The 57,671-nt window shown below is 38.9% G+C and carries 60 protein-coding genes and 2 tRNA genes (2 of these 62 running past the window's edge); 31 read left to right on the top strand and 31 right to left on the bottom strand.

Features of this window, described 5'->3' with window-relative positions:
• The 4 genes from F993_RS14325 to gcvH all read left to right on the top strand — a co-directional run.
• On the top strand, positions 1–1,288 hold the 3' portion of the coding sequence (locus F993_RS14325; RefSeq protein WP_004653139.1) for an ABC transporter ATP-binding protein. The gene continues 560 nt to the left of window position 1, outside the view; 1,288 of the gene's 1,848 nt are visible here — the last part of the coding sequence; its start codon lies beyond the left edge, outside the window; its stop codon occupies positions 1,286–1,288.
• Complete coding sequence (locus tag F993_RS14330; RefSeq protein WP_004653138.1) at positions 1,288–1,728, top strand: MaoC family dehydratase; 441 nt, start codon at positions 1,288–1,290, stop codon at positions 1,726–1,728. The genes F993_RS14325 and F993_RS14330 overlap by 1 nt, the downstream gene beginning before the upstream one ends.
• Before the next feature lie 128 nt (positions 1,729–1,856).
• Entirely contained in the window at positions 1,857–2,882 is a 1,026-nt protein-coding gene (locus tag F993_RS14335; protein WP_004653137.1) for an AraC family transcriptional regulator, read from the top strand.
• 80 nt (positions 2,883–2,962) lie between these two features.
• On the top strand, positions 2,963–3,337 hold the full coding sequence (gene gcvH, locus F993_RS14340; RefSeq protein WP_004653136.1) for a glycine cleavage system protein GcvH: 375 nt from the start codon (positions 2,963–2,965) through the stop codon (positions 3,335–3,337).
• Between the two features lie 81 nt (positions 3,338–3,418).
• Here gcvH and F993_RS14345 read toward each other — a convergent pair whose 3' ends face one another.
• Together F993_RS14345 and aspA are read right to left on the bottom strand one after the other, a co-directional pair.
• Entirely contained in the window at positions 3,419–4,576 is a 1,158-nt protein-coding gene (locus F993_RS14345) for a lytic polysaccharide monooxygenase (RefSeq protein WP_004653135.1), read from the bottom strand.
• 263 nt (positions 4,577–4,839) lie between these two features.
• Entirely contained in the window at positions 4,840–6,282 is a 1,443-nt protein-coding gene (aspA, locus tag F993_RS14350; RefSeq protein ID WP_004653134.1) for an aspartate ammonia-lyase, read from the bottom strand.
• A 479-nt stretch (positions 6,283–6,761) separates the two neighbouring features.
• Between aspA and putP the strand changes: the two genes are divergently transcribed.
• Positions 6,762–8,258 carry a sodium/proline symporter PutP gene (gene putP / locus F993_RS14355; protein ID WP_004653133.1) on the top strand — a complete coding sequence of 499 codons (1,497 nt, stop codon included), beginning with the start codon at positions 6,762–6,764 and terminating at the stop codon, positions 8,256–8,258.
• Between the two features lie 43 nt (positions 8,259–8,301).
• Here the strand turns inward: putP and F993_RS14360 are convergent, their stop codons facing one another.
• Positions 8,302–8,793 carry an Lrp/AsnC ligand binding domain-containing protein gene (locus tag F993_RS14360; protein ID WP_004653132.1) on the bottom strand — a complete coding sequence of 164 codons (492 nt, stop codon included), beginning with the start codon at positions 8,791–8,793 and terminating at the stop codon, positions 8,302–8,304.
• 120 nt (positions 8,794–8,913) lie between these two features.
• Between F993_RS14360 and putA the strand changes: the two genes are divergently transcribed.
• From putA to F993_RS14380, 4 genes are all read left to right on the top strand, one after another.
• Positions 8,914–12,675, top strand: coding sequence for a trifunctional transcriptional regulator/proline dehydrogenase/L-glutamate gamma-semialdehyde dehydrogenase (gene putA, locus F993_RS14365; protein ID WP_004653131.1), 3,762 nt, complete (start codon positions 8,914–8,916; stop codon positions 12,673–12,675).
• A 102-nt stretch (positions 12,676–12,777) separates the two neighbouring features.
• A complete protein-coding gene (locus tag F993_RS14370; protein ID WP_004653130.1) occupies positions 12,778–13,248 on the top strand; it encodes a GrpB family protein in 471 nt (156 codons plus the stop codon).
• 93 nt (positions 13,249–13,341) lie between these two features.
• Positions 13,342–14,427, top strand: coding sequence for a tRNA (uridine(54)-C5)-methyltransferase TrmA (gene trmA, locus F993_RS14375; RefSeq protein ID WP_004653129.1), 1,086 nt, complete (start codon positions 13,342–13,344; stop codon positions 14,425–14,427).
• A gap of 249 nt (positions 14,428–14,676) precedes the next feature.
• Complete coding sequence (locus F993_RS14380) at positions 14,677–14,904, top strand: hypothetical protein (RefSeq protein WP_004653128.1); 228 nt, start codon at positions 14,677–14,679, stop codon at positions 14,902–14,904.
• A gap of 45 nt (positions 14,905–14,949) precedes the next feature.
• Here the strand turns inward: F993_RS14380 and F993_RS14385 are convergent, their stop codons facing one another.
• Positions 14,950–15,690, bottom strand: a complete 741-nt coding sequence (locus F993_RS14385; protein ID WP_032812418.1) for a phosphodiester glycosidase family protein — start codon at positions 15,688–15,690, stop codon at positions 14,950–14,952.
• A gap of 167 nt (positions 15,691–15,857) precedes the next feature.
• Here F993_RS14385 and F993_RS14390 point away from each other — a divergent pair, with 167 nt between their 5' ends.
• The 3 genes from F993_RS14390 (at position 15,858) to F993_RS20010 (ending at position 18,058) form a co-directional block, all read left to right on the top strand.
• Complete coding sequence (locus tag F993_RS14390) at positions 15,858–16,391, top strand: lecithin retinol acyltransferase family protein (protein WP_004653126.1); 534 nt, start codon at positions 15,858–15,860, stop codon at positions 16,389–16,391.
• A 231-nt stretch (positions 16,392–16,622) separates the two neighbouring features.
• Entirely contained in the window at positions 16,623–16,880 is a 258-nt protein-coding gene (locus F993_RS14395) for a YjhX family toxin (protein ID WP_004653125.1), read from the top strand.
• A 110-nt stretch (positions 16,881–16,990) separates the two neighbouring features.
• Positions 16,991–18,058, top strand: coding sequence for a bifunctional HD family hydrolase/N-acetyltransferase (locus F993_RS20010; protein WP_004653123.1), 1,068 nt, complete (start codon positions 16,991–16,993; stop codon positions 18,056–18,058).
• Positions 18,059–18,121: 63 nt separating this feature from the next.
• Here the strand turns inward: F993_RS20010 and F993_RS14400 are convergent, their stop codons facing one another.
• The 5 genes from F993_RS14400 to F993_RS14420 form a co-directional block, all read right to left on the bottom strand.
• Positions 18,122–18,673: a hypothetical protein gene (locus F993_RS14400; protein WP_004653122.1), complete on the bottom strand. Its 552-nt coding sequence runs from the start codon at positions 18,671–18,673 to the stop codon at positions 18,122–18,124.
• Positions 18,674–18,731: 58 nt separating this feature from the next.
• The gene (locus F993_RS14405; protein ID WP_004653121.1) at positions 18,732–19,127 is read right to left on the bottom strand and encodes a hypothetical protein; all 396 of its coding nucleotides are present in this window, start codon (positions 19,125–19,127) and stop codon (positions 18,732–18,734) included.
• Between the two features lie 116 nt (positions 19,128–19,243).
• Positions 19,244–19,996: a hypothetical protein gene (locus tag F993_RS14410; protein WP_004653120.1), complete on the bottom strand. Its 753-nt coding sequence runs from the start codon at positions 19,994–19,996 to the stop codon at positions 19,244–19,246.
• Between the two features lie 225 nt (positions 19,997–20,221).
• Positions 20,222–20,773: a hypothetical protein gene (locus tag F993_RS14415; RefSeq protein ID WP_004653119.1), complete on the bottom strand. Its 552-nt coding sequence runs from the start codon at positions 20,771–20,773 to the stop codon at positions 20,222–20,224.
• A gap of 189 nt (positions 20,774–20,962) precedes the next feature.
• Positions 20,963–21,370 (bottom strand): hypothetical protein, encoded by a 408-nt coding sequence (locus F993_RS14420; RefSeq protein ID WP_004653118.1) that lies wholly within the window; start codon positions 21,368–21,370, stop codon positions 20,963–20,965.
• Positions 21,371–21,504: 134 nt separating this feature from the next.
• On the opposite strand from F993_RS14420, the gene F993_RS14425 reads away from it, so the two are divergent.
• Positions 21,505–22,182: a LexA family protein gene (locus F993_RS14425; RefSeq protein ID WP_004653117.1), complete on the top strand. Its 678-nt coding sequence runs from the start codon at positions 21,505–21,507 to the stop codon at positions 22,180–22,182.
• Positions 22,183–22,305: 123 nt separating this feature from the next.
• Here the strand turns inward: F993_RS14425 and F993_RS14430 are convergent, their stop codons facing one another.
• Positions 22,306–22,884: a YceI family protein gene (locus F993_RS14430; protein ID WP_004653116.1), complete on the bottom strand. Its 579-nt coding sequence runs from the start codon at positions 22,882–22,884 to the stop codon at positions 22,306–22,308.
• Between the two features lie 227 nt (positions 22,885–23,111).
• Between F993_RS14430 and F993_RS14435 the strand changes: the two genes are divergently transcribed.
• A complete protein-coding gene (locus F993_RS14435) occupies positions 23,112–23,522 on the top strand; it encodes an OsmC family protein (RefSeq protein WP_004653115.1) in 411 nt (136 codons plus the stop codon).
• A 12-nt stretch (positions 23,523–23,534) separates the two neighbouring features.
• Here the strand turns inward: F993_RS14435 and F993_RS14440 are convergent, their stop codons facing one another.
• The 3 genes from F993_RS14440 to tkt all read right to left on the bottom strand — a co-directional run bounded on the left by F993_RS14440 (position 23,535) and on the right by tkt (position 26,648).
• Entirely contained in the window at positions 23,535–24,038 is a 504-nt protein-coding gene (locus F993_RS14440) for a hypothetical protein (RefSeq protein ID WP_004653114.1), read from the bottom strand.
• A 16-nt stretch (positions 24,039–24,054) separates the two neighbouring features.
• Positions 24,055–24,588 (bottom strand): DUF3916 domain-containing protein, encoded by a 534-nt coding sequence (locus F993_RS14445; RefSeq protein WP_032812656.1) that lies wholly within the window; start codon positions 24,586–24,588, stop codon positions 24,055–24,057.
• A 71-nt stretch (positions 24,589–24,659) separates the two neighbouring features.
• On the bottom strand, positions 24,660–26,648 hold the full coding sequence (tkt, locus tag F993_RS14450; protein ID WP_004653112.1) for a transketolase: 1,989 nt from the start codon (positions 26,646–26,648) through the stop codon (positions 24,660–24,662).
• A gap of 382 nt (positions 26,649–27,030) precedes the next feature.
• Here tkt and metK point away from each other — a divergent pair, with 382 nt between their 5' ends.
• Positions 27,031–28,197 carry a methionine adenosyltransferase gene (gene metK, locus F993_RS14455; protein ID WP_004653111.1) on the top strand — a complete coding sequence of 389 codons (1,167 nt, stop codon included), beginning with the start codon at positions 27,031–27,033 and terminating at the stop codon, positions 28,195–28,197.
• 59 nt (positions 28,198–28,256) lie between these two features.
• Here metK and F993_RS14460 read toward each other — a convergent pair whose 3' ends face one another.
• Entirely contained in the window at positions 28,257–28,514 is a 258-nt protein-coding gene (locus F993_RS14460; protein WP_004653110.1) for a hypothetical protein, read from the bottom strand.
• Positions 28,515–28,756: 242 nt separating this feature from the next.
• On the opposite strand from F993_RS14460, the gene F993_RS14465 reads away from it, so the two are divergent.
• Positions 28,757–28,942, top strand: a complete 186-nt coding sequence (locus tag F993_RS14465; RefSeq protein ID WP_004653109.1) for a hypothetical protein — start codon at positions 28,757–28,759, stop codon at positions 28,940–28,942.
• Between the two features lie 44 nt (positions 28,943–28,986).
• Here F993_RS14465 and F993_RS14470 read toward each other — a convergent pair whose 3' ends face one another.
• The 10 genes from F993_RS14470 to F993_RS14510 all read right to left on the bottom strand — a co-directional run bounded on the left by F993_RS14470 (position 28,987) and on the right by F993_RS14510 (position 35,334).
• The gene (locus F993_RS14470) at positions 28,987–29,547 is read right to left on the bottom strand and encodes an FxsA family protein (protein ID WP_004653108.1); all 561 of its coding nucleotides are present in this window, start codon (positions 29,545–29,547) and stop codon (positions 28,987–28,989) included.
• A 186-nt stretch (positions 29,548–29,733) separates the two neighbouring features.
• Positions 29,734–30,168 carry a putative hemolysin gene (locus F993_RS14475; RefSeq protein WP_004653107.1) on the bottom strand — a complete coding sequence of 145 codons (435 nt, stop codon included), beginning with the start codon at positions 30,166–30,168 and terminating at the stop codon, positions 29,734–29,736.
• Positions 30,169–30,323: 155 nt separating this feature from the next.
• Complete coding sequence (locus F993_RS20455; protein ID WP_004653106.1) at positions 30,324–30,485, bottom strand: hypothetical protein; 162 nt, start codon at positions 30,483–30,485, stop codon at positions 30,324–30,326.
• A 182-nt stretch (positions 30,486–30,667) separates the two neighbouring features.
• Positions 30,668–32,086, bottom strand: coding sequence for an NAD(P)/FAD-dependent oxidoreductase (locus tag F993_RS14480; RefSeq protein ID WP_004653105.1), 1,419 nt, complete (start codon positions 32,084–32,086; stop codon positions 30,668–30,670).
• A gap of 584 nt (positions 32,087–32,670) precedes the next feature.
• On the bottom strand, positions 32,671–32,883 hold the full coding sequence (locus F993_RS14485) for a cold-shock protein (RefSeq protein ID WP_004653102.1): 213 nt from the start codon (positions 32,881–32,883) through the stop codon (positions 32,671–32,673).
• Between the two features lie 458 nt (positions 32,884–33,341).
• Complete coding sequence (locus F993_RS14490) at positions 33,342–33,551, bottom strand: cold-shock protein (protein ID WP_004653101.1); 210 nt, start codon at positions 33,549–33,551, stop codon at positions 33,342–33,344.
• 110 nt (positions 33,552–33,661) lie between these two features.
• On the bottom strand, positions 33,662–33,895 hold the full coding sequence (locus F993_RS14495; RefSeq protein ID WP_004653100.1) for a hypothetical protein: 234 nt from the start codon (positions 33,893–33,895) through the stop codon (positions 33,662–33,664).
• Positions 33,896–34,083: 188 nt separating this feature from the next.
• Positions 34,084–34,160: transfer RNA gene (locus F993_RS14500), tRNA-Met, on the bottom strand.
• A 228-nt stretch (positions 34,161–34,388) separates the two neighbouring features.
• Complete coding sequence (locus F993_RS14505; protein ID WP_004653098.1) at positions 34,389–34,784, bottom strand: cell envelope integrity protein TolA; 396 nt, start codon at positions 34,782–34,784, stop codon at positions 34,389–34,391.
• A gap of 55 nt (positions 34,785–34,839) precedes the next feature.
• Positions 34,840–35,334: a hypothetical protein gene (locus F993_RS14510; RefSeq protein WP_004653097.1), complete on the bottom strand. Its 495-nt coding sequence runs from the start codon at positions 35,332–35,334 to the stop codon at positions 34,840–34,842.
• 329 nt (positions 35,335–35,663) lie between these two features.
• Between F993_RS14510 and ruvC the strand changes: the two genes are divergently transcribed.
• Positions 35,664–36,209: a crossover junction endodeoxyribonuclease RuvC gene (gene ruvC / locus F993_RS14515; RefSeq protein WP_004653096.1), complete on the top strand. Its 546-nt coding sequence runs from the start codon at positions 35,664–35,666 to the stop codon at positions 36,207–36,209.
• Here ruvC and F993_RS14520 read toward each other — a convergent pair.
• Positions 36,206–37,699 carry a bifunctional ADP-dependent NAD(P)H-hydrate dehydratase/NAD(P)H-hydrate epimerase gene (locus tag F993_RS14520; RefSeq protein WP_004653095.1) on the bottom strand — a complete coding sequence of 498 codons (1,494 nt, stop codon included), beginning with the start codon at positions 37,697–37,699 and terminating at the stop codon, positions 36,206–36,208. The genes ruvC and F993_RS14520 overlap by 4 nt on opposite strands.
• 23 nt (positions 37,700–37,722) lie before the next feature.
• Between F993_RS14520 and queG the strand changes: the two genes are divergently transcribed.
• Together queG and bioB are read left to right on the top strand one after the other, a co-directional pair.
• The gene (queG, locus tag F993_RS14525) at positions 37,723–38,847 is read left to right on the top strand and encodes a tRNA epoxyqueuosine(34) reductase QueG (RefSeq protein ID WP_004653094.1); all 1,125 of its coding nucleotides are present in this window, start codon (positions 37,723–37,725) and stop codon (positions 38,845–38,847) included.
• A 91-nt stretch (positions 38,848–38,938) separates the two neighbouring features.
• Positions 38,939–39,928 (top strand): biotin synthase BioB, encoded by a 990-nt coding sequence (bioB, locus tag F993_RS14530; protein ID WP_004653092.1) that lies wholly within the window; start codon positions 38,939–38,941, stop codon positions 39,926–39,928.
• Between the two features lie 43 nt (positions 39,929–39,971).
• On the opposite strand, the gene F993_RS14535 is transcribed toward bioB, so the two are convergent.
• A complete protein-coding gene (locus F993_RS14535) occupies positions 39,972–40,184 on the bottom strand; it encodes a hypothetical protein (protein WP_004653091.1) in 213 nt (70 codons plus the stop codon).
• Positions 40,185–40,307: 123 nt separating this feature from the next.
• A complete protein-coding gene (locus tag F993_RS14540) occupies positions 40,308–40,655 on the bottom strand; it encodes a hypothetical protein (protein ID WP_004653090.1) in 348 nt (115 codons plus the stop codon).
• Between the two features lie 489 nt (positions 40,656–41,144).
• On the opposite strand from F993_RS14540, the gene F993_RS14545 reads away from it, so the two are divergent.
• From F993_RS14545 to F993_RS14575, 7 genes are all read left to right on the top strand, one after another.
• Entirely contained in the window at positions 41,145–41,678 is a 534-nt protein-coding gene (locus tag F993_RS14545; RefSeq protein WP_004653088.1) for a fimbrial protein, read from the top strand.
• 80 nt (positions 41,679–41,758) lie between these two features.
• Entirely contained in the window at positions 41,759–42,493 is a 735-nt protein-coding gene (locus F993_RS14550) for a fimbrial biogenesis chaperone (protein WP_004653087.1), read from the top strand.
• Between the two features lie 63 nt (positions 42,494–42,556).
• Positions 42,557–45,130 (top strand): fimbria/pilus outer membrane usher protein, encoded by a 2,574-nt coding sequence (locus tag F993_RS14555; RefSeq protein WP_004653086.1) that lies wholly within the window; start codon positions 42,557–42,559, stop codon positions 45,128–45,130.
• Positions 45,127–46,140: a fimbrial protein gene (locus tag F993_RS14560; RefSeq protein WP_004653085.1), complete on the top strand. Its 1,014-nt coding sequence runs from the start codon at positions 45,127–45,129 to the stop codon at positions 46,138–46,140. Before F993_RS14555 ends, F993_RS14560 begins: the two co-directional genes overlap by 4 nt.
• 157 nt (positions 46,141–46,297) lie before the next feature.
• Entirely contained in the window at positions 46,298–47,278 is a 981-nt protein-coding gene (locus F993_RS14565) for a DUF4882 family protein (RefSeq protein WP_004653084.1), read from the top strand.
• A gap of 354 nt (positions 47,279–47,632) precedes the next feature.
• Complete coding sequence (locus F993_RS14570; protein ID WP_004653083.1) at positions 47,633–47,926, top strand: hypothetical protein; 294 nt, start codon at positions 47,633–47,635, stop codon at positions 47,924–47,926.
• A gap of 623 nt (positions 47,927–48,549) precedes the next feature.
• A complete protein-coding gene (locus tag F993_RS14575) occupies positions 48,550–49,701 on the top strand; it encodes a catalase family protein (protein WP_004653082.1) in 1,152 nt (383 codons plus the stop codon).
• A gap of 26 nt (positions 49,702–49,727) precedes the next feature.
• Here the strand turns inward: F993_RS14575 and F993_RS14580 are convergent, their stop codons facing one another.
• Positions 49,728–50,129 carry a hypothetical protein gene (locus F993_RS14580; protein WP_004653081.1) on the bottom strand — a complete coding sequence of 134 codons (402 nt, stop codon included), beginning with the start codon at positions 50,127–50,129 and terminating at the stop codon, positions 49,728–49,730.
• A gap of 711 nt (positions 50,130–50,840) precedes the next feature.
• Positions 50,841–50,917: transfer RNA gene (locus tag F993_RS14585), tRNA-Ile, on the bottom strand.
• 278 nt (positions 50,918–51,195) lie between these two features.
• Between F993_RS14585 and F993_RS14590 the strand changes: the two genes are divergently transcribed.
• Together F993_RS14590 and F993_RS14595 are read left to right on the top strand one after the other, a co-directional pair.
• On the top strand, positions 51,196–51,741 hold the full coding sequence (locus tag F993_RS14590; protein ID WP_004653080.1) for a 1-acyl-sn-glycerol-3-phosphate acyltransferase: 546 nt from the start codon (positions 51,196–51,198) through the stop codon (positions 51,739–51,741).
• A gap of 142 nt (positions 51,742–51,883) precedes the next feature.
• Complete coding sequence (locus F993_RS14595) at positions 51,884–52,633, top strand: YebC/PmpR family DNA-binding transcriptional regulator (RefSeq protein WP_004653079.1); 750 nt, start codon at positions 51,884–51,886, stop codon at positions 52,631–52,633.
• Between the two features lie 43 nt (positions 52,634–52,676).
• On the opposite strand, the gene F993_RS14600 is transcribed toward F993_RS14595, so the two are convergent.
• Both F993_RS14600 and F993_RS14605 read right to left on the bottom strand, forming a co-directional pair.
• Positions 52,677–53,147: an Lrp/AsnC family transcriptional regulator gene (locus F993_RS14600; RefSeq protein ID WP_004653077.1), complete on the bottom strand. Its 471-nt coding sequence runs from the start codon at positions 53,145–53,147 to the stop codon at positions 52,677–52,679.
• Between the two features lie 458 nt (positions 53,148–53,605).
• Positions 53,606–54,376 carry a glutathione S-transferase family protein gene (locus F993_RS14605; RefSeq protein WP_004653076.1) on the bottom strand — a complete coding sequence of 257 codons (771 nt, stop codon included), beginning with the start codon at positions 54,374–54,376 and terminating at the stop codon, positions 53,606–53,608.
• A gap of 357 nt (positions 54,377–54,733) precedes the next feature.
• Here F993_RS14605 and F993_RS14610 point away from each other — a divergent pair, with 357 nt between their 5' ends.
• The 3 genes in view from F993_RS14610 to F993_RS14620 are tightly spaced (at most 10 nt apart) and all read left to right on the top strand, a layout consistent with a single transcriptional unit that may run on beyond the window.
• Positions 54,734–55,945, top strand: a complete 1,212-nt coding sequence (locus F993_RS14610; RefSeq protein WP_004653075.1) for an SfnB family sulfur acquisition oxidoreductase — start codon at positions 54,734–54,736, stop codon at positions 55,943–55,945.
• Between the two features lie 10 nt (positions 55,946–55,955).
• Positions 55,956–57,179, top strand: coding sequence for an SfnB family sulfur acquisition oxidoreductase (locus F993_RS14615; RefSeq protein ID WP_004653074.1), 1,224 nt, complete (start codon positions 55,956–55,958; stop codon positions 57,177–57,179).
• Positions 57,179–57,671, top strand: the beginning of a protein-coding gene (locus F993_RS14620) for an LLM class flavin-dependent oxidoreductase (RefSeq protein ID WP_004653073.1). Its footprint extends 920 nt past the window's final position; 493 of the gene's 1,413 nt are visible here — the first part of the coding sequence; the start codon lies at positions 57,179–57,181; its stop codon lies off the right edge, out of view. Before F993_RS14615 ends, F993_RS14620 begins: the two co-directional genes overlap by 1 nt.

The raw sequence follows: 57,671 nt of genomic DNA, 5'->3' as shown, positions 1-57,671 counted from the left end.
TTTAATGTTGTGGCTGGTTTTTTTCATTGTCATTGCCAGTTATTTTATTCCCCGTTTAGGAAAAATCTCAAAAAAACAAGCCGATTCACGTGCAGTTATGACAGGTCGAATAACAGATGCTTATACCAATATCCAAACTGTAAAGCTTTTTGCTCATGCAGGCCGTGAAAGCCAGTATGCAAAAGAATCCATGCAAGAGTTTATGGTTACGGTTTATAAGCAAATGCGTTTAGGGGTTAAATACGAAATTAGCATTCGTTTACTCAGTGCATTTCTATACATTGGTGTCATTGGTACTTCAGTTTGGTTATGGACGCAAGGACAAGCTGCTATTGGTGTCATTGCCGCCACCACGGCGATGGTACTGAAGCTAGACAGTATGGCTGAGTTTTTAATGTGGCATGTCACTATGCTATTTGAGAATGTCGGTACCATTCAGGATGGCATGTCAACTTTAGGGAAACAGATCCAAATTCAAGACAAGAAAGGTGCGACAGAACTAAAAGTTGAGCATGGTGAAATTCGATTTGAGGATGTGAGCTTTGCCTATAACCAAAAAAATGTGATTGAGCATTTTAATTTGACCATCAAACCTGGTGAAAAAATTGGCGTTGTTGGGCGTTCTGGCGCTGGTAAATCGACATTGATCCAATTACTACTTCATTTTTACGATATCAACCAAGGTCGTATTCTGATTGATGGTCAAAATATTCATGATGTTACTCAAGATAGCCTGCGCGCCAATATTGCATTAGTCACGCAAGATACCTCCTTGCTTCACCGTACCGTGGCTGAAAATATTAAATATGGTCGTCCAAATGCGACTGAAGCTGAAGTCCAACTGGCCGTGAAAAAAGCAAGAGCAGAAGAATTCATTCCACAACTGACAGATCAAAAAGGTCGGGTTGGATTTGATGCTTATGTGGGTGAGCGTGGTGTCAAACTCTCTGGTGGACAACGCCAGCGGATTGCTATTTCACGTGTTTTCCTCAAAGACGCGCCTATTCTCATCCTCGATGAGGCAACCAGTGCACTGGATTCTGAAGTAGAAGCTGCGATTCAAAGCAGTTTAAATGACCTTATGGTCGGCAAAACCGTGATTGCAATTGCCCACCGTTTGTCTACCATTGCTCAAATGGATCGCCTCATTGTACTTGATCAAGGCCGAATTGCTGAGCAAGGCACACATGAAGAACTGATTGCGAACGATGGCTTGTATGCACAATTATGGAAACGCCAAACGGGTGGCTTTTTAGTTGAACAGCGAGTGACTCAGGACACAGAATAATGTTGTATTTAGAAGATTTAAATATTGGCGACCATTTCACAAGCCGTGAATATGAAATGACCCTTGAAGAAGTAAAGCAATTTGCTGGGCAATACGATCCTCAGCCCTTTCATCTCGATGAGGTTGCTGCTGCGGAGCACCCTATCTTTCAAGGTTTAGCTGCAAGTGGCTGGCATACCTCCGCTGTGACCATGCGCTTATGGACAGAGTGTTTTCCAGTTGCTGGTGGGTTGTTAGGTACCGAATCAAGCTTGCGCTGGCCTCGTCCAACCCGTGTTGGCGATAAAATTCATGTCGAGATTGAAATTACCGCAATTGTGCCATCTAAAACAAAAAATGATCGTGGTATCGTCAGCTACGTAACACAAGCTTTGAACCAACATGGGGATGTGCTATTAATATCGACAACCAAAATTATGGTGTTTAGAAAACCAACTTGATTCTTGAACATTCAATGACTCTTTTGTCCAACAATTTTTATGATTGATTATTTTATTTCATGTAAAGATGTTTAAGACTTAAATGTTTAAAAGATATTGGCAAAATTGATGAGCGCCACGGAAAGCACATGAAAACAACCTCAACTCGTCAAGATCAAGGAATACCAGGCGTCTATGGCTTATTGCTCCTAGACGTGGTTTCTCGCTGGGGATATAGCGATGAAACATTGTTTGCACCGTTTCATTTAACTAGTGAGCAACTGGCTGATCCAAATTATCGAATTCCGACACCGATTGCGAATGAATTGGTCAAGCATTCTTTACGCCTTACGGGTGAAAGTACATTGGGCTTTCACTTGGGCACGCAAATGCGTATTTCCATTCATGGTTTTATTGGCTATGCCATTATGACAGCGCATGACATTACTGATGCCATTGCACTGGCAAGCCGGTTTATTCAGTTACGTCTTCCCTTTTTACAGCTTTATTTTTCTACCTTTGGACCAAAGGCTACGCTGCAACTACAATGTGATATTGAAGTTGAGCCGTTGCGCACTGAAATTATTCTGGGTCTGACCATTGGTATTATGACCATGGCCAAAGCCCTCACAGGCATTGAAGATTTAAGGGGTGAAGTCGATCTGGACTTTGCTGAACCAGCTGGTTTTGAAAAATATAAAGATAAATTAACCAGTACAGTACGCTTCAATCAGCCTCATCTGATTTCCAGCTTCGATAAAAAATATCTCGGCTTAAAAATGGTCAATGCCGATCCAATTGCCAGTCAAATTGCTATTAACCAATGTGAAACTGAACTCTCTGCGCTAGGCGAACGTCGTCGTTTAGCCATGCGGGTTCGTGATATTTTGACCAATTCAGAACAGCACTATCTGAGTATTGAAAGTGTGGCTGAACGCTTACACATGTCAGATCGCACCTTGAAACGCCAATTGGCTGCGGAAGGTACATCCTTCTCTACCCTTGTGGATGAAGTTCGTTATCGTCATGCAACCTCTTTACTTTCTCGAACCGATTATAGTTTGGAGCAAATTGCAGATGAACTCGGTTATTCTGATGTCGCGAATTTCAGCCGTGCCTTTAAGCGTTGGAGTGGTCGTAGCCCAAGTAACTGGCGTAAAGACCCTTATTTATAAGTTCACGAAAGCTTTTGTTTTTATTGAAAAGCATGTATAAACCAAATAAAAATGATACGACAGATTGTTAAGGAGTTGTCATGAATCATCCAGCAGAATTGAAATATGCACGTACGCATGAGTGGGTAAGAATTGAGGGCGACCTCGTTGTTACAGGGATTACTGACCATGCACAAGATGAGTTGGGTGATTTAGTCTATGTGGAAACCCCAGAAGTGGGTAGCCATGTCACCGCAACCGAACAAGCAGGTATTGTTGAATCTGTGAAAACAGCCTCTGATATTCACGCGCCTGTTTCTGGAACCGTGGTTGAAGTGAATACTGACCTTGAAGATGATCCTGATTTTGTTAATGATGAGCCTTATGGCAAAGGTTGGATTTACAAAATTAAGCCTGACAATATCGCTGATGTTGAAAAACTGCTTTCTAATAGCGAGTATGAATCAGGTTTATAAATCTGACCAATCGCTTTGGATTGAGATATTTAGAAAACCGAGTTATATATTAACTCGGTTTTTTATTTATTAGAACATTGATTATTTCACTAAAAGCCAAGCATCCTGCCAGTTCGAGCCTGTGCCAGGTACGTATTGATGTGCTTGAATGGTACACCAACCACTATAAGGAAAAGGCTTGCACTGATATATACGTCCATCACTGCCCAATACTTTGGTGCCTGCTTTATATGTAGCAATACTCTTCGGATAAACAAAATCATAAGAACCACCACCATTGATCGGGGCACGCTCAATTTTGATTTCAACACGTTGAATACCACTATTTAAACTACTATATACATCATTTTTCCCATTTACAGGCACAATATCAGCATTGGTATTTTTGATGCCTGCGCGTAAAGCGCTGTGTTCTCGATTAATCGCCTCAGCTAATAAGCGAGGCCAAACATTTCGACTACCATTGGCAGTACTGGTAATCCGTAATTCTGTTTTTAGATTTGGATTTTCACCATTGGTATCAAAGACTCGTGTGGATACACGATCATTTACCAATAGGTCATCAAGCGGATTAATATCACCAATATCATTCCAGCTTTGAACTGGTTTTGGCGGTTGCGGATCGACGGGTGTTGTTGGACTACCTGAACCAACATTTACATCAATAACATTATAAAAAGCATTACTGGTATCACCGATATCCCAGACCGCTAGAATGACATGATAGCCACTTCGGTCAGCAGGCACATAACAGCGATGTGTTTCCACACTAGTAGGTTTCTGATATTTACCATCCACCGTACAAAAGGGATTAAGATCAAAAGAACCACGTGCCAAGGGAGCTGAAGGATTCCACCCTTGTTTAGTGATGAAATAACGCCAGCCTTGAGTTACATGTTGTGCCGTAAACTGCCAAGTAAAATCATTTGCCCCCGTAGGCAAGTTTGTTTTAACCCATCGTGTCGGTGATTGTGCATTCAGTTCTGAAAATTGACTCAAATTTGCATTGGCGATTTGACCATCAGGCGGTCCAGACTGCGGAAAACCTTTCGGAGCTTCTAAACTTTGCGGCTCCCACACAATGCTGCCACATTGAGTATTCTTATTTAACTTACAGGCATAAGCTCGAGATTCTGGTTTAAGTACATAGCCATGTGCAAAAACCAATGAAGGTACAATAGGCAATACCAATATTCCCATCGAGATTAAACTGCGTCTAATAAAGCGATGCATCATCATTATTCTACCCTTGTCATTTAACTTATTTATTGTTGTTAAGCATTGGTGTTCTAAAGACACCTCTTAGACCATAGGTGAGCCGCTTAGACAAGACAAGCACCTACTCTGTAATGATCTGTAATATGTGAGTTGACTTGATCACAGGAATAAAAGCTTATGATGACCCGATCAAATTATTGCACCAATCCATTATTTCTCAGTGCAATCAAAAAAAGCCCAATTCAATTTGAACTGGGCTTTAATCACAGCTTAATTTTCAGGATTTAAGCGACATAATCCACTTGAATACCATCTACCTCTGAAACCAAGTTTTCAAAAGAGAAAATTTCATCCAGTTGCGCTTGAGTCAGTAGACCACGCTCTAAAACCACCTCTTGAATGGTTTTATGTTCAGCAATACATTGTTTACCGATTTCATCGCACAATGCATGGCCCAATAATGGATCAAGCAGCGTAATAATCCCGACACTACGCATCACTGCATCATGGCAAGCTTGTTCATTTGCTTTGATGCCACGTACACATTTTTCATCTAGGCTTTGAATTGCATGTGTAAGCAATTCAATTGATTCATTCAATGAAATTGCAATGACAGGTTCCATCACATTAAGTTGTAATTGCCCCGCTTCTGCCGCAAAAGTAATAGTTAAATCGTTACCGATCACTTTAAATGCAATCTGATTCACCACTTCAGGAATCACAGGATTCACCTTCGCAGGCATGATCGAAGAACCAGCCTGCAACTCGGGCAATTGAATTTCACCTAATCCTGTACGTGGACCTGAACTCAGCAACCGTAAGTCATTGCTAATTTTGGAGAGTTTACATGCAAGACGCTTTAAGGCACTCGATAAAATGATGAATACACCACAGTCACTGGTTGCTTCAACATAATCTTCCGCACCCACCAGATTCAAGCCTGTAATCTCTTTTAAACAGGAAACGGCTTTGATGGCATAACCTTTTGGTGTATTTACCCCAGTGCCAATTGCGGTCGCGCCCAAATTCACTTCAAGCAATAATTCACGAGTCCGTTTGATTAAACGTACATCTTCTTTTAATAAAGTTGCAAAGGCACGGAACTCTTGCCCCAATGTCATTGGCACCGCATCCTGTAATTGAGTTCGACCCATCTTTAATACATAGCGGAATTCAATTGCTTTATTTTCAAATGACGTAATTAGCTTGTCCATTTGCGTGAACAAAGCATCCAAAGAACAGTAGGTTGATAGACGAAGTGCTGTTGGGTATACGTCATTGGTCGATTGGGACTTATTGACATGATCATTAGGATGGATCACCTCATATTTTCCTTTTTGATACCCCAATGACTCCAGTGCAATATTGGCAATCACTTCATTAGTATTCATATTAATTGAAGTACCCGCCCCACCTTGATAAATATCAATTGGGAAGGAATCTTGCCATTTTTCTGTGTCAGTGATTAAAGCATCACAGGCATGCTGAATGGCTAAACTTTGAGTTTCAGTAAGTTTGCCAAAGCTTAAATTCGCTTGCGCAGAAGCTTTCTTTACCTGTGCCAAAGCACGAATAAAGTAGCCATTTTGTCCAACTTTTTGCGAAGAAATCTTAAAATTTTCAATGGCGCGTAAAGTATGAATTCCATAATAACAATCAGCTAGGACTTCTTTTGCACCGAGCAAATCATGCTCTATTCTTATCGTTGCCGTTTGAACCGTTTCCACTTTCCATTTCTCTCAGACAATGCACCCTAATGGTGCAATGAATTACTATGGAAGATTGCAACTGATTTTTCATTAGCAAAAGCGCTTAACATTATATTTTTTTATTATGGAAGTTCTCTGGATTGTTGCTTTTGTAACTTCATGTGTCAAAAAAATGCCTAGTTTTTAACTGATTTAATTTAATCTACAACTGTACATTTTATGAATTGTAACTTTTGAATACATTTTGAGTTTTTTTTAAACACTAACTTCTCCTATTTTGCTGAAAAAAAGTTCTATTTTTTGAATTAAAAAATTAAGATTCATAGACTTATTTTAAATTACATAAAATATACAAACAAAATACATAAACATAACAGTATTTTAAAAATCATTTGTGCTTGAATCTGTGACCTTATCAATCCCAAGAATAGCAAATCATTTTTTCAGCTATTCAGATGTGATTGCAAATTATGGATATGTAAGGACAGGCATCCATTATGAATTTTTCTAACCCCACAGTTGTTGTATTCGTGGTCTATATCCTGGCCATGCTTGGCATCGGTTTATACGCCTATTTTTCTACCAAAAACCTTGACGATTATATTCTTGGAGGCCGAAGTCTAGGCAGTTTTGTGACCGCATTATCTGCGGGTGCATCAGACATGAGTGGTTGGTTACTCATGGGTTTACCTGGCGCAATTTACTTAACTGGCTTATCTGAATCGTGGATTGCCATCGGTTTGATTATCGGTGCTTGGTTAAACTGGTATTTGGTTGCAGGCCGTTTACGTGTACACACTGAAGTACAAAACAATGCCCTCACCTTACCGGATTACTTTACCGGTCGTTTTGATGACCAGAAGAAAATCCTACGCGTCACATCTGCATTGATTATTCTTGTTTTCTTTGCGATTTATTGTGCTTCTGGCATGGTCGCTGGTGCACGATTATTCGAAACACTGTTCCAATTACCATATAGCACAGCCTTATGGTTAGGTGCTTTTGCAACCATTGGATATGTGTGCATCGGTGGTTTCCTTGCAATTAGCTGGACCGATACTTTCCAAGCGGGCTTGATGATTTTTGCATTATTGCTGCTTCCAATCGTGACCTACATGTCTTTAGGCATTGGTGTGGAAGAGTTTACTGCGGTTGTTGAAAGTGTACGTCCACATGCATTTGATTTTGCGACAAACTTAAGTGTTGTTGCGATTCTTTCAGCAGCAGCTTGGGGTTTAGGCTATTTTGGTCAACCGCATATCCTTGTCCGCTTCATGGCAGCTGACTCAGTAAAATCAATCCCAGCAGCTCGCCGTATCGGTATGACATGGATGATTTTATGTCTTGCTGGCGCAGTTGGTTCAGGTTTTATCGGTATTGCTTATTTCCAAATGCATCCTGAGTTCGCAGCTGCAGTAACGGCTAACCCTGAAACTGTCTTCATGGAACTCACCAAAATTCTGTTCAACCCTTGGGTTGTAGGTGTGATCCTCGCTGCAATTCTATCTGCAATCATGAGTACATTGAGTTGCCAGCTATTGGTTTGCTCTAGTGCTTTGACAGAAGATTTGTACAAAGGCTTTATCCGCAAGAATGCATCTCAAAAAGAGTTGGTTTGGATTGGCCGTGCAATGGTAATTGCAGTTGCAATGCTTGCCCTCGTTCTTGCACAAAACCCAGAAAGCAAGGTTCTTGGCTTAGTTGCCTATGCTTGGGCTGGTTTTGGCGCAGCGTTTGGTCCATTAATTATTCTTTCATTATTCTGGAAACGTATGACGTTAAACGGTGCATTGGTGGGTATGATTGTGGGTGCTTTGACGGTCATCCTATGGAAAAACTTCTTCGGTTACACGGGTATCTATGAAATTATTCCAGGCTTCGTTTTTGCCTTGATCAGTATCGTGGTGGTGAGCTTACTTGGTAAAGCACCAAATGCAGCGGTAACCAGTCGCTTCGAACAAGCTGATGAAATCTATGCACGTGAAATGAAATAATTCTGATAAAATTTAAGGGGCTTTCGAGCCCCTTTTCTTTTGTTTAAAATTTTGTTTTTGATTTAATTTTTATTTTAGAGCTGTCTTTCACCACCTGCATGACTGGGTAGCTGCGTGTTTCCTTCACACCAGGGAGCTGCCATAAAATCTGCCCCGCAATACGGCGAAACTCCTCCATCCCCGCACTCCGTAACTTAATCAAGAAATCAAAGCCTCCACTGACCATATGGCATTCCACGATCTCAGGATATTGAGTCACTGCATCAATAAAATCGTCCAGTACATGTGGAGTAGTCTTATCTAACAACACTTCCACAAATACTAAAAAGTTCGCATTAAGCTTGTTGGGATTAAGTTTGGCCTCATATCCTAAGATAAATTCATCCTTGGTCAACTTCTGTACACGTGCCATCACTGCAGTCGGCGATAGGTTCACGAGTTCTGCCAATTTACTATTAGAAATTCTCCCATCTGCTTGAAGAATATCCAGAATTTTTAGATCGGTTCGATCTAATGTATAAATAGGGCCATTCAACTGAATTTTCCTCTAAAAAATGGGTAAATTATAGTGAGTTACTCGGGATTTATTCTGTAATCATAAATTATCTAAACCTCTCTACTCAATATGTTCTAGAGATTGTTATTGGAATTTAGTATGAATACATTGGATACTCCCGCACAAATGGAAACAGCTCACATCGACGGTTATATTACCGAATTTAAAGAAAAAAGTGAGTTTGAGCAACGCATTAATACGGCTTGGCGACGTGCAGAGCCTGAAGCAGTGGCTGTACTTGCTGAAGCAGCCAACATTTCCCCAGAACTTGATCAAAAAATTTATGAACTTGCATTTAGCCTAGCGCATAATTTACGTGAACGTAAAAGCTCGGCTGGTAAAGCAGGTATTGTTCAAGGTTTACTCCAAGAATTCTCACTTTCTTCACAAGAAGGTGTGGCATTGATGTGTTTGGCAGAAGCTTTGCTTCGTATTCCAGATACAGCGACACGTGATTTATTGATCCGCGACAAAATCAACCAAGGTAACTGGAAAGAACACGTTGGTCAAAGCAACCTCATGTTCGTAAACGCTGCGGCATGGGGCTTGATGTTAACTGGCAAGTTAATGGAAACACCAAAGCAAACCAGCTTATCAAGTGTTTTGACTGGTCTTTTAGCACGTAGTGGTCGTGGCATCATCCGTAAAGCAGTTGACGTTGCCATGCGTATGATGGGTGAGCAGTTCGTTACGGGTGAAACCATCGAAGAAGCGCTTGAACATGCAAAACCATTTGAACACAAAGGTTTCCGCTACTCATACGACATGTTGGGTGAAGCTGCACTAACTGAACATGATGCTGAGCGCTATTACAACGACTACACACAAGCCATTCATGCCATTGGTAAAGCATCAAATGGTCGTGGTGTTTACGATGGTCCTGGTATTTCAATCAAGCTATCTGCTTTACACCCACGTTATCAACGTGCGCAAATTGACCGTGTTCATCACGAACTTTATAGCAAAGTTTTTGAACTTGCGTGCTTGGCAAAACAATACGACATCGGCTTAAACATCGATGCTGAAGAGTCTGAACGTTTAGAAATTTCACTCGAATTACTTGAACGCTTATGTTTCGAACCAAAACTTGCCAACTGGAAAGGCATTGGTTTTGTAATTCAGGCTTATCAAAAGCGTTGTTTCTACGTCGTCGATTATATCGTTGACCTTGCAAAACGCAGTAACAAACGTCTGATGATCCGTTTAGTGAAAGGTGCGTATTGGGACAGCGAAATCAAGAAAGCGCAAATTGATGGTATGACTGATTATCCTGTGTTTACCCGTAAAGTTCACACGGATTTGTCATATATCGCTTGTGCGAAGAAACTTCTTGCTGCACCCGATCAAGTGTATCCGCAATTTGCGACACACAATGCACAATCACTCGCAACGATTTACAACTTGGCTGATCCAAGCAAATACTACCCAGGTCAATACGAGTTCCAATGCTTACACGGTATGGGTGAGCCATTGTACGAACAAGTGGTTGGATCTAAAGAAGATGGTAAATTAGGCGTACCATGTCGTGTCTATGCGCCAGTCGGTAACCATGAAACTTTATTGGCTTATTTAGTCCGTCGTTTACTTGAAAATGGTGCAAATACCTCATTCGTAAACCGTATTGCTGACAAGACTTTAAAAGTTGAAGACCTGATTCAATCTCCAATCAAAGACATTCAAACTTCTGCAAAAGACGAAGGTCAGCTTGGCTTAAAACATCCTGCAATTCCGCTTCCGCATGATCTTTATCCTTTACGTCCAAACTCAAATGGCTTTGATCTCAATAATGATCAACCATTAGCGGACTTGGATGCGACGGCACAGAAATTACGTAGCCAGATTTGGAAAAGTGCCCCGTTACTTGGTTTTGAATCAGCAGTCCATGATGAAAGTAATGCGCTTGCAATTACAAACCCTGCACAAAACAGTGAAATTGTCGGTTATGTCAATGAAGCAACCAGCGCTGATGTACAACCGGCCTTAGAAGCTGCGGTGCAAGCGGAACAAAGCTGGGCAGCCACTGATAAAGTTGAGCGTGCTGCTTGCTTAAAACGTGCTGCTGACTTGATGGAAGCCCGTATTCAAGAGTTGATGGTTTTACTTTGCCGCGAAAGTGGTAAAACCTATGCCAATGCGATTGCAGAAGTTCGTGAAGCCGTCGATTTCCTACGTTACTACGCAACTCAAATTGAAAACCTGCCTGCAAATGCACAGGTGAAGCCATTAGGTACCGTATTGTGTATCAGCCCATGGAACTTCCCTCTTGCGATTTTCTCGGGTCAGATTGCAGCTGCATTGGTCAGTGGTAACTGTGTTATTGCCAAACCTGCTGAACAAACACCGTTAATTGCAGCTCAAGCAGTTCAAATGCTTTGGGAAGCTGGCGTGCCACACGGCGTTGTTCAACTTCTTCCAGGTCGCGGTGAAACAGTCGGTGCACAATTAAGCCAAGATGATCGCGTTCAAGGCATCATGTTCACAGGTTCGACTGAAGTTGCAAAAATCTTGCAAAAGACTGTTGCAAAACGCTTGTCTCCAAACGGTCAACCAATTCCGTTAATCGCGGAAACAGGTGGTCAAAATGCGATGATCGTTGATTCATCTGCACTGACTGAACAAGTGGTTCTCGATGTTGTTAGTTCTGCATTTGACAGTGCGGGTCAACGTTGTTCTGCACTTCGTATCTTATGTGTGCAAGAAGACAGCGCTGCAACAGTCATCAAAATGTTGAAAGGTGCAATGCAACAGTTGATCGTCGGCAACCCTGCGATCTTAAAAACTGACATTGGCCCAGTAATTGATACTGAAGCAAAACAAACCATCGATACGCACATTCAAAAGATGAAATCTAAGGGCTACCCTGTTCATCAATTGATGTTTAACGATTCGGTAGGCCAACAAGCACTTGCACAAGGTACATTTGTTCCGCCAACAGCGATTGAATTGCCAAACCTTGACGACCTAGAGCGCGAAGTATTTGGTCCAGTCTTGCACATCATCACTTATAAGTATGGTGAGCTTGAGCAATTGATCGACCGCATCAATGCCAAAGGCTATGGCTTAACCATGGGTCTACACACACGTATCGATGAAACCATCAATACTGTGATCCAGCGCGCTGAAGTGGGTAACTTATATATCAACCGCAACATCGTTGGTGCAGTTGTAGGCGTTCAACCATTTGGTGGTGAAGGCTTATCTGGTACAGGTCCTAAAGCGGGTGGTCCGCTTTATATGTACCGCTTGATGGAACATTGTTCAGAGAAAGTATTGGCGACCCCATTTGCGGTGAAAGCTGAAATCTCTCAGTTTGATGCAGTTTCAAATGTTGCTTATCAAAGCTTATTGTCTTGGGCAAACCAAAACATGCCTCAAGCAATTCCAACGATTCCAGCATTTGGTGTAGGTAAGTTCTACGAGTTGCAAGGCCCTACTGGTGAAAGCAACCAATACATTATCTTGCCTCGTCATCGTGTGCTTTCGATTGCGAATGATGAAGCAAGCCAGCTTCAACAATTACTTGCGATTTTCTCCGTCAGCAGTACTGCCGCTGTGTTGAAAGACAATGCATTCTTAGTAAAACACAAAGCGTCTTTACCAAAAGATGTCTTAGATGCAATCACTGTGATTTCAAGTGTTGAAAAAGATGCGTTTGATGCCGTGCTTCATCATGGTTCTGTTGAACAGTTGCAAGACTTGCAAACTAAAGTTGCGAATCGTTCAGGTGCGATTGTCGGGATTACCCAGTTACAAGCCAATGAACAAATTCCTTTAGAACGCCTAGTCATTGAACGAGCAATTAGCGTAAACACTGCAGCAGCAGGTGGTAATGCGAGTTTAATGACTTTATCTGAAGACTAATTTTCAGTCTTCTATCTCCTAGCCCGAATCATGTTTACATGGTTCGGGTTTTTTATTATTTTTAGATCACCTTATTCCTATTATAAAAATGAGACCATTTAGATGCATTTTTTCTCAGCTCCTGAATATCAACCCAACTGCGCTCAGCTTTTTGAGGATTATAAAAATAAAATCCTGCAGCTTATTCCTTATGCCATTATTGAGCATATTGGTTCATCCGCCATTCCCAATGCAATTTCAAAAGGTGACCTAGATATTTATATTGAAGTACCCGCCCATCAATTTTTAGATAGCATTGAAAAATCACAACAGCTTAATTTTAAAGAAAAACTTGATACACTACGTACTCATGAGCTTTGTATGCTGCAATCACAACAACATGATGTGGCATTGCAAATCGTGGTGACAGGTTCAGAATTTTGCAATTTCATCACCTTTCGGGATCTATTAACAAACTCACCCAGCCTGACCCAACAATATAATCAGCTCAAACAAAGATGTGTTGGCTTATCTCAAGACCAATATCGGCAAATCAAAGCAGATTTTATCCAATCTGTACTCGCCCTAGGCTAAGCATATAAATAAGTGAATATCATAATTTCCTGCACCTTAGCGTGCTTTTTTGATACCATTCCCGTTTAGATTTCACCTGTAGTTTTCTTTTTTATGACCGCATCTTACCAACAGCAACTTCAAGAGAAAGTTGAACGTATTACCACACAGTTTGCATCGTTCAATCCACCAGCTTTAGAAGTGTTTCAATCGCCTGAACAACATTTCCGTATGCGTGCAGAATTCCGTATCTGGCATACCGAAGATGACCTGTTCTACGCCATGTTTGAACGTGCTGAAGATGGTAAACAAAAAGAAGTTATCCGCGTAGATACGTTTCCAATTGCAGATCAAAGCATCAATGATTTGATGCCACGTTTATTAGATGAATTAAAAGCAGTCCCGATTCTCTCGCAACGTGTTTTTGAAGCAGACTTTCTGTCGACTTTAAGTGGAGAAATGCTGGTCACTCTGATTTATCATCGTAAATTAGATACTGAATGGGAAATAGCGGCTAAAGCCTTAGCTGAAAAACTGAATATTAAAATCATGGGTCGTAGCCGTGGCCAGAAAGTCATTATTGGTGATGACTACGTGGTTGAACAACTTAATGTTCACGGTCGTACCTTTAAATATAAACAAATTGAAAGCAGCTTTACTCAGCCAAATGCACAAGTATGCCAACATATGTTGGAATGGGCTTGTGATGCTGCGACCACTTCGCAAAAAGACCTTTTAGAATTATATTGTGGTAACGGCAACTTTACCCTGCCACTGTCTTTAAAGTTCAATCGTGTACTTGCAACTGAACTTGCTAAATCTTCAGTCTACGCAGCGCAATGGAACATTGAGCAAAACCAGATTGAGAACATTCAGGTGGCACGTTTATCTGCCGAAGAATTCACTCAAGCTTATCAAGGTGAACGTGAATTTAGACGTTTGCAAGAAGCTGAAATCGATATTCAAAGCTACGATTTTGACACGGTTTTTGTTGATCCGCCGCGTGCAGGCATCGATGATGAAACACTCAAACTATTACAAGGTTTTGAACGTATTCTGTATATCTCATGCAACCCAGATACCCTGCATGACAATTTAAAAATACTGAGCCAAACCCATCGCATTGCGAAGTTTGCCATGTTCGATCAATTCCCTTTTACCCATCATGTGGAATCAGGCGTTTTACTTGAAAAGATTTAAACAAATTATTTCAACGTAACAAAATAATCTAAAGGGTTCCAGTAACCCTTTATTTTTTCTCAAAGTATATTTATAAAAAAGTGATGTTTTTCAAAGGTCAAGTCATCTAAATGTCATAATTTCGTTAGACTTGAAAAGACTCATCGAAAAAATTGAAGTTCAACTGCTGCTTTTATCACTTAAGCTGACTTGTATTTTATTTTAAAGCGGCTATATTTCGAGCTATGTTAGGTTGTATATGAAGGCTCTATGAGTTTTTGGCAAAAACTGTTCAATGCAGATGAACAATATAACGAACACAAGAACCAGACTTCTTGCGTTGAAAATGATTGTTCTTGCAAAACCAATGAACAACTGTTGGATGCTTTAGTTAAAGCAACAGATGAAGATGTGATTAAAGGCATCAAGAAAGTACTAATTTCTCGTGGTTATAGTCGCAAAGAATTGCTTGCGATGATCAAACCGCCAATTCAATAAAAATAAGCTCCTAATCTCCTTAAAAACGAGGAGATTAGGGTGTAATCAAGATTTACACTTCTCTCGGTTCACTTCTGCCACAATCGGTCCTAAATTAAATCGCTGATCATGGCGTTTGGTTTGTGCTGAATACACACTGGAAATCGAGCCATCTAAATACAATGCATTGTCTATTTTCAACTGCTGTTTAAAAAACTGGGCGAATTGATAAAAACTGACACGTTGCTGTGAAATCACAAAATACAACTGATTCCCTTTAACACCTACCCCATTTCTAATTTTTAATGAATTTGAGTCAGCAATAAACTGGCTATTAATTTTCCCTTGATAGACCAACATTGGCCCTGACTGCGTCGCAAATTTTGCTTTAAATTGATCATGCTTATAATCAGCAGTGGTTTTAATCACAGCATGATGATCATTCCAAGCAACTACACCATTAGGCTGCATAAAGAAATTACCAAAACCTTTTGCTTGATTTAACTCACCAAACACTCTGCCCTGTTCGACATATAAACCAACAGGCTGGAAGTCAGCATGATACATACCTGCATTCATGGCAAAATTGAGTTGGGCACAAGCAGGTAACTCTTTTTGTAATACTGCAAACTTTTGGTAGTAGCGATCGTTTTTAGGACTTTTTAAAAATAATTCTAATTGATCCAGGTGTTCAACTTTGATGACATCATAGCTTTGATTCTTAAATTGAATGGATTGATGCTGCATCGCATGCCCAGTCGAAACCGCTAAAAATGTAAAAGATAACAGTAGCCAATTTTTCATCATGGTAAATATTTAAAATCAATTTGGTCTATTTTGTCATAGCAGCGAATAACGCTGAATAACAGATACAAACGCCACACATAATCATTGGCTTAGTGGCACAAATAGGCTCGATTGATTCACATTTTTTCACTAAAATAATGGTGTAAATACAATAACCTTGTATCCACATGCAGCAAAGACATCCGCGTTTCCCAATTGGCGCACATCTGATCGTAAAACACTTTGGCTATAGCCATCACGGCATTTATGCAGGCCGTGGACGAGTCATTCATTATTCTGGTTTTGCCCATATTTTTAAAAAGCATCCGATTGAAATGACTTCAATCCAGCGTTTTGCACGTGATAAGCCAATTTACATCAGGAATTATCAATCCCCACGCTACCAAGCCAAAACCGTGGTACGGCGTATGCGTTCACGCATGCATGAAAACCACTACCATCTGATTATTAATAACTGTGAACACTTATGTACTTGGGCGATTACAGGTGTTGAATCCAGCACTCAAGTTGAACGTATGCAACGTCGTCTTGCCACCATTGGCTATGTCAGTTCGGTCATGAGCTATATGAATGGTCTGATGCTCACTGTAGCTACTGCCTGCTTTGCCATCGTGCTATACATCAAAATGATGTTGCGTCGGCAAGCCAAAAAATCTGTACCTGCTTACTTACAACTCAAACAAAAGCATTCAAAAAAATAGCTATTGCATGATCCTTAAAACGTTTTTCTAGCAATTGATTGATTTTTCATTCAGCTTGCATTAATATTTTCTTTGATACATTTCGTATCTCATCCATATCGAGGGTTCTATGTTGGAGATAGCAGTAATCTGGTAACTAAATTTCAGTAGCACATTGAAATTGGTTATCTGCGCGATTTTTTGGGCTTTAAGCCTAACTTTGCCTCTGATTATTTCTATCTGGATAACAACATGAACTTATCTAAGTCCGAACAACGGACATTGCACGTCTTAGCAAAAGGCGGAAAAATCGTAAAACTTCGTAATGACTCAGGTCAAATCATCGCTGTAGAGTGCTATAGCCGAGAAGGTTTCTTGCTGTCCGATTGCGACCTTGCCGTTTTTAACAAGCTAAGAAAGAAAAAACTGATTAAATCCATCAATGGACAGCCCTATCACATTAATTTACATGGGCTTAGATCAGTACGCCCACAGTTAGACAACCGTTAACACACAACCATAGATTTGGATAAATCCTTGGTTGTACTTCAATGATGTCTATCAATCTAATCTTAGATCGGGTTTATCCAAATTACATACGGTTTATTTTGAGAAAGAAAATGGAACTAGACGTAATTCAAAACCGCTTAGCTTTTTTACGAGAGGCGGAAAAACTAAAAAATGTGCTGCGATTTTCACATACTTCCAATGGTCGCCAAGAAAGTACCGCCGAACACAGTTGGCGCTTATGTTTAATGGCAATGACCTTTGCAGATCAATTCGAGGAAATCGATCTCGCAAAAACACTAAAAATGTGCCTGGTTCATGACTTGGGTGAAGCCATTCATGGTGATATTCCTGCCATCATGAAAGATCAATTTCCAGCAAAGAATCAGCAGGAAAAACAGGATCTTGATCAATTGACCGAATGTCTTGATGAACACCCGAAAAATTTGATTCGAGCATTATGGCAAGAATATGAAGATGCAGAAACAGCTGAAGCTAGACTTGTTAAAGCATTGGATAAGTTAGAGACCATTTTGCAACACAATCAAGGTATTAACCCTGTTAATTTCGATTATGCATTTAATCTTAGTTATGGCGAAAAATATACTCAGATCTATCCTGTACTCAAACAGATTCGAGACATTCTGAATCAAGAAACACAAGAGAAAATAAATATGAATATACAGATTCGAGATGAGAAACTATCCGATATTCAAGCCATTTTTGACTTAACGCAAGCGGCTTTTGCAAACGCTGAACATTCGAGTCATACCGAACAATTTATTGTGAATGCTTTACGTCATTCAGGCCAATTGAGTTTATCTTTGGTTGCGATCAGTAATCATAAACTGATTGGACATATTGCATTTTCCCCTGTGAAAATCTCAGATGGAACCAAAGACTGGTATGGCTTAGGGCCAATTTCAGTTTTACCTGAATATCAAGGCCAAGGCGTTGGCGCAAAACTGATGCATGCAGGCCTTGAAGCTCTCAAGGATTTAGATGCTGTTGGCTGTGTGCTGCTTGGCGATCCAGCCTATTACAGTAAATTTGGTTTTAAAGCAGATGCAAGACTTGTATTACAAGGTGTGCCGGCAGAATATTTTCAAATTTTGCCATTTACTGAACATGTCCCGTCAGGTGACGTGGTCTATGCAGATGCATTTAATGCGATTGCATAAGCTCGCAAACTAAATCATATTGAAATAGAAGTCCGTAACAAATCGGTATGGACTTCTATTCTATCAACAAGACAAAATTGCGACTTCTGAAGCTTGCAAGACTGCCTCAAATATCTCTGCATAGCCTGCAATCAACTCTGCTTTATCCGTTCCATTAATAATTCGTCGCGCATTGATATAATCTTTTCCATCCTCATTGATGTAATCCGCCAGCTTTTTACCTGTGAACATACCTTTTTTCATACCGACAATCATGACACGGGCTGCAATATCCGCTTGTAGGGCCAGTTTTGGATTTTTCACTAGATCAATTTTTAAGTAGTCGCCCATTTTCTTATAGTTTGCCAGCCATGTCAGTTGCACATAGCCATAGCCGATATAGGGATAATATTGTTTAGATTTCAAATATTTTTCAGAGCCGTACTCAATCACAGGTTGCATGGTCTTAGCCGTTTCGTGCCAAGCCGTTGCCAAGATATAAGCAACTTGAGTGGGTATAATCGTCTTATCTTCAGCCAGTACCGAGACGAGGAAGTTGATGCCATCGACTTGAGATTGACTCAACTTGCCAAATTTTTTACGTAAAATGTCGAAACCGTCTTGTGTTATTGTCATGTCATTTTCCTCTTTATAATAAAAAACCGCCCGAAGGCGGCATTGGATTGTTTTTTCTTTAGAATTTGTCTTTAAAGTCTTTCACCTCTTTTGCAACATCCAAGATGGTTGAATCTTCTCGTGCATTAATATAATTAAAAGTCCAACGAATAATCGCCCATACTGGCAAACCACAAAGAAAGTACAGACCTCCTAAGGCAAATGCCCCATATGGGTTTTGACTCCACTCTTGCAAGCCAAAATGCTGAATCACAAAAGCACCCCCTGCAATACTGCCAACTGCTGTTGAAATAAGTGAAACCACCCATTCACGTCGAGACTTGGGTAACCTTGTCATAATCACCACCATCCATGCCAAAAACATGAAAGTGAGTGCCATGACGACAATAAAAAATACTCCATAGGATTTAATCACGGCTGCAATCCCTGCACCCGCTGAAACAACCTCTGTCATTTTGTCCTCCATAATTAAAAAAGGCCTCAACTTGTTTAAAGTTAAGACCTCGCTTGTGTAGATTTGTTTTTCATTTTTCCACCATAATCCCCCCTTAGTTCTGTAAAAAATTGAATTTATACGGATTGTGGATAATGCATCATCCAACTTTGCTGATCATGAAACTGCACAAAGTCCCCGACCTTAACTTCTGAACCCAAGATTTCACCATGACTGGTTAAGTGGTAATAGATACCATCTTCAAGTTCAGGAGGCATTTTAAAATCCAAGCTGGCATAGGCTTCACGCAAATCAAAATCCAGCTGAGTTAAACCTTCTTGTGCAACCACTTGATAATACTTTGGCAGTTTCAATGCATTACTTGAATGCCATGCCCCGGCAAACTCATAATCAATATAGACATTCATCGATTGAGAACTGGTAATTTCAAAGGTCACAATTGGGTTTTCAGACGGGTCATGTTTGATATAAGTGACATTATTTAAGCTATTAAAATCACCCAATACCACCACGAATTTACCAGCGTCATAGTGGCTATAAATGACAAAACCACGTTCAATTTGGTTTACTGCCACGATATTCTCAGGTTCTTGGTCCACACCCAAAATCACAATTGACTGGTTATCGGTACTTGCATGGTTAAATGAAAATCGACCTTTTTGTGCTTGGAAATAGGCAGAAATTGCCAAAGATTCAGCCACTTCTACTCCTGCTTTGAGAGTACCTAATTGATCATTTCCATGAATATAAGTCATACCTACTAGGTCAGCTGTGGTTCGCATGACTGCAGGTACAATGTCTGCATAAGAAAGAATGTCTAAGTGTTTAATTGAAAAAGAACCCAACATCATATGATTGACACAATTCATTTTAATCACCTCGCGTTATTGAGCGGCTTTTAAAGCATCCATTTATAAAATTAAGATCGACGATTGCTTATCTTCAGATATAAAAAAACTCGGCTCCTGACGGATACCGAGTTTTTTAGGCAATAAAAAAGCCCGCTAGATGCGAGCTTTTCACTTTGGTCGAAGTCAAATGTAATACGACCAGTATATAAAAACTATAGCCTAGTTTCCGAAATAATGGAATCCCTATGCGCGCATATTTTTGTAAGTGTTTTTTCGATATTGTTCAATGGTAGTTTCAGCCTCATGGATGGCAGTTTCAATTGTCTGAATCATTAAGCTTTCATAACCCTTCCATGTCTTTCTATAACTATCAACATTCATCTGATGGCGACTAATACCGGCATAAGCAAGACGTCCTTTTGCTGTATAGTTTTCCTCTAGCTCAGGATCTAACACAAAATCTAATACCATCCGCGAAATCAACCAAGCCAAGTGATACATCGCAATACGTTCTGGCTCACGTTTTTTATCTCGCTCTGCTTGCTTGATAAAAAGTTCAGCCAAACGCTGGCGAACATAGTCATAGTCACTCTTGCTTTTATGCTCAAATACAATCAGCGCTGTCACTGACTTTGCCAATTGTGTATTCATTGATGCAATTGCACCTAAACGATCTTGGTAATTTAAAGGACGTTCGCTTGTCCCACGAATAAATGGCTCTAAACCTGGAGAGCGTAATGTTAAACCCTGCGTCAGCCATTCAAATTTTTCAAACTTTGCAATACTTATATTCATATCGTCACCTAAACCGATGTCATTTCATATTTGGCTTGGTTCATATTTTCTAAAATATATATTTTAATAAACCAAGCCTTGTGTTATTTCTCAGCATTGATCAAGCGCTTATTTTTGAGTTCAAGATTGCAGGTCATCTACATACCTCAAGCTTTGCTTTGACCAGCTTCAAACTCATGTTTGATGTGTTTAGTGATATTTTTCCCTGACTTCCACAAGTTTCATTGCCTGATGAATTTCTTCAAACCGTGTTTTAGTACAAGGCCTGGTTGCACTTTTAATTTGAGAAATATAACTATGGGCACAGCCTAGAACATTCACTAAAGCTTTAGCTCGCCCCTTTTGCTCATCCAACCAAGCACTCAACATATGGATCTGATCTTCTGTGGCCTGATTTGCAATTCTTTCAAGTCGCTTTAATTCTTTTTGTGTTTTTTCTGGAGATATAAATTTTACAACATGGCTTGGTCTTGCCTTCAATCTTTGTTCATAGTTATTTTGAATCATTGTTATTGCATTACCTTGAGCCAGCCATGCTTCAATTTCTGCATTTAAATTCTGCTTAATATGCATATTTGGGTTGATTGACTTGTTCATACCGCACCTCTAGCATTTAACCTAATCGATAGATCTATTATATTAGTAAACTAATATTAATTCAATAAGAATACTAATTTGACTTCACATTAGCTAGCTAATATTCTTAATTTATTGATTTAAGGTGTATTAAAATGCTTAAAGATCGGCTCAAAGAAGCAAGAAAAAAAGCCAAGAAGTCCCAAAAAGATGTGGTTGCTGCTGTAGGCATTACCCAATCCGCACTCAGCCAGCTTGAGACAGGACTGGTCAGTTCCTCTTCTCATTTGCCCTCTATTGCTAATTTCTTGGGTGTAGATGCCTATTGGCTGCAAACAGGTCTTGGCAGTGCCACGCCAAAAGAATCTGGTCATGATGATATTTTGAACATCACTCCGGTAAAGGCCAATATGGCGCCTGTATTGTCTTGGGTACAGGCTGGTCTGTTTACCAATGTTGAATCTGTGGATATCACACAGATTGAAGAGTGGTTGCCACTACCTGATGATTGTGATGACTGCTTTTATTTAAAAGTGCAAGGTCTGAGTAATTATCCTGTCTTTCATGAGGGTGATTACATTTTAGTTGACCCGACCGTGCAATATAGTGATATGCAATCGGGTGACATGATTGTGGTGAGAAAGCACGAAGATGCAACATTTAAACGCCTCGTCATCGAAACCGATAATTCACGCTATCTACAAGCACTGAATCCAGAATTCAAACCCAACATCATTCCCTTAGATGAAGAATGTATTTTTGTCGGAGAAGTCGTCGATTCCATTCGCTATATTTACCAATCCAAACGTCGATCAAAGATCAAACATAGCTAATGGACAAATATCTACTTATTAGTATTCTTATTTTAAACTAATATTAGCATCTTAATTATTTATAGCAGCAAACGCATATAAAAAAGCCTAGATGCTGATCTAGGCTTTTTATTCAATGTGATATTACTTCGCAGCAGTTGCTTCAGTTGTAATATTGACAGTGATCTTATCCCCTACGTTGGGTACGTAATTACCGATACCAAATGCTGAACGATCAAAGCTGGTTGTTGCATTAAAACCAATAGCAGGTACTTTCGCCATTGGATGCTCGCCTTGTTTATTCAGTACAGCATCTAATACCACAGGTTTAGTCACGCCTTTAACCGTTAAATCACCTGTAATTTTAAAGTGCTTCTTGTCTTTAGTTTCTACTTTGGTACTTTTAAAAGTAATGTTTGGATATTTTGCAGCATTAAACCAAGCTTCTTCTTGGAATTCTTTGTCCAAAGCAGCAACATTGGTATTTACACTGCTTAAAGGAATAGTCACTTCCACAGATGAATTTGCAGGTTTTGCATTATCAACTTTAATTGTCCCTTGAATATCAGTGAAATTTGCACTTGGTGTAGAGAAACCAAAGTGATTCCAGCTGAATACGGTTGCTGTGTGGGTTGGGTCAATTTTATAGTCGACTGGCGCAGCCAATGCTACCGAACTAGCTAAAGCGACTGCTAAACCGAGGCTTAATGTTTTAAATTGCATTTTTCGTATCCTTGTTTGATATAGTGATTAGTGTATAGATCAAGTATTTTTATTCACTAGTCTTTATAAAACGATATGTTTCACCAGTGCAACAATAAAAGCGTTACAGCACTTATCAAAAATCAATATCATAAGACCATTCGATACTGGACAATTGATCGGCAAGCTCACATGATCAATGGGTATATTTTGATTTAGATACTTCACGATAAACAACAAGGTAAAACATGACACATACAGCACAAGCACTCAGTACAACAACACCTTATCGCGTTACATTGACAGATCCTGCTGGCCATACATGGTATGCAGATGAGCCTACCGATAAAGGCGGTCAAGATACTGCACCTAACCCAGTTCAGCTTTTACTTTCGGCTTTAGGTGCCTGTACTACTATTACTTTAGAAATGTACGCCAATCACAAAGGGATTAAGCTTGATCATATTCAGGTTGATTTAGCCTTAAATCCCAATGGTGAACCGGAATCAGGACACAACAATATTGAACGTAAAATTATCTTAAAAGGTGAATTTACCGAGGATCAGCATAAGCGTTTATTAAAAGTCGCGGAAAGCTGCCCGATTCATAAATTATTAACGTCAAATATTTCGATTCAGAGTGAATTAAATATCGGGTAAGTGGTCCTTAGACTAAATTTCAACCACATCCGTATGCCATTCCAATGAGCCACTCATCGAAATATCAATTGCAAGGTCGACAATATTTGTGAGCTCATTTGGAATAAATGAATATAAGTTTTCCCCATCGAAATGAATCCAAAATTCAGGTGGTGGAGTGTCACAACCATCTATAAAGCCAGCTGTTTCTTTCTCACCCAAACCGTCAAACATTGATGAGTGCACATCAAATACTAATATTTTGCCCTTTAATTTCACCCGACATGGCATGTCATGACATTTAACTCGAGCTTGAATAGCCTCTTCAAAATAGACCTGTATGCGATAAGCATATTCACCACCACCCAATGCTTGGTCACCATTTTTATTTTTGAAACTTTCCGGCAATGCACGAAATAAAAAATTATATTGTGCACACTGCCAAAACATTTCTTTTTTATTCAAATTTTCCAAATACCAATATTTAATATTATCTAATATTTCATCAAAAGCATTAAGTTCGAACTCTTTTTTCATCACAACACCTTTATCTTTAATTTTCAATGAAGTACCAGTAATCGGCTATATAATTATCTGTTTCATTTTTTGGGTCAATATAATGAATATGTATTCCCCGTTCATACATGTGCTCAGGAATTTGTAGCCCCCATCTCCGAGATAAACTTATGTCATCCACTAAAAGATATTGAGGATCGTAATATTCTCCCGATAAGGTATGGGCATTAAAATAATCTTCATCTAAATATAAACAAACTTCACTCGCAAACATATCAGGTTGCACAATGACACATGCCACTTTACAAAATTTTGTCCCTACGGGCTTAGCCTCAATTAAATACTGACAAGCATTAATAAGATATTGAACACACTGTGCCTTTATGTCTTGTTGAGCATGTTTTCCTTGAACCATATTCATGGGTACAGGTATCTTCCATTTATAATACCGCTCTTCATACCCCTCTAAATCAGGGAAGTTCCCTTTAAAACTTTCACTCCAACACCTAAGATTTCTTAATTTACGTGGAATTCCCTGTTCTTTTTTATTTGATAATGCAAACCGTCTCATTTTTATATTCCATTTAATCATCATAAAAAAAGCGCTCTAATCAGAGCGCTTTTTTATACCACTTAATTTGATTAAGCAGTCAATTCTTTAACTGCAGCAACAACCGCTTCAGTGGTGATACCGAAGAATTGGAACAAGTCTTTTGCTGGTGCAGATTCGCCGTAAGTGGTCATACCGATCACTTTGCCATCTAAACCAACAAACTTCCACCAGTAATCCACATGAGCTGCTTCAACCGCTACACGTGCACGGATATGCGCAGGTAACACCGCTTCACGATATGCAGCATCTTGCTTCATAAACTCTTCAGCACATGGCATAGACACTACACGCACACCTTCAAGCTGTGCATATGCTTCCATTGCCAATGAAACTTCTGAACCTGTTGCGATGATGATTGCCTTCAATTCGCCTTTTTCTTCAGCAAGTACATAACCACCTTTTGCAACGTTTTGAATTTGAGCTTCATTACGTGCTTGGAATGGCAAGTTTTGACGAGAGAAAATTAACGCTGACGGGCCATCTTTACGTTGAAGTGCAGATTTCCAAGAAACAGCAGCTTCAACTGTGTCACATGGACGCCAAGTATTTAAGTTTGGTGTACCACGTAATGATGCAATTTGTTCGATTGGTTGATGCGTAGGACCATCTTCACCCAAACCGATCGAGTCATGCGTATAAACATGGATCACACGTTGCTTCATCAATGCAGACATACGTACAGCATTACGTGCATATTCCATAAACATCAAGAATGTTGCAACGTAAGGAACGAAACCGCCGTGTAAAGCCACACCGTTTGCAATTGCAGTCATACCGAATTCACGAACGCCGTAATACACGTAGTTACCCGCTGGGTTTTCTTGTACGCCTTGGCAACCTTTCCAAAGTGTTAAGTTAGAACCCGCCAAGTCAGCAGAACCACCTAATAATTCAGGAAGTAATGGACCGAATGCTTGTAAGGTATTTTGGCTTGCTTTACGTGTTGCAATGGTTTCTGCTTTTGCATTGGTCTCAGCAATAAATGCATCTGCCTGTGCAGCAAATTCAGCAGGTAAATCGCCACTGATGCGACGTAATAATTCAGCCGCTTCAGTTGGATATTTTGTTTGGTATTGAGCAAACAATTCATTCCAAGCTGCTTCAGAGGTTTGACCTTTTGCTTTTGCATCCCAAGCTGCATACACATCTTCAGGAATAACAAATGAATCTTCTTTCCAGCCTAATGCTTCACGGGTTAAAACGATTTCGTCTTTACCCAATGGTGCACCGTGACAATCTTCTTTACCTTGTTTATTTGGTGAACCTAGACCAATAATCGTTTTACAGATGATGATGGTTGGTTTATTGGTTTCAGCTTTCGCTTCAACAGTTGCTTGACGAATTGCATCAGCATCATGACCGTCTACACGAAGAACTTGCCAACCATACGCTTTGAAACGTTGTTCAGTATCATCACTGAACCAACCTTCAACTTCACCATCAATCGAAATACCATTGTCGTCATAGTATGCAACAAGTTTACCAAGACCCAAGGTACCTGCAAGTGAACATACTTCGTGAGAAATACCTTCCATCAAGCAGCCATCACCTAAGAAACAGTAAGTGAAGTGATCAACAACATTCAAACCGTCTTTGTTGAACTGAGCTGCTAAAGTTTTTTCAGCTAAAGCGAAACCAACCGCATTGGCAATACCCTGACCCAATGGACCTGTTGTGGTTTCGATACCAGGCGCATAACCATATTCAGGGTGGCCCGGAGTTTTAGAGTGTAATTGACGGAATTGTTTTAAATCTTCAATAGACAAATCATAACCAGTCAAATGCAATAATGCGTATTGCAACATTGAACCATGGCCATTCGACAATACGAAACGGTCGCGGTTCGCCCATTGTGGGTTCGTCGGGTTATGATTTAAAAATTCACGCCAAACAACATCAGCGATATCTGCCATCCCCATTGGTGCACCTGGATGCCCTGAGTTTGCTTGTTGCACAGCATCCATTGCCAAGACACGAATTGCGTTTGCAATACGACGTTCATTTAAAGGGGTTGTCATAAGTCAGAATCCGATTAAATCAAATAAGATGAGAGAAGATGAGAAACCATCTTTCAAAAGATGCGACTATTGTCTTAAAAAAACGACAGTGGGTAAAGTGCAATACACGATATTTCTTATTTTTCGCTGATTCATCTGTCATTCTATGTGTAAATGTTCATGTGATAAGCAGAATGTAAACGATAGCTAAACAATTCAGCGATCAAATTACAGATTTATTCATATCAAAATCACCAAATATCACTTTTGCTGATACTCATATCAATAAAAACATCATGAAAATGAAATAAATTCATGCTTTTTAGTCAGCTTGTGCTAGTCCTATCCGCCAAGTCGATGTAACATACTCTGTCTTTTTGAAAATACCAATGATAGGACGTTCATGCGCGAGTATGCTGTTTTTACTTCAGAATCTGTAAGCGAAGGTCATCCAGATAAAATGGCTGACCAAATTAGCGATGCAATTTTAGATGCAATCCTAAAAGAAGACCCGTATGCGCGTGTCGCTTGTGAAACATTAGTAAAAACAGGTGCGGTTGTTCTTGCTGGTGAAATCACAACAACAGCAAATGTGGACTTCGAAGCGATTGTACGTCAAACCGTAAATGGAATCGGCTACCACCATTCTGATTTAGGTTTTGATGGTTCGACTTGTGCCGTTATCAATATGATCGGTAAACAATCTCCTGAGATTGCACAAGGTGTTGACCGCCAAAAGCCAGAAGATCAAGGTGCAGGTGACCAAGGTCTTATGTTTGGTTATGCAAGCCGTGAGACAGATGTACTCATGCCTGCTCCAATCTCTTATGCGCACCGCTTAATGGAGCGTCAAGCAGAATTACGCCGTTCAGGTACATTACCGTGGTTACGCCCAGATGCGAAGAGCCAAGTAACATTTGCTTATGAAAACGGTAAACCTGTTCGTTTAGATGCAGTTGTATTATCAACTCAACACGATCCAGAAATCTCTCAAATTCAGCTTAAAGAAGCGATTATTGAAGAGATCGTTAAACCGATCATCCCTGCTGAAATGTTCCATGCTGGCACGAAGTTCCATATCAACCCAACAGGTATGTTTGTAATTGGTGGTCCTGTAGGTGACTGTGGTTTAACAGGTCGTAAAATTATTGTAGATACTTATGGCGGTATGGCACGTCATGGTGGTGGTGCTTTCTCTGGTAAAGATCCATCGAAAGTAGACCGCTCTGCTGCTTATGCTGGTCGTTATGTGGCAAAAAATATTGTTGCTGCTGGTTTAGCAGATAAATGCGAAATCCAAGTAAGTTATGCAATCGGTGTTGCAGAACCAACGTCGATTTCTATTAATACGTTCAATACTGGTAAAGTATCAGACGAGTTAATTATTCAACTCGTGCGTGAACACTTTGACTTACGTCCATACGGTATCACACGTATGTTGAATCTGATCCAACCGATGTATAAGCAAACTGCAGCATATGGTCACTTTGGCCGTGAAGGTTCTGACTCTGCATTTACATGGGAAAAAACAGATAAAGTTGAAATCCTTAAAGACGCTGCTGGATTGTAATCCACACTACTCTTTCATAAAAAAGCTCGCATTTGCGAGCTTTTTTATTACCCCTAACATCATTTATTCGAATTGGTATTATCTTGCTTAAACATTTCAAATAGTGAATTGCTTTGAACTGGCTGATCTTCTTGATGATGTTGCGTATATAAATGTGCAAGCTTAATGACCACGACAACTGCCAGACAGGCCGCCACACAGAACATCCACATACCATACGGACTGCGGATATGATGAGAGCCACAGTGTGGACACTCCTTATCAGTTGATGCAACAACCTTGTCACAACATGCACAATGATATTGATATAACATCATTAATTCCTCCTACCACTTATTTTTTATTTTCTTTTTACAACAATTTCATATGTCGCACTTTAATCCTATGAAAAAAAAACCGAGAATTCAATCTCGTTTTCTGACCTACTCATTCAAATTAACAATTTTTTATGACAATTTGATTAGAAATTTGATTTTAAGCAAATCTTTAAGTGCTTAATTTTATTTTGATCTTTCACGTAATTTGATAAAATAAACTTTTGCACGTTATGGAATACATCATGACACAATTAATTAATAAAGGTGGATTTCGCGAACGGGCAAATCGCAGTCGAAAATATAAACAATCAGAAAATGAGATTACGACGCTGCAACCAAGCCATTACCAACCGCAAAGCAAAGAAGCCAACTTAGCTGCTACGTCCGAACCTACACAGAATACTCAAGAACCAAAGGATCAGCCATAAAAAAAGCACACTTGATCAAGTGTGCTTTTTGAAGCAAATTAAAATCAATTCACATCTTTAAATTCAATTTTCTTCTGGTCAGGTTTTACTTCACGTGCTTCGCCATCAATAATGGTTGAATCACGATATTGACCACCACCTTGTTGATTCTGCATATCCTGCATCTGACGCATTAGATCTGCAAATGGATTCTGACCAGTTGCACCGCCGCCCATACCACCCATCATCTTATCCATCATAGCTTGCTGACGCTTGGCCATGGTTTTCATTAATGCATTACGAAACGCCGTTTGAACAGGTGGAATTAAAACCAATACTGCCAATACATCAGAAATTAAACCAGGAACCATCAAGAGAAAACCAGACATCGCCAGTGCTAATTTCTTGGTGACCGCTGGATCACCACCTAATTGGCCTGTCATCTGCATTTGCTGCAATTGAGGCATAATACCCGATGTACTTGAACGAACCATATTCAAGCCAATGAAGAATGCGATAATGAACCAGAAAAAGACATACCACATACTTCCAACGAGGTCACCCACGCCAATCCAGACTAAAACTTCAGCAATTGTGCCAAATACCACGATAAGAAGTAGATTCATGTCAAATCTCGAAAATTAAAACCTTGTGCAATCTTGAAGAATCAATCCTGACACAACAAATAAAATAAACTCAATAAACTAATTGATGGGTACATTTCTCAATTTATCAAGTCTAATGTGATAGCTTGTATAAAAAAGCTCCCAATTAAATTTGATCTAATTGAGAGCTTAAACAGCCTTTTATGATTAGCCACAAGTCGCTTGAGTAATCTTCTTAGACTGCGGATCAATCGTAACGGTTATACGATTTTCACGATAGTCCATCGTGACAGGCTGATTTGGTCCAACACTGCGAACAATCTCAGATTTGGTTTTTTGTTTAATTTGCTCTTCGCTTAATCCAGACTGACCGATTAATTTTGTCGCTTCATCTGCTAGGCATTTTGGCTGACTTGCGCGGAACAACTCCCACTCTTCAACCACTTGACCATTTGGTAATTTACAGTAGCCAACCTGACCATTGGCTTCATTTTTAATTTCCAACTGACCACCTTGCTCTACACAATATTTGCTTGCAGGGTTTGCCATACCAATTTTGGGTGGCGTCATCTCTTTATTTGGTGTTGCTGAACACGCTGCCAATGAGGCTACAATTGCACCTAAAAGTAAGATCTTTTTCATAATTTGAATTCTGATAAAGTGAAAAGGCAAAGATAACAAAATAATTTAGATTATTATGTCTATGATTTGAAACAATATAGCTCGCATGACTGCACAGCATACAATTACACGCCCAAACATCTCATCTGTTTCAGCTCAAATCAGCAGAAATAAATTTACTGAATAATAATAAACTCCAATCGAATCGCTTCATCGACTAAATAGTGCGCTTTGATGAGATAAAAATAAGGACGAGTATCGATCCACTCATCCATTTCCATAATGGCCTGCGTGTACCCCGTCGCTGCTGAAAAATCTTTAACCTGTATAATATCCATGGACGTCATCCTTTTTTATTTAGCCTAACATATTATATTTACTCATATATAGAATAAAATAAAGCCTAATCAGTCAGTTGTCGTAGCTTTCGATCAGGCCATGCTTTATACAACTTTTTTCATTAGAGACTAGAAAAAATGCCTCACATTGAAGAAACATTTTTTCCAAATAAGAACGCAGATTAAAACGATACCATTTTTCCGGGATTCAGCATCCCAGTAACGCCATACCACCCTTTAGACATTGGAATCGCTAACGGTGCCAATAAACGACCAAATAAAATATCGCTGTGCTGAATTTGGGTGAGCATTGCATAATCTGCATTTGCACCAGAAAAATCATCTGCAATTGCTTTACCAATTCGTACCGTTTGTGCCACACCATGCCCACTCCAACCATGTACTGCATAAATTGGATACTTATTTCCAAACTTACGGTTATCTGTCGCGCCATTCATGGTCAGGTCACTCACCCCACTCCAACAGAAATCCATCTCAACATTCTCCAGTTGAGGGAAAACTTTGTGAATTCGCCCAAGTAAGTACTGATTTATCTTAGCGGCAGACCAACTTGTTCCTGTTCCTTGCCCACCAAACAGTAAACGGTTTTTGGAGACTCCACGATAGTAATCAATCTGTAATTGCGTATCGTAAACAGGATGATCTTGCGGCAACAAATCCATTAATGGCTGTTGTAAAGGTGCAGTAACAGCAATGTAGGTATGAAATGGGATGGCTGTTTGCTTCTTCTCTGGAAGCAGTTTAAATGCATTATGATGTACCGCAATGACCACACTTTTACGTGCTTTTATTACACCCGATGCGGCCTGTACATAAACACCATCGACTTGCTCAGTGATCGACAACACTTCCGTTTGTTCAAACACCTGCCCACCATTCTGACAGAAGCCGTGTACTAGGGCTCGGTTCAATGCCAATGGATGAATATGACCACCCAAGTCATCAACCAAACCACCCTTATACAGATCAGATTTGATTAAAGCCTTAAGCTCGTATTCACCAACAACCTGTGTATGATCTTCGCCCAAATACTTTCTGGCATCTGCACCTTGAGTCAAAGCAATCAAATGTCCTTCATGTACAGCAGCGGTAATATGTCCACGTTTACGTGCTAAGTTGACAGCATATTTTGCTGCAATTTGATCAATTAAAGACATCGCCTCAGTAGAGGTAAAATGCCAAAGTTTTTTAGCATCTTCATAGCTAAACCGCTTAATCATCTCCTCAGCTTCCCAACGGGCTAAGCCGGGCGTGAGCTGCCCGCCATTTCGGCCCGAAGCGGCTGAACCAATTCGGTTCTTTTCAACTAAAATGGTATCTACACCTTGTTCAGCCAAATGCAATGCTGTTGAAGCACCCAACAATCCGCCACCGATCACCACAACATCACAGACTTGATCTGAATTAAGCGCATCAAAACAATGCCAGTCCGCTAAGGAACTTTCATAATAGTTTGCAGGATGATCAAACTGACCATGTTTCGGATTTACCCAGCTCCACTCATTCGAATTTTTATATGCTTTACTTTCTTTAAAAATAACATCATCTAAATGCGCAGGCTTATTTATACCGCTATACATTTGAAATTCACCTAAAACAATTACTTATTAATCAATTGCTAAATTTTATCGCAAAAAAAATGAGTAATAAAACCAGAATCTTTCAGTAATTTTGATAGGTTATTTTCTAAATATTTTTATTTATTGATTTATAAGCTCAGCCAACGATCAAATCCCTTAAAACTCTAAATAGAATTTAGAAATGAACATTAAAAAAGCACCCGAAGGTGCTTTTCTCTCTTATAGGCTGGTTGCAATCAAGACCACAAAGCTGAACAACAACGTACCTAAAGATCTTTTACAATGTACATGAACTTCTTGCTCAAACCCTTGAGCATACGGCTCCAAGTTTTCCATAACTCTAACGCTCATTAAATGTACTACACTTGTTAATTTGCCTAATAAATTAACAAGAATAAATTAGCAAAAAGTCGTATATCTGACTAGTGCAATTTTTCAACCAGATGGTGAATTTATGACAAAAAATGGCAGTTTATTCAGAAAATTTCAAAATAAACCGAATTATACAAAAGGAGAACATGCAGAAAGGATAGCCATAAAAAAAGCCCATCAATCGTGAGCTTTTTTTATTTACTGATCTAAGATTATTGGATCACAGTAATTTGAGTAGCTTGAGGTCCTTTTTTGCCTTCACCTAAAATAAATGAAACACGTTGACCTTCTTTTAGAACTTTGAAGCCAGAGCTTTGAATTTCACTGAAATGAGCAAAAACATCTTGCCCAGAATCTGCATGAATAAAGCCAAAACCTTTAGTTTCGTTAAACCACTTAACAGTACCAGTAACTGTATCAGACATATACTTAAACCTATATTTAAAAAATTGGGGCGCTTAGCAGCAAGCAACTTGGAATCATAAACTTTGAAAGGAAATCTGATAAAACGAAAGGTTTGTCTAAAACTACGAGATCAAAGATTTTCTGAATCAACAGTGTTATTCTTCTAGTCAGTTTTACTATACACGACTTTACATTTTTCACGCAATCTCTATCTTTTCCAGTTGGCTTAAATGATGTTTTTCAGCAAATCATTTTGCCAAGATTAGTGAATAGTACTATTTTTTTACTTTAATATTCATATGGTTATAATATTTTATTTTATTCAACATTCAAAATTCTGCTTTTTATATAAATTTTTAACATATTATTTCATTTCCCTTTGCTCGCAAATATCCATCATCCCCTAACGATTTCAGGTTTTTTCAGGCACAAAAAAAGCCCACAGAGTGTGAGCTTTTTTTTCACTGGTCTAAAGTAATTAGATAACAGTAATTAGAGTTGCTTGTGGTCCTTTTTTACCTTGACCAAGAACAAACGAAACACGTTGGCCTTCATTCAATACTTTGAAGCCCTTGCTTTGGATTTCGCTGAAATGAGCAAAAACGTCTTCGCCAGAGTCAGCTTGAATAAAACCAAAACCTTTAGTTTCGTTGAACCACTTAACAGTACCAGTAACTGTATCAGACATACCTTTAAACCTTTTAAACTTTGTTCATTTATGAATTAAATCAAAACTTTTACGTTATGATTTAATACAATCTATCTGTATTAAATAGATACTACAAGTATGTGAACCATTTATGTCAATCGATAAAGTTGATTAACATCGGTATAGAAACTTTTCCCGTCTAGATTAAAGTCAATTTCTTGACCTGATTCCAACAGTACTTTCTTTCCTACTTCCACCCATTTAGAGCCATTCAACGTATTTTGCTGACGCTTTAAAGGGATGATTCGCACACAAATCTCATTGCCATTTATGGCTTTGGCTACACGCCATTCATTAATAATTTTCAACACAAAATCACTCATTCCTGAGCTCAAGTGATCGATTTGGATTTACTATAACGCTAGATTAATTGAGAGAGGATAACTACAATTCTAGAATCTAATAATTTTTAGCTTTCTTTAGGGTTATTTCAGCTAACTTTTGCCGTCTAATTTCTTCATAAGACAACAATTCAATAATCACAGAGCTAATATTCAATTAACTTTTAAATTGGTAGCGGGAGCTGGATTTGAACCAACGACCTTCGGGTTATGAGCCCGACGAGCTACCAGACTGCTCCATCCCGCATCAACATTTGATCATCACATCTGATCAATGAGATGCTTTATACGCCCTTAAATTAAATTATGCAAGTAAATTGCATAATTTAGCTATTCAACGAACATTTAACAATCAATTTTCTAGTTTTTACACTTTTTTAAGCATCCTAGAGCACCAATAGGTGAACAATTAAAACAAGGCTATTTTATCCTTAATTAGCATTTTCTATTCCCCCATTTTTTGGATGATAAAAAATTACCATGACTTAAAACGTATATTCAATATTTTAAGCTTACTTAAATCATCAATATCTTCAGGAAGAGTAAATGGAGCTACAACCTTAATTGCTTTTTCAGCAGTTTTAATCATCTCCGAATGATCACTTTCCACAATTAATTTTTCAATATTCCCCTCATCGTACAACCAGATTCGTGCAGTAGCAATTTGGCCATGGCTATCAGCGGGTTGTTCCCAAGCTTGCATCACCTTGTTATAAACATTGAGCTTAAACCGTGAAATATTTCGGGCTTGGTTATTTTCTTTTTCAGTTTTAATCATAGTGGGTGGAACAACCACATCTGTCAGTTGGGCAAAGGTATGGCTGTTCAAAGAAAGAAACCAAAGCGTTAGAAGAATTTGGGCTAATTTCATACAATTATTCACACTTTGATGATCAAGGATAGATTGTTCTTATAAAATCATTAATTTACCGATCAACTTTACAAGAAATTGAAAGTAATTTTGATGTTTTAGCTTTTGATATTAATTTTACTGACACTTGATCTGGTAAATCTGAAACCACGCTACTACTGTCAATTACACATTGATGCTCTTTTGCAAACGTCTGAAGACCAGCCAAATTTGAATTGGATTTAGGCGCTAAAATAAGTGCGTTTTCAGAACCAATACAACAACCAACATCAACTGAAAAATGTATAACTTGGTATGCAAGAACACCAAAATTCATAAAATTCAGCTTTTTATTCGCTAAATAATAACCAGTATAAGACTCTGCATCTGAAATAAACTTCTTTTTTGAAAATGCACCGCTTAGGAATAGTTGCTTAGTCTCCGGTAATATCTGGTTCTCATCAGTTAAAATACTCTTTGCTTGTTGAGCTGTTAATATTTCATCTGCATGAACATTCAATCCGGTTAATATTAATAAAGCCATTAAAGTAAGCTTTTTAGATTTATTCATTTTATTCATCTCCATTTCTAATCTGTCAGTAACCGTATAAACTCAAAATCTATTACTTACATTTTAACGAATACTATCACTATTTTTTAACAATGACTCCTACGCTACTAACGGCGATTAAACAGGCTGAAGATAAATTTTTATTTTGGTAACGATATCATTCCCCCAAGTTTTTATTATTTTTAATTGAAAATTATTGGCTCTGAATAGTTTCAGAATTGTTCAATAAAACAACTATTTTCTTATAATTCAAAATACTACAAAAAAGCTATGCAGCAAAAAGTCCATTATGTAACAATATTGGCAATCTTTTATTTTTATAGTGCTTCATGTCATTAATTATTGGTATTGACCCTGGTTCACGCTTAACAGGTTATGGAATTATCGAAAAAGATGGCAATAAGCTGCGGTTTGTTGATGCAGGAACCATTCGTACTGAAACCCAAGGCATGCCTGAACGCTTAAAACGTATTTTTGCAGGTGTCGAACGTATCGTTAAATTTCATGGCCCAACAGAAGCAGCGGTCGAACAAGTCTTCATGGCACAAAACCCCGACTCTGCTTTAAAGCTTGGTCAGGCCCGTGGTGCGGCAATTGCTGCACTGGTGAATCTGGATTTACAGGTTGCAGAATACACAGCACGTCAAATCAAGCAGTCAGTTGTCGGTTACGGCGCTGCTGATAAAGAACAAGTACAAATGATGGTCATGCGTCTACTCAATTTGACCATTAAGCCACAGGCCGATGCTGCCGATGCACTTGCTGCTGCAATTTGTCACGCCCATGCTTCTGGAAGTATGAGTAAGATGGCTGTGTTAAATGCTCTAGGTGGTATGGCGCGTGGACGTAGCCGCTCGAGTACCAGACGCCGTTAGATTGATTGATTCACCACATGATAAATCATTCCTCCCATGTCATGGGCTTGTAATCCTCTCATCCCCTTCTCAGCCAACAAATCACCTGCCTGCGCATGCAGGCTGACGATCTCATGCAAAGCAATCTGTTGATGGAATTGGGCTTTTAAACTGGCAATCATGCCTGCCAGCACATCGCCCATACCTCCTGTGCCCATCCCCGCATTGCCCTGCGTACAAATAAATAATTGTTCTTCTAAAATTAAACTGCCCGCGCCTTTTAACACCCATTGTCCTGCAAATTTGTGTTGTAACTGTTGAATGGCAACAATACGGTCTTGTTCTATATCCGCAGCAGCACATCCCAACAGCGTTGCGGCCTCACCCGAATGTGGCGTTGCATAAAAATGATCATTTAATTGTAGTGGATACTTGGCCAGAAACCACAAGCCATCAGCATCAAGTACAACCTCTAAATGTGAGTTTTGCTTGAGTAAATCAAACCATTGCAAATATATCTGCTCTGCCCATTTATCTCGTCCTAAGCCCATACCCAAACAGACGGCATCCACTTGGGTTAATAACTGTTGAATGGCAGGCTGATCTAAGGCATTAATGTCTCGCACCATAATATTCGGTGAGCGTGCCAAAATGGCTTGATGATGTTTAGCATGACAGACCACACTGACTTTACCTGCACCTGCATGAAACGCAGCTTCGGCCGCCATGATTACTGCACCGCCCATGTCCGCATGGCCGCCCACAACAAGCACATGTCCATAACTGCCCTTGTGACCAAAAGCTTGACGCTTGGGTAAGACAATTTTTTCAGGTGATAGATAGGCAAGTGGTTTTAATTCTGCATCAGTTGGGATCAGACTGACTAAATATAGTTTTCCTACATATTGCTTAGCTTGACCAGTAAATAAACCTGCTTTGTAGCCCAAGATCGTAAAAGTTTGATCGGCTTGTACCGCGCAAGGCAAAGCTTGTCCAGTATTGGCCTGTAAACCACTGGGGATATCGATTGAGACTTTTAAACCTGTTTGCAAATTATAAAGCTGAATAATTTCTTGCCATTTTGGATCTAGCATTCGGTTGAGGCCAATGCCAAATAAAGCATCAATATGACAATCAAAAGTGGGAAGTTCTTGATGAACAGCATTTTCTGACAATAGATAATCAATACTTTGACTATCGACTTGATGAGACTGCGCATAATCTGCGGCTTGTTTTAAATCCACGGATTGTCCAAGCTCTGTTGCAAACACAGTGATGCTAAATCCGTATTGCTTAAGAAACGCAGCAATATAATAGCCATCACCAGCATTATTGCCTTGCCCGCACCAAACTGCGATCTTTTGAATTTTATTTTGCTGAAATTGTTGAATTAACTGTTGTGTAATTGTCCAAGCCGCTTGCTGCATAAGCCCTAAAGATGAGTTTTGCTGAGCAAACCAACGTTGCTCCCATGCTTGGATACTTCGGCTATGGTAAACTACAGCTTGCATGTTTTTCTCCTTATTATCGTTTTATGGCTTCAAGCACACCATCTCAAACACAGTCTCAGAAAACGCCTGATAAAATCAAGTTACAACAGCTTGACCCGCAAGCATTAAAAGACTGGATCAAAGCACAGGCATTAGACTTGGGCTTTGCTGATTGTGTCATTGCCAAACCAGATGCTCAAGATCAAATGCCACGTTTTAAAGAATATTTAGAACGCGGTTATCATGCAGATATGCACTATCTAGAAGAAAACTTAGACAAGCGTGCTGATCCGACCTTGCTCGTTCCTGGTACAAAAAGCATTATTTGTGTGCGTATGAACTATCTTGTGGCATCACCCAAGCCCCGTTATGTACCATTTGAACCCAATTCTGCCATTATTGCGCGTTATGCACGTGGCCGTGATTACCATAAAGTCATGCGTGGACGTTTAAAGACTCTAGCAACTCGTATTAAAGAAAAAGTCGGCGATTTTGAGTCACGTCCCTTTGCGGATTCAGCCCCTATTTTTGAAAAATCTTTGGCTGAAAGTGCTGGTATGGGATGGACGGGTAAGCACACCTTATTGATTCATAAAAAATCAGGTTCTTTTTTTGTGTTGGGTGAATTGTTTACGTCACTTGACTTGCCCTTCGATCAACCTGCCAGCGCACATTGTGGCTCATGTACCGCTTGTATCGACATTTGCCCAACACAGGCGATTGTTGAACCTTATATGCTGGATGCTAGAAAGTGTATTGCTTATTTAACCATTGAATATAAAGGCATCATTCCTGAAGAATTAAGATCTGGTATCGGCAACCGTATCTTTGGCTGTGATGATTGCCAATTGATTTGCCCTTGGAATAGCTTTGCTAAAAAAGCGTCTATTCCAGATTTTGATCCAAGACATAACTTAGATGACATCAGCTTATTAGAGATTTGGCAATGGGATGAGGCAACGTTCTTAGCCAATACAGAAGGTAGCCCAATCCGCCGTACAGGCTACCAATCCTTTAAGCGTAATATTGCAATCGGTCTAGGAAATGCTCCATACTCAGCCGAGATCGTAACGCAATTGCAAGATGCAAAAACGCTGCACGATGAGATCGTCAATGTACATATTGATTGGGCAATTCAACAGCAATTGCAGCAAATAAAAGTGCACTGAATAGAAAAATGATGTTTTTTGCCCTTTGGCTTTGGCACGATTTCTGTATGATGAATCTCAATGTCTGTAATCAATCATCATGGATATAACAATGACTTTACGTAATGACTGGACTCGTGATGAAATCCAAGCTTTATATGACCAACCTTTTCTAGACTTAGTATTTCAAGCACAAGGCGTTCATCGTCAGCATTTCCAAGCAAATACGATTCAGGTCAGCACCCTACTCTCAATCAAAACAGGTAAATGTCCTGAAGATTGTAAGTATTGCTCGCAATCTGCTCGTTATGACTCTAAGTTAGAAGCAGAAAAGCGCATTGCCGTTGATAAAGTTATTCGTGAAGCACTTGCAGCAAAAGAATCTGGCTCATCGCGTTTCTGTATGGGTGCCGCTTGGCGTAACCCGCATGAGCGTGATATGCCTTATGTGCTAGAAATGGTACGTGAAGTGAAAGCATTGGGCCTAGAAACCTGTATGACTTTAGGGATGTTGAATCAATCTCAAGCGGAACGCTTAAAAGATGCAGGTTTAGACTATTACAATCACAACCTAGACACCTCTCGTGAATATTATTCACATATCATCAGCACACGTACTTTTGACGACCGCTTGGATACTTTAGATCATGTTCGCCAAGCCGGTATGAAAGTATGTAGTGGCGGTATTGTTGGCTTAGGTGAAAGCCGTAATGACCGTATCGGTTTATTACATGAACTTGCAACCATGCCAGTACATCCTGAATCTGTGCCAATTAACATGCTGGTTCCAATTGAAGGTACACCACTGGCGAATGTTGAAAAATTAGATGTAACTGAATGGATCCGTACCATTGCTGTTGCACGTATCATTATGCCGCACAGTTATATTCGCCTTTCAGCGGGTCGTGAATCATTAAGCGATTCTGACCAAGCGCTAGCCTTTATGGCGGGTGCAAACTCACTCTTCTCTGGTGAAAAACTCCTTACCACCCCAAATGCGGGTGAAGGTAAGGATCAGGTCTTATTTGCCAAATTAGGTTTAACTGCGGAAAAACCGAAACCGACTGTTGCAGAACTCTCTGTCGATGCCATGAGTGCATAAATAAAAAAGCCTTGTCATCTGACAAGGCTTTTTTTAGATATGATTAAATTGATGTCACCAAAATGCCATATTTGGCATTTAAAAACATGCCAACACGGATGATATCCACACCTGCTGCATGCGTGACTGACAATTCTTGACTATGCACATCAAAATGAAATGAATCAAAAATATCTTGATGCTGCATCAACCATAGAATTGTGTCAGTAATATGCTCATCTACTATATAGGTTTCTGACTTAAAGTCCTTATCCATAGCGCTATATATCTTCAACTGATCTGTCTATCATAACGGATCAATGACATTAACGCAGCTTGTTAAAAAAACACTTAGTAAAGGACATTACTTACTAAGCGCATAAACTCGAGAAATATTTGTTTAAGCCGCTTGCGGACTAACAATAGTCTGACCCGCCTTTAAACTTGCCACAGCCTTTTGATTAAACTCTAAGGTCAATACATGATTGTCTAAATGTACGTGATAAGACTGTATCAATGACTGCTGCCCTTCATCCGTTTCAAGTACATATTCATCTGCAATATTTAGAATACCTTCTAGATTGGTGGTACTTGAGGCGCGATCATGACTGAATAAATCATAGATCGTTTGCAAATTAAAGCTTGTCTGTTGTTCCGTAGGATGACTTTTTAAATAACTTTCTAGGAATAAAACAAACTTGTGTGCAAAGAAATAATAGTTCGGTTTGTGGGTATAAAGCATGTTCATTGAAAGCTCCTTTACGGTGTTTTTTTCATCTAATCATGACTAAAAAACTAAGGATTGAACCTTAAAAGATTCTTAAAAGAACTTTGAGCTTTTTGTAAAGACACTTAATAATCACTCTAAAAACTTGATTATTCATCTAAATTATTTTTTCTATTTTGTTAAGTAAATCACATAAAAATATAGAATTTACGAATTATGATCAAAAAACACCCAAAAAACTTGTTTTTTATAAAAGGAAAAAACAATCAGTCTTAAGCAATATTAAACAAACCAACTGGTAAAATAAGTTATATCAAAAATAAAAACTCCTCATATCAACAACTTATTTACGATCGGATTTTTAGATCAAAAATCACAACAAAAGTGTGACACAGTTTGCAATTTCAATACCTAGTGATATATATTTCGCACATTACTTGTTCAGCGCAAAAATCCAACTGAGAAGTAATTTTAATTCAAACTTTTAGCCGATGTGTTCGAGAAATTATTATGAAAAAACTTGCTTTGATCGCTGCTCTTTCAGTTGTAGGTATTGCTAACGCTCAAGCTGCTGACGGAACGATTACAATTAATGGTCTAGTAACAGACAAAACTTGTGACATCGTGACTCCAGCTGGTAAAGACTTTACTGTAACGCTTCCAACTGTATCTAAACAAACTCTTGCTAACGCAGGTGATGTAGCTGGTCGTACTCCATTCCAAATCAACTTAGGTAACTGTTCAGAAGGTAAAGTTGCAACTTACTTCGAACCAGGCGCTACTGTTGATTTCAACACTGGTCGTTTACTTAACCAAAACGCTGGTGGTGCTAAAAACGTTGATGTTCAATTATTAGGTAACAACAACCAAGTAATCCCAGTTCTTGCTGCTGGTAGCAATGGTGCTCAAGCGAACTCTCAATGGGTTGACGTTGTAGAAGGCGGTACTGCTGACCTTAACTACTATGCTGAATACTATGCAACTGGCGCTTCTACTGCTGGTGAAGTAAACACTTCAGTTCAGTACACTATTATTTATCAATAATCTATTGATAAACTATGCGAATTTCTAGAATTCTAGAAATTCGCAGTTGTAAACTTCACGCAATCATAGAGTAAATTTAAATGGCACTGAACGGTTACAATTTTTTGCTTGGTTTAACGATGTCATCGGCATTAATCGCAAGTCAAACACATGCAGAGATTATCTTGCATGGTACTCGCGTTATTTATCCGTCTGATGCTCGTGAAGTAACTTTGCAAGTGAGTAACAATGGTTCTAAACCATCTCTGGTTCAGGCATGGATTGATGAAGGTGATGCGAAAAGTACACCCGACCAGTCTAAAGTTCCATTCATGATTACCCCGCCGATTTCGCGTGTAGATCCAACGAAGAGTCAATCACTTCGTATTACTGCATTACCAAATGCAGCTCAGTTAGATCAAAAACAAGAAACTGTGTTTTGGCTGAACGTTTTGGATATTCCACCAAGACCAACAGCAAATAGTAAAGACGCTATTCCTGATAATTTTCTACAGCTTGCAATCCGTTCACGCATTAAATTCTTCTATCGACCAGCAAGCATTAAAACTGATGCCAATCTCGCTGGTGAAAAATTGCAATGGGCGAAAAGCGGACAAACATTGATTGTAAAAAATCCAACACCGTTTCACGTCACTATGACTGCGGTGTACCAGCAAAATGCAGGAAAGCCAGTTGACCTATTACCTAAGGGTTTAATGCTATCACCTTTTTCAGAGGACAAAATCCAATTGAAAACAGGTAGTACAGAGAAGCTGAGCTATGTAAGCATCAATGATTATGGTGGTCGTATCGAACACCAAATCAAGCTTCAATAACAAACAAATTTATTCCCAATCAATAAATGATTTTGTACCTATCGTTGAATAGGCGAACGGATTATGTCAAAGAAAAATGCAACAGCTAAATTCTTGAAGCGTCGTATATGTTATTACCTTACTTCTGGGGTAATCACAGTAACGATGCCTATGGCTGTTTATGCAGTAGAACAGACAGCAGAACAAGCACCACCAATGGAAGCAGAATTTGACTCTGTTTTCTTAATCGGTGATGCACAAAAAGTAGATATCTCTCGTTTCAAATATGGGAACCCTGTTTTACCGGGTGAATATAACGTTGATGTCTATATTAATGGTAACTGGTTCGGCAAAAGAAGAATGATGTTCCGTTCGGCGGAACAAAATAAAAATGCCTTTACCTGCTTCACCTCAAGCTCATTACTTGAATACGGTGTAAAACAAGAAGTTCTGGTCAATCGCACTGAGTCAAATGCGCCAAATGCATGTTACAAAATCGAAGAGTGGATCGAAAACGCTTATTATGATTTCGATACTTCACGTTTGCGTGTTGATATTTCGATTCCACAAATTGCATTACAAAAAAATGCACAAGGCTATGTTGACCCAAGTATCTGGGATCGCGGTGTTAATGCTGGATTCTTATCTTATAGCGGTAGTGCCTATAAAACATTTAACCGTTTAAATGAAAATAAAGAAACCACCAATGCCTTTATGGCAATCACAGCAGGGGCAAACATTGCAGGTTGGCAACTTCGTCATAACGGTCAATGGCAATGGCAAGATGGCGCTCAAAGTGAATTAGATTCAAGCAATAAAAAGAAATCAAACTACGAATCAACAAGCACTTATTTACAGCGTGCTTTTCCTCAATATCGCGGCGTTTTAACCTTAGGTGATAGCTTTACCAATGGTGAGTTATTTGACTCATTCGGTTACCGTGGTTTAGATTTTTCTAGCGATGACCGTATGCTACCCAATAGTATGCTCGGCTATGCGCCTCGTATTCGTGGTAATGCAAAAACCAACGCGAAGGTAGAAGTTCGTCAACAAGGTCAATTGATTTACCAGACCACTGTGGCACCGGGTAGCTTTGAAATTAATGACCTCTACCCTACAGGGTTTGGTGGAGAGCTTGAAGTTTCGATTATTGAATCGAATGGTGAAATTCAGAAGCTTGCCGTTCCTTATGCCTCGGTAGTACAAATGCTGCGTCCTGGGTTAAGCCGTTACTCAGTCACTGCGGGTGAATTCCGCGACCGTGATATCGATTTAACGCCGTGGGTCACGCAAGGGAAATATCAACGTGGTATTAACAACTATTTGACGGGTTATACTGGCTTTCAATTGGCTGAAGACTATAGTGCTTTACTATTAGGTGCTGCTGTTGCAACACCGATTGGTGCCGTGTCATTTGACGTTACACAATCAAATACTGACTTTGACAAGCAAGGCTCACAGTCTGGACAAAGTTTCCGTCTCAGTTATAGCAAACTTATTTCACCGACTAATACCAACTTAACGTTGGCAGCATATCGTTATTCGACTGAAAACTATTATAAGTTACGTGATGCCCTGCTCATCCGTGATCTTGAAGATAAAGGTGTAAATACCTTTGCTGTCGGTAAGCAACGTAGTGAATTCCAGATCACATTGAACCAAGGTTTACCTGAGGGTTGGGGTAATATTTACATGGTGGGTTCTTGGAATGATTATTGGAATCGTAACGAGACCACGCGTCAATACCAAGTGGGCTATAGCAATAATTATCATGGCTTAACCTACGGTCTTTCTGCGACCAATCGTGAGATTGAATACGGTTCAAGAAGTCAAACACGTGATACAGAATATTTGATGACACTTTCTTTCCCAATTAACTTTAGAAAGAATTCTGTCAACGTCAATGCTACTGCTTCTGAAAACAGCCGCACCGTTGGTATGAGTGGTATGGTCGGTGATCGTTTCAACTATGGTGCATCAGTATCTCATCAAGATAGACAGAACCCGAGCTTTAACGTCAACAGTCGTTATCGTACCAACTTTGCAACAGTGGGCGGTTCTTATAGTGTCGCGGACTCATATCAACAAGCGATGCTTAGCGTCAGCGGTAGCGTTGTTGCTCATTCAGATGGCATCCTATTTGGTCCAGAACAAGGTCAAACCATGGTACTGGTTTATGCACCAGATGCAGCAGGTGCCAAAGTCAACAATACTGTTGGACTCAGTGTGAATAAATCTGGTTATGCTGTGATCCCTTATGTAACACCATACCGTTTAAATGACATCACACTTGATCCACAAGAAATGTCGACTAATGTTGAGTTAGAAGAAACCAGCCAACGTATTGCACCTTTTGCTGGCGCAATTGCAAAAGTTGATTTCTCAACCAAGAAAGGCTATGCCATTTACATCAACACCAAAACAGCCGCAGGTGGAAGCTTACCATTTGCTGCACAAGTCTTTAATACCAAAGATGAATCAGTTGGTATTGTTGCTCAAGGCAGTATGGTGTATTTACGTACTCAAGAGCCAAAAGGTGATTTGTATGTAAAATGGGGCGAAGAAGCCAATGAACAGTGCCACTTCAGTTATGATGTTACAGCACAACTTTCTAACGATCAGCAAAGCATGATCATGACTGAGGCCGTATGCAAATGAAAAAATTACTTTTGAGCAGTGCTTTAATTGCTGCTGGCTTTGGTGTGAATACAGCAGCTCAAGCAGCTTGTTCAACCAGCGCAGGCTTCACCACGATTGATGTCTCTATGCAGGTTGGACGTGTCGTTGTTCGACCAAGTGACCCTGTTGGTAAAGTCTTGGTTAAATCTCTTTTCGAGATTCGGCCCAACAACAACACAACTTATAGTTGTAATCGTAGTGATATGATGGTCGCACGATTATTACAAAACTATGCAATTAGTCCACTTGGCGATAATATCTATTCAACCAATATCCCTGGAATTGGAATTCGTCTTTACCGAGAAGCATTTAATGCAACGAATTTTTCAGGATATTACCCTTACACTCGACCAGTACCAAGTACTAGCATTAAGCTTGCCGAAGGCTATTTTGTTGTTGAGATTGTGAAAACAGCAGAAAATACAGGCTCAGGAACATTAGTTCCGGGTGTTTATAGTACCTACTATGCTGGAAACAGAAGCGATCGCCCCTTCTTAACCAGTACCGTTTATGGTAACGCGATTACGATTGCTTCTTCATCTTGTGAATGGAGAGGTGATATTAATAAAGCTGTACAGCTTCCAACAGTAATGAAGTCAGGCTTTAAAGGTGTTGGTTCAACTCAAGGCGAGCAATCTTTTGAACTCAATATTCTTTGTAATGGTGGTGAAAATCCAACAGGCTATGAAGAAAAAAACCTTATCAGTCTAACCTTTGACTATCAACAAGAAGGTAATAACACTCAAGTCTTAAAGAATCTTGAACCCAATTCGACTAAAGCAAATGGTGTTGGTGTACAGCTTGTATGGAATTACCAAAATAAAAATCAAGTGATTGGTCTGGGTAATAAGTTAGAACTAGGAACTGTGAAATCAAATCAAACAGTTCAATATAATGTTCCACTCACTGCTCGCTATTATCAAACCGCAACCAATGTCACTGCGGGTAAAGTCCGCGCAATGGCAACAGTGACTATTCAATACGATTAAACTTTTTATAAGACCTCTTCCCAAACGAGAGGTCTTTTTTTTATAAAAAACTTAAAAAATATAATTAAGTTATTAATTTTTTAAAATTAATAACTTCAAAACTTCTCGCGCTTATTTTTTGATAAAAACCGTAAATAACACACCAGAGGAATAATCAATGAAAAAACTGAGTATATTTGCACTTAGCCTAGCCTTATTCGGCTGTGGTGAGAATCAGAATAGTTCACAAAACACTACTACTACCCAACAAACAGCAACAACGTCCACAAGCTTTAGTTTACGTAGTTCTAGCCAACCACAAACTTGTCAGTATAACTTCGATGCAACACAACAAGATTATGATGCTTTATGGAACAATCAAAATTCAGATTATCTGATGGGTATATTTCCAGCAATCAATAGTCAAAAGTTTAGCTTAACTGTTGCCCCTCCTTATTTTTCAAATAGCGATCCTGAATACGGTACTTTTAATTACTTACAATACTTAGCTACTAGTAAAACAAGATTTTATTCAGCAAAAGATTCTCCATACTTTCCACACTTGCAAGATGGTTTAGGAGATTTTAGCTTACCGACAACAGGGATTCTTGCACTGGAAATGCAACTCGATATTCCTGACGCCCCACTAAACGGTGGCTATTATGGGGAACCAGGTTCATCTTATCTCGCAGATATTAATTTTAATGGAATCACAGAGAATGGATATGTTGTAAGGTCAGGATATAGCTTCATGGCAGGTACCGCTGATCCTGATTTCGGTGAAAACCCACCATCTGTATTATTTATGCTTGGTTACCCAAATAGCGATGAAACTGAATATACTTCAGTTGCTTATTACTACAATAAAATGACCGACTATCAAAGTAAATATCATCGCGTAGGTATCTATATCAACCAAAATACCAAACAGGTTGGCTTTATTGTCAATGGTGTTGATCAGGGGTATCAAGGAACTCTCCCTGCTCCATTGAAAAATATAGGTTTTGATATTCGTAGCTGGGTTGGTTCGGATAAAGATGGTACTTTCTCAGATAAACTTGCAGGACTAGAATTCTCATCTGAGCTGATCACCGACCGTAATGCGCTGCAATACAACTACCCTCAAGGCACAACAGACATCTGCGGCAATGTGATTTAGCCTAGTTAGAGTCAAAAAAGCCTAATCATCGATTAGGCTTTTTATATCGTGCAAAAAATCAGCGTTTAATTTATCCGCATGCATACAAGTAGCAGTTCCATATTTGAACGATAAAATAGATTTTTATAAGACTCCAATACCGAGTATACGACTCCAGTTTTAAATCCACATTATAATTAAAATATGTGACATAATTAACAAAATAGATTTATTATATTAATTATCAATTTAAAAACAAAACCTTAAATAGATCACATTTTAAATAAATATTTAATTAAAAAATTATTTAAACATTGCCTTAATAATAAATTTCATGTTAATAAATACTTAATACATTTATAAAAGGCAATAATCATGTATAAAAATATCTATAAATCTGCCCTACTTCTATCATTAATGGCATTTGCTTCGGTCAGTTATGCTGCAAGCACAATCCAATTGAATGGAAGTATTGTAGAAGATACATGTTCTCATCAGCTTCAGACCGATGAATGCCAGCAATTGAACATGTTACGTCAAAAACTTGACACTCAATCTATTTCATTGAGCGATTTAACTCCTTCATCTCAAAAGAATATGATGACTGAGATTAGCTTTGAGCAATTTCCAGATCAAAAGAATGCTGTCATTATTGCAAACTACTACTAGTTAATAGATTTATTATTAAGGTGTGAATCATTTAACACTATTATATAGGCTTCACACCTATTTAATGATCAAATTTATTTAATAAAGAACAAAAACCATTTAGATTTAATTAAAAATTAGTAGATAAAATATTACTATTTTTTCTTTTCACAAATGATTATCAATTAGAAAAACCTTCAAAACAACTAATTAAAACTAGATGGTTAAATTATTTTATTTATCCCCAACACATATTGACCAACTGAGTCTTTTCCTATAGTTTCTTAAACAATGAAAATAAAGACAACTTTAAAATAATAAGGCAAATGGATGCGAATCTCAGGAACATTGATATAGGATCCGACAAGTCGCTACTCTGCAAAATGAATTGTTGATGCAATAGGTCGGAGTGTTAAATTAATTCATTCAATGTATGAGAACCTAAGAAATTGTCATTATGTTTTGTAGTAGCAAGAAAAAAGATCGTTAAATCGTCCATTCTGGTAAATTCATCAAACGCTATTCATGAATTCAGGTAGTTAGGTGATTAATGATAGTAAGAAGAACAATTAGGCATACATGTCACATACATTCAAAACAACTATAGTTAGATTACTCAGCGGTTTATGCCAAGGAGCATATGAATGTTAGGTCTTATTCCATTGATACGTTTTAGTCTATTGTTTGCAATCACTCCAATACTGATCAGTACCAGTGGATGTACTCATCAACATTCAAAATCAAAAACTTTAGCCTATACACATACAATCCCTTATCCAACCATTGATACTGGATTAGGAGAAAAATTACAACCAAACGAGAGTATCCTCGCAGAGCAAATTGCAGAGCAGATTGGACAAAGCATTCGTCAACAATACAGAACAGGTCATGCCTTAAGAGACGCGCATCCCAAAGCTCATGGCTGTGTTCGGGCAGAATTCCACGTCTCAAAATCATTACCATCAAATCTAGCTAAGGGAGTTTTTATTCCTGATCAATCCTATTCAGCATGGATTCGTTTCTCTAATGCTTCAGGAGATGCTACACAAGCCGATAATAAAAAAGATGCTCGCGGCATGGCAATTAAAATTCTAGGCGTTACTGGAAAGAAGATCATGGAAAATGATAATCAAGCAACGACTCAAGATTTTATTATGATTAACCATCCGGTATTTTTTGTGAACGAACCACAACGCTATTTATCATTCATAGAGGATGTAAATAGCAAAAGTATGCTCAAAAAATTAAAAATCCCTTTTACTTTAGGCTTCCAAGGAACATTAAATGCAGTTAAAGCAAGTAATTCAAAAATTTCTAACCCAATACAAGTCAGATATTGGTCCATGGTTCCTTATCAATTAGGATTAGGCGCAGACCGTCAAGCGGTTAAATATTCAGCAAGGCCTTGTAATCCCAATAGTATTACAATACCAAATAAACCTAACCACGATTTTTTAAGAGAAACTCTTCGAAAAAATTTAGAAACAAGTGATGCATGCATGGAGTTTCTGATCCAACCTAGAACTACGAATAAAATGCTTGTAGAAGACTCGATGACAGAATGGAAAGAATCAGAGGCTCCTTTTTTTCAACTTGCAACGATCCATATTCCTAAACAGATTTTTGATACTCCTGAGCAAAATAAGTTTTGTGAGAATCTTTCTTTTACACCTTGGCATTCTCTTCCTGAGCATAGACCCTTGGGCGCGATCAATAGATTACGAAAAGTAATTTATGAGAAGATTAGTACAATTCGACATGAAATGAATGATGTACTGAAACAGGAACCTCAATAAAATGTTTTATTTACAAGTGGTTTGACTTATTCAAAAATATTAACTTGAGTCTGTCCATCTATTGAGAACACACACTTCCCTTTGAATTCTTGCGCATTCCCTTGCTCATTTTCGGCACAGAATTCTAAGTAAAGATATACGTCGCCAGTTTTTTGATTTATATAGTAATTACCACGTAAATTCTCATTAAAACTAACCGTTTTTTGCTTTGGTACATTAGAAAGTACGAGTTTCTTGCACGTCTCAATCATTTTCTGTTTATTTAGATTAATTTCAGACTTGCGAATATAGGTAGAACTTTTATTCAAATCCCGTTTATTTTTTTGATTATCATTCTCAATTATATAAGAATCAAATTCCGTTATAACATTAGAGTCTTTACTCTTATAATCTTCAAAACTTTCACATCCTAATAAACCAAGCATCATGATGAAAAGTAAGACATTCTTCACTTAAATAATCTATAAAAATAAAAAATATAGAATAGCAAAAACAAGAAAGTATGACAAAATTGAAAAATTCCCCACTATGCTATATCTCACTATAGGGCATAATTTATCTAATTTTAAGTTACTTTAAGAAATTGGATTAAAAACCACCACTATCAAACCAAATTATTGATATATATGGTTTTATTAAAATAAAAAATTCTTTAAAATATACATTAACTTTAGTATTTACTTCATTTTATCCTTAATCAACATTGTTTCTTGGATATAAAAAATTACAATATCCCTAGTAAACACTCTTCAACCAATTACCAAACTCTCTATTTTAAAGCATATAAAATAAACATCATTTTCTCTTGTTTAACTCTTTCATTTAAATATGTCACAACATGTCTTCCGTAGAGGTGGATAACCATTTTCCTATTGCCTTTTGATCATGATTAACATAGGTTATAAAATCTACTTAGATAATCAAATCACTTAAATCGTCTTGCTCTTTTATTTTGGTGTATCTTAAATTTATTCTGCGCCGTTATAAATTTTATTCAACTTATTCTTAAGCAAGATAATTTGAATAGATTTTCTATTTTTACACTGATATTTACTCATCTTCATTGCCTACATAATTGTTATATAAATTTAGCCAATAAAAAAAGCACTTACAATTAATGCATGTAAGTGCTTGATATATGGTGGGCCCACCGTGACTTGAACACGGGACCAACGGATTATGAGTCCGCTGCTCTAACCAACTGAGCTATAGGCCCTAAACTCTAATCATATACTTGATATGAAAAACGCCGCTTGATATTAGTTAAATTCAACTTAAATTACAAGCAGATGATTTTATCAAATTACTAAAATAATGTTAAAAATCATAAACTGCGCTGATTCTATCTGATCTTCCCAGCTTGAGTAAAGATCCTAATGCACCATTTTGATCATTAATAAGCCATCTAAATTTCTTTTATCTGGTGTTTTCGGATATGTATTTTCCTGAAAAGTCGTATTACACTGCTGCGACTCAAAGCCTATGATGATAAACATGAAAAAATTTTTAGGAAAATCTATTTTTAAAGCAACAGGTTGGGAATATAACGTTGATCCAGCCATTTTAGAAAATAAACAAGTCATTATCGGCTTCGAGCATACCTCTAACCTAGATACCATTCTCTCCCTCGCATTATTTGAAATTTTAGAGTTAAAAATTCATACCTTAATCAAGAAAGAGCTATTTAAAGGTCCCTTAAAAACAATTTTAGAACGTTTAGGTGGCATTCCCGTTGATCGCAAAGCCAATAAAGATATCGTGACGCAAATGGTTGAACTGTTTAATCAAAATGATAGCTTTAACCTAGTGATTGCGCCTGAAGCAACACGTGCCAAGGATGGTGAAGAACGTAAACCTATTCGCACTGGTTTTTGGCATATCGCCAAAGCCGCCAATGTGCCGATCATTTTAATGTATGCCAATGCACGTACTAAGCAAGGCGGCATTCTAGGTAAAATTTATCCAAGCGATTTACCATCAGACCTAGAAAAGATCAAAGCACTTTATGCGGAATACGACATCGACGTAAAAATTAGCTAATTGATCTCTTCTATTTGATCAATCTTTGATGCTTGATCAAGATTTTAAAGTTTGAATATGAACGATGCTAGTTTTCAACAAAACCATCGCTATGCTAATATTCCTGCACTTTTTTTAAGTTTTATTTTTTGGAGTTACGTCCATGGCGGGTCATTCTAAATGGGCCAATATTAAGCATCGTAAAGCTAAACAAGATGCAAGTCGCGGTAAGGTTTTTACTAAATACATCCGTGAAATCGTAACCGCTGCACGTTTGGGCGGACCAGATGCGGCGAGTAACCCTCGTTTGCGTGCTGTAGTTGAAAAAGCACTGTCTGTGAATATGACACGTGACACCATCAACCGTGCGATCCAACGTGGTGCTGGTGGTGAAGATAATGATGATTTAAAAGAAGTCACCTATGAAGGTTACGGTGTTGGTGGTGTTGCCGTTATCGTTGAGACCATGACCGATAATTTAAACCGTACTGTTCCAGATGTTCGTCATTGTTTCTCTAAAACTAATGGTAACTTAGGCACCAACGGTTCAGTGGCTTATCTGTTCACCAAGCGCGGTGAAATTTCTTTTGAAGATGTTTCATTAGAAGACAAAGTCATGGAAGTTGCTTTAGAAGCCGGTGCTGACGATATCGAGATTGATGAAGATAGTATCTTGGTTATTACCAGCCCAGAAAGCTTTGGTGATGTTCAAGATGCACTTACGGCAGCAGGTTTAAAATCTGACAATGCTGAAGTTGTCATGAGCCCATCGACTAAAGCTGAAATCAATGATATTGATCAAGCCAAACAAATCATGAAAATGATTGATATGCTTGAAGATCTTGATGATGTTCAAAACGTTTATACCAACGTTGAATTCTCTGAAGATGTATTAACGCAACTTGATGCTTAATTCATTGAGATCAGTAAAAAATGCATCTTTTTAGATGCATTTTTTATAACTTATTTAAAAGCTTATAGCAGTTAAAGACATTGTATTCTTTGATCACGAAGCTGGAATGTAGTGCAACGACACTGTCAATTTTCCCAATACGGCGTAATAGAATTTCACTATAGTCATCCATATTACGTGCCACCAATTCTAAAATAAAATCGGCACTCTGCCCCGTCACAAGAAAGGCATTGGTGACTTCTGGAATATCTTCGATTTCTTGCAGGAATTTATCAAAGGTTTCACTGTCGTGTTTGCTCAACGAAACCTGTAAAAGAATATGTAAGCTAAAACCGAGTTTATTAAAATTGATTTCTCGTTTCAGTTGTCCCATCACTTGGGATTCAATCAGATTTTTAATGCGACGATGCACTGAACTTACAGAAAGATTGATGCGTTCTGAGAGTTCATTCAGATTGACATCTTCATCGGTTAGAATTTCAAGAATTTGTTTATCAAAACGATCCAATTCCATTTTACAGTTCTCTCTCTGAATTTATGTTTTTATCGGAACTGCTCACTCAGTAATTTTAAGGGTCAAGGGAAAACATTCGTTTAACTTTTGACGATGCTGCATGGATAATGCAAACATGATTCCGATAAACTTTTGGTTTATCTCTGTCCCAAAGCCGAAACAAGACCTTTTGAGCAACTGTTCAACTGATCTCCCAATTGTTGAACAACTCGTTTCGATCCCCATCACACCCTGAAACATAAGATAACAAAGCCTTTTTATAATTATTTCCCTCTTTTCAGTTTTTTTAAAGTAAATTTGGCAATAATTTCTAATATTTTCTGCTTAAAACGAATTTTCTTTTAAAAATTAATTTTATTCACCGATAATTTTTTACTTTATCGGTCTTTTTTCTGTTTTCTTTCCCATAAAAAAGCCCCGATTATGATCAATCAGGGCTTTTCTACACGAAAACTGAGTTACAAACCACGCCAATCGACACGTGCATTACGCTCAGTGGCATAAATACGCTGTACATACTGTCCAATCGGTAGATCTGATAAATAGTCATAATATTGCTTCAGTTCGCCATCAAACTGTTCAATATCATCGTTCTCAAGTTCCCACGGAGTCCCCTTGATCACCAACAAGGGTGCAAGAATAGAACAGACTGAAATATCGGCTAAACCTAGACGATCACCGACCATATAACGCCCTTGATTATCAATCAAACGCTGATTCAGATCGGTAATCAACTCAGTCATCCGTAGTTTGGACTGTGCTACTTTTTCAGGACTGAGTTTATAGTTGGTTGACACCAGACTTTTTAATATTGGTTTAGAAATCTTCTCAAACTGACGTAAATAGCCTTGCTCACCCATCATGATTTCAAGTGGATGATCACCCACTGACAGCGCATGTGCCAATGACCAGCGACGAACATGTACACCAAGCTCATCAGTCAATTTGTCGATTTCTAAAGCTTGCTCGCGTAACTGTTCATCTCTTCTGAGCAAGGCATGCTCAGGATAGGTACTATCCAGATATAAAGCGATTTGCGTTGAATCAGCAATCCAGTGTTTATCATCTTTCAACATCGGCAATAAATATTGCCCAGATTTCAGATAAGTAAACGCACGATGAAAACCAGGAATCAAATTATGTGCCACATAGTCCAATTCCTTATGATCTAACAACCAGCGAGCTTTTTCACAATAGTGAGACAAAGGAAATTGGTATAAAACCCGCATAGACTCTCCAAATTTATTTTTCTACTCGATCAAACATAAGGTTTTCCCTACTTTAGAAGTAAAAGTTAATCAATACAATGTCCTTTTTGCTCTATCTTTTTAATTTCAGCGTAATTGCTTTATAAATATTCTTGGTGAGATTATTCCTTTATTTCATAGAAAGCACCTTTCCACATTGATCGATAAAGTTTCAAAACCAGTAAGCAACTGTTTTTAATTAATATTTTATATCTGTTTTTTGGGTATTTTTCTCATAAAAAATGCTTAAGAATTATTGTGATATTCAAGCCACAACTGATGGTTTAGTGGAAAAGTAAAATTTTTGTAAAGTACCTCTTAGCTATTAGAGGTGCGTATATGTCCAGTAATCAATCAGTGATCCAAGTTCAAACACAACTGATTTCAAATGATCAGCAGGCCATCAATGCTGCCTATCAAGTTGCTGACTTTGCATTAGAAGATCGAAATAATCGTGATCAAAATCGAGTTTTGCCCACTGAACAAATTATTCAGTTTAGCCAAAAGGGCCTTGGTGGAATCCGTGTACCACACCAGTATGGTGGTGCTTTTGTTTCCAATAAAACTTTAGCCCATGTGTTTCGTATTTTAAGTAAAGCCGATGCCAATGTTGGACAGATTCCACAAAACCAATTTGGGTTATTAAATTTTATTAATATCACCGGTTCAGATGCACAAAAGCAGTTTATCTACGCTGAAATTTTGGCAGGTAAACGTATTGCCAATGGTGGGCCTGAAAAAAACTCTAAAGATACCAAAGCCATTCAAACCACGTTAACGTTGGAAAATGGTCAATACCTTTTAAATGGGGAAAAATTTTACTCAACTGGAACCAGTTTTGCAGATTGGTTAGCAATTCGTGCCTTACATCCAGATGGTCATACCGTACTGGCAATCATTGATCGACATGCCGCAGGCGTTGAGGTCATTAATGACTGGAATGGCTTTGGTCAACGCACCACAGCCAGCGGAACAGTAAAACTCCACAACGTGATCGCTGATCCCGCCCTATTTTTTGATGAGCGCATTATTGCCGACACCCCAAATGTTCGCGGTGCTTATTCTCAGCTTCTACAAGTTGCCATTGATGTTGGCATCGCCGAAGCAGCTTTTGATGACACCTTATCCAGCATTCGTAAAGCACGCCCCATTATTGATGCAGGTGTAGAAAAAGCCAGTGAAGAACATTACACCTTACAAGAAGTTGGCAAACTGAATATCCTGCTCGATGCTGCCATTTTATTACTGGACGATGCTGCCGAATATCTAGATGAACTTGATCAAATCGCTGAGGTTTCTGCTGAGCAAGCCGCACGCGCCTCTATTTTAGTGGCAGAAGCAAAGATCTATGCCAATGATGCAGCCCTGCATATCTCCGAGAAACTGCTCGAACTTGGTGGAAGCCGTGCCAGCCTAAGCCAACATAATCTTGATCAACACTGGCGCAATGCCCGTGTACATACCCTACATGATCCTGTGCGTTGGAAATTCCATGCCATCGGCGACTATTACCTCAATGGTACACACCCTGCCCGCCATGCTTGGATTTAAGGAGTAAATCATGACCTCATACCAAGAATTACAAGGTTTTGCTAAAACCCATATTAAAGCAGCACATATTATTCAAAACGATGCTGAAGCCTTGGAAATTGCCACACAACTCAGTCAGCAATTTAAACAAGCGGCGGTTGAACGTGATGCCAACCGGAACTTGCCATTTACCGAAATCGAAGCCTATAGTCAGTCAGGTTTATGGGCGATTACTGTACCTAAGCAGTATGGTGGTGCAGAAGTTTCCAGCCTAACCGTCGCTAAAGTGATTGCGCTGTTTAGTGGTGCGGATGGTTCAATCGGCCAGATTCCACAGAATCATTTTTATGCACTGGAAGTATTGCGCAATACTGGTACGGAAGCGCAAAAGAAACGTCTTTATCAAGAAGTATTGCAAGGTGCACGCTTTGGTAATGCGCTGGCCGAATTTAAAACACGTACCTCTGCACATAAGCAAACCACCTTAATTCCAAGCGAAAACGGTTATCTGATTCAAGGAGAAAAGTTTTATTGCACCGGTAGCCTGTTTGCTCATCGCATTCCTACTTTAGTAGTTGATGAATCAGGCAATGAGTTTTTGGCTTTTGTACAACGAGACAGCCAAGGATTAGAACTGATTGATGACTGGTCTGGCTTTGGGCAACGTACCACAGGCAGTGGTACAGTCAAATTTAATCAGGTCTTTGTTGCCAAAGAGGATGTGATTGCTTTTGATACTGCTTTTAAGCAACTGTCTTTGGTTGGTCCCTTTGCTCAAATCATGCATGCAGCGATTGAAGTCGGCATTGCCCGCGCAGCTTTTGAAGAAACACTAGAACGTGTGCGTGTCGCCCGCCCTTGGATTGATGCCAATATTGATTCCGCTACTCAAGATCCCTTAACTCTATCTGAGCTGGGTCGTGTGGCAACCGATGTTAAAGCCAGCGAATTACTCCTAAAACAAGCAGCTCGATCTGTAGATATCGCCAAACAGGATCTCAATGCGGAGACCTTGGCCAAAGCCTCAATTGATGTGGCAAAAATACGTGCGCATAGTACGGAAACTGCATTAAAGGCATCATCAAAACTGATTGAATTAGCTGGTAGTCGTGGTAGTCAACGTGCTGATGGATTGGATCGTCATTGGCGTAATGCACGTGTACACACCTTGCATGATGCTGCACGTTGGAAATATTACTTCATTGGTAATTATGTGTTGAATGGCATTCTGCCTCCACGTCGGGGGACTTTGTAATGAGTCAAACGACTGCTAAAAAAATCTTGTTAAATGCCTTTGATATGAACTGTGTCGGTCATATCAATCATGGTTTATGGACACATCCCCGTGATCAATCACATCGCTTTAATGAATTGAGCTATTGGACTGAATTGGCACAGACCTTAGAACAAGGTTTGTTTGATGGTTTATTCCTAGCCGATATTACAGGTGTCTATGATGTCTATCAAAATGGCATCGAGTTGACTTTAAAAGAGTCGATCCAGTTACCAAGTCATGATCCTTCCACCTTGATTTCGGCAATGGCTTTGGTCACGCAGAATTTGAGTTTTGGCGTCACGGTCAATCTCAGCTATGAACAGCCCTATCAATTTGCACGGCGATTCGCCAGTCTTGATCATTTAACTCAAGGTCGTTTGGGCTGGAATATTGTCACAGGCTATCTGGACAGTGCCGAACGCTTGATCGGGCAAAAAGGCTTAAAAGATCATGATGCACGTTATGATCAGG

The sequence above is a fragment of the Acinetobacter proteolyticus genome, from assembly GCF_000367945.1.
GTDB lineage: Bacteria > Pseudomonadota > Gammaproteobacteria > Pseudomonadales > Moraxellaceae > Acinetobacter > Acinetobacter proteolyticus.
This window is presented reverse-complemented; position numbering and strand designations above follow the sequence as displayed.

Coding starts and splice junctions, on each gene's coding strand:
- F993_RS14330 (WP_004653138.1), top strand. CDS start 1,288: ATGTTGTATTTAGAAGATTTAAATATTGGCGACCATTTCACAAGCCGT.
- F993_RS14335 (WP_004653137.1), top strand. CDS start 1,857: ATGAAAACAACCTCAACTCGTCAAGATCAAGGAATACCAGGCGTCTAT.
- gcvH (WP_004653136.1), top strand. CDS start 2,963: ATGAATCATCCAGCAGAATTGAAATATGCACGTACGCATGAGTGGGTA.
- F993_RS14345 (WP_004653135.1), bottom strand. CDS start 4,576: ATGATGATGCATCGCTTTATTAGACGCAGTTTAATCTCGATGGGAATA.
- putP (WP_004653133.1), top strand. CDS start 6,762: ATGAATTTTTCTAACCCCACAGTTGTTGTATTCGTGGTCTATATCCTG.
- putA (WP_004653131.1), top strand. CDS start 8,914: ATGAATACATTGGATACTCCCGCACAAATGGAAACAGCTCACATCGAC.
- F993_RS14370 (WP_004653130.1), top strand. CDS start 12,778: ATGCATTTTTTCTCAGCTCCTGAATATCAACCCAACTGCGCTCAGCTT.
- trmA (WP_004653129.1), top strand. CDS start 13,342: ATGACCGCATCTTACCAACAGCAACTTCAAGAGAAAGTTGAACGTATT.
- F993_RS14380 (WP_004653128.1), top strand. CDS start 14,677: ATGAGTTTTTGGCAAAAACTGTTCAATGCAGATGAACAATATAACGAA.
- F993_RS14385 (WP_032812418.1), bottom strand. CDS start 15,690: ATGATGAAAAATTGGCTACTGTTATCTTTTACATTTTTAGCGGTTTCG.
- F993_RS14390 (WP_004653126.1), top strand. CDS start 15,858: ATGCAGCAAAGACATCCGCGTTTCCCAATTGGCGCACATCTGATCGTA.
- F993_RS14395 (WP_004653125.1), top strand. CDS start 16,623: ATGAACTTATCTAAGTCCGAACAACGGACATTGCACGTCTTAGCAAAA.
- F993_RS20010 (WP_004653123.1), top strand. CDS start 16,991: ATGGAACTAGACGTAATTCAAAACCGCTTAGCTTTTTTACGAGAGGCG.
- F993_RS14400 (WP_004653122.1), bottom strand. CDS start 18,673: ATGACAATAACACAAGACGGTTTCGACATTTTACGTAAAAAATTTGGC.
- F993_RS14405 (WP_004653121.1), bottom strand. CDS start 19,127: ATGACAGAGGTTGTTTCAGCGGGTGCAGGGATTGCAGCCGTGATTAAA.
- F993_RS14410 (WP_004653120.1), bottom strand. CDS start 19,996: ATGAATTGTGTCAATCATATGATGTTGGGTTCTTTTTCAATTAAACAC.
- F993_RS14415 (WP_004653119.1), bottom strand. CDS start 20,773: ATGAATATAAGTATTGCAAAGTTTGAAAAATTTGAATGGCTGACGCAG.
- F993_RS14420 (WP_004653118.1), bottom strand. CDS start 21,370: ATGAACAAGTCAATCAACCCAAATATGCATATTAAGCAGAATTTAAAT.
- F993_RS14425 (WP_004653117.1), top strand. CDS start 21,505: ATGCTTAAAGATCGGCTCAAAGAAGCAAGAAAAAAAGCCAAGAAGTCC.
- F993_RS14430 (WP_004653116.1), bottom strand. CDS start 22,884: ATGCAATTTAAAACATTAAGCCTCGGTTTAGCAGTCGCTTTAGCTAGT.
- F993_RS14435 (WP_004653115.1), top strand. CDS start 23,112: ATGACACATACAGCACAAGCACTCAGTACAACAACACCTTATCGCGTT.
- F993_RS14440 (WP_004653114.1), bottom strand. CDS start 24,038: ATGAAAAAAGAGTTCGAACTTAATGCTTTTGATGAAATATTAGATAAT.
- F993_RS14445 (WP_032812656.1), bottom strand. CDS start 24,588: ATGAGACGGTTTGCATTATCAAATAAAAAAGAACAGGGAATTCCACGT.
- tkt (WP_004653112.1), bottom strand. CDS start 26,648: ATGACAACCCCTTTAAATGAACGTCGTATTGCAAACGCAATTCGTGTC.
- metK (WP_004653111.1), top strand. CDS start 27,031: ATGCGCGAGTATGCTGTTTTTACTTCAGAATCTGTAAGCGAAGGTCAT.
- F993_RS14460 (WP_004653110.1), bottom strand. CDS start 28,514: ATGATGTTATATCAATATCATTGTGCATGTTGTGACAAGGTTGTTGCA.
- F993_RS14465 (WP_004653109.1), top strand. CDS start 28,757: ATGACACAATTAATTAATAAAGGTGGATTTCGCGAACGGGCAAATCGC.
- F993_RS14470 (WP_004653108.1), bottom strand. CDS start 29,547: ATGAATCTACTTCTTATCGTGGTATTTGGCACAATTGCTGAAGTTTTA.
- F993_RS14475 (WP_004653107.1), bottom strand. CDS start 30,168: ATGAAAAAGATCTTACTTTTAGGTGCAATTGTAGCCTCATTGGCAGCG.
- F993_RS20455 (WP_004653106.1), bottom strand. CDS start 30,485: ATGGATATTATACAGGTTAAAGATTTTTCAGCAGCGACGGGGTACACG.
- F993_RS14480 (WP_004653105.1), bottom strand. CDS start 32,086: ATGTATAGCGGTATAAATAAGCCTGCGCATTTAGATGATGTTATTTTT.
- F993_RS14485 (WP_004653102.1), bottom strand. CDS start 32,883: ATGTCTGATACAGTTACTGGTACTGTTAAGTGGTTTAACGAAACTAAA.
- F993_RS14490 (WP_004653101.1), bottom strand. CDS start 33,551: ATGTCTGATACAGTTACTGGTACTGTTAAGTGGTTCAACGAAACTAAA.
- F993_RS14495 (WP_004653100.1), bottom strand. CDS start 33,895: ATGAGTGATTTTGTGTTGAAAATTATTAATGAATGGCGTGTAGCCAAA.
- F993_RS14505 (WP_004653098.1), bottom strand. CDS start 34,784: ATGAAATTAGCCCAAATTCTTCTAACGCTTTGGTTTCTTTCTTTGAAC.
- F993_RS14510 (WP_004653097.1), bottom strand. CDS start 35,334: ATGAATAAATCTAAAAAGCTTACTTTAATGGCTTTATTAATATTAACC.
- ruvC (WP_004653096.1), top strand. CDS start 35,664: ATGTCATTAATTATTGGTATTGACCCTGGTTCACGCTTAACAGGTTAT.
- F993_RS14520 (WP_004653095.1), bottom strand. CDS start 37,699: ATGCAAGCTGTAGTTTACCATAGCCGAAGTATCCAAGCATGGGAGCAA.
- queG (WP_004653094.1), top strand. CDS start 37,723: ATGGCTTCAAGCACACCATCTCAAACACAGTCTCAGAAAACGCCTGAT.
- bioB (WP_004653092.1), top strand. CDS start 38,939: ATGACTTTACGTAATGACTGGACTCGTGATGAAATCCAAGCTTTATAT.
- F993_RS14535 (WP_004653091.1), bottom strand. CDS start 40,184: ATGGATAAGGACTTTAAGTCAGAAACCTATATAGTAGATGAGCATATT.
- F993_RS14540 (WP_004653090.1), bottom strand. CDS start 40,655: ATGAACATGCTTTATACCCACAAACCGAACTATTATTTCTTTGCACAC.
- F993_RS14545 (WP_004653088.1), top strand. CDS start 41,145: ATGAAAAAACTTGCTTTGATCGCTGCTCTTTCAGTTGTAGGTATTGCT.
- F993_RS14550 (WP_004653087.1), top strand. CDS start 41,759: ATGGCACTGAACGGTTACAATTTTTTGCTTGGTTTAACGATGTCATCG.
- F993_RS14555 (WP_004653086.1), top strand. CDS start 42,557: ATGTCAAAGAAAAATGCAACAGCTAAATTCTTGAAGCGTCGTATATGT.
- F993_RS14560 (WP_004653085.1), top strand. CDS start 45,127: ATGAAAAAATTACTTTTGAGCAGTGCTTTAATTGCTGCTGGCTTTGGT.
- F993_RS14565 (WP_004653084.1), top strand. CDS start 46,298: ATGAAAAAACTGAGTATATTTGCACTTAGCCTAGCCTTATTCGGCTGT.
- F993_RS14570 (WP_004653083.1), top strand. CDS start 47,633: ATGTATAAAAATATCTATAAATCTGCCCTACTTCTATCATTAATGGCA.
- F993_RS14575 (WP_004653082.1), top strand. CDS start 48,550: ATGTTAGGTCTTATTCCATTGATACGTTTTAGTCTATTGTTTGCAATC.
- F993_RS14580 (WP_004653081.1), bottom strand. CDS start 50,129: ATGATGCTTGGTTTATTAGGATGTGAAAGTTTTGAAGATTATAAGAGT.
- F993_RS14590 (WP_004653080.1), top strand. CDS start 51,196: ATGAAAAAATTTTTAGGAAAATCTATTTTTAAAGCAACAGGTTGGGAA.
- F993_RS14595 (WP_004653079.1), top strand. CDS start 51,884: ATGGCGGGTCATTCTAAATGGGCCAATATTAAGCATCGTAAAGCTAAA.
- F993_RS14600 (WP_004653077.1), bottom strand. CDS start 53,147: ATGGAATTGGATCGTTTTGATAAACAAATTCTTGAAATTCTAACCGAT.
- F993_RS14605 (WP_004653076.1), bottom strand. CDS start 54,376: ATGCGGGTTTTATACCAATTTCCTTTGTCTCACTATTGTGAAAAAGCT.
- F993_RS14610 (WP_004653075.1), top strand. CDS start 54,734: ATGTCCAGTAATCAATCAGTGATCCAAGTTCAAACACAACTGATTTCA.
- F993_RS14615 (WP_004653074.1), top strand. CDS start 55,956: ATGACCTCATACCAAGAATTACAAGGTTTTGCTAAAACCCATATTAAA.